This is a genomic window from Arthrobacter sp. DMZ02-1R (genome assembly GCF_057747935.1).
Map to the genome: position 1 here is coordinate 1,584,168 of NZ_CM173230.1, position 53,827 is coordinate 1,637,994.

62 protein-coding genes and 2 pseudogenes (2 of these 64 only partly in view) are annotated in these 53,827 nt (G+C 63.2%); 34 read left to right on the forward strand and 30 right to left on the reverse strand.

The features are described 5' to 3' along the window. The 3 genes from AC3ANQ_RS07645 to AC3ANQ_RS07655 form a co-directional block, all read right to left on the reverse strand. Positions 1-500, reverse strand: partial view of a GNAT family N-acetyltransferase gene (locus tag AC3ANQ_RS07645; protein ID WP_488304534.1) — the 5' portion only. Its footprint begins 169 nt before the window's first position; the window shows 500 of its 669 coding nt (coding positions 1-500); the start codon lies at positions 498-500; the stop codon falls past the left edge of the window. Between the two features lie 408 nt (positions 501-908). Then, positions 909-1,052 (reverse strand): hypothetical protein, encoded by a 144-nt coding sequence (locus AC3ANQ_RS07650; protein WP_488304535.1) that lies wholly within the window; start codon positions 1,050-1,052, stop codon positions 909-911. Positions 1,053-1,210: 158 nt separating this feature from the next. After that, positions 1,211-1,954, reverse strand: coding sequence for a hypothetical protein (locus tag AC3ANQ_RS07655; RefSeq protein WP_488304536.1), 744 nt, complete (start codon positions 1,952-1,954; stop codon positions 1,211-1,213). Positions 1,955-2,228: 274 nt separating this feature from the next. On the opposite strand from AC3ANQ_RS07655, the gene AC3ANQ_RS07660 reads away from it, so the two are divergent. Next, positions 2,229-2,672, forward strand: coding sequence for a hypothetical protein (locus tag AC3ANQ_RS07660; RefSeq protein WP_488304537.1), 444 nt, complete (start codon positions 2,229-2,231; stop codon positions 2,670-2,672). A gap of 149 nt (positions 2,673-2,821) precedes the next feature. Here AC3ANQ_RS07660 and AC3ANQ_RS07665 read toward each other — a convergent pair whose 3' ends face one another. After that, a complete protein-coding gene (locus tag AC3ANQ_RS07665) occupies positions 2,822-2,953 on the reverse strand; it encodes a hypothetical protein (protein ID WP_488304538.1) in 132 nt (43 codons plus the stop codon). A 144-nt stretch (positions 2,954-3,097) separates the two neighbouring features. On the opposite strand from AC3ANQ_RS07665, the gene AC3ANQ_RS07670 reads away from it, so the two are divergent. The 8 genes from AC3ANQ_RS07670 (at position 3,098) to AC3ANQ_RS07705 (ending at position 8,497) form a co-directional block, all read left to right on the forward strand. Then, entirely contained in the window at positions 3,098-4,933 is a 1,836-nt protein-coding gene (locus tag AC3ANQ_RS07670) for a sensor histidine kinase (RefSeq protein WP_488304539.1), read from the forward strand. Beyond that, positions 4,930-5,598 (forward strand): response regulator transcription factor, encoded by a 669-nt coding sequence (locus AC3ANQ_RS07675; RefSeq protein ID WP_488304540.1) that lies wholly within the window; start codon positions 4,930-4,932, stop codon positions 5,596-5,598. Before AC3ANQ_RS07670 ends, AC3ANQ_RS07675 begins: the two co-directional genes overlap by 4 nt. A 79-nt stretch (positions 5,599-5,677) precedes the next feature. Beyond that, entirely contained in the window at positions 5,678-5,854 is a 177-nt protein-coding gene (locus AC3ANQ_RS07680) for a hypothetical protein (protein WP_488304541.1), read from the forward strand. Between the two features lie 24 nt (positions 5,855-5,878). Next, a complete protein-coding gene (locus AC3ANQ_RS07685; RefSeq protein ID WP_488304542.1) occupies positions 5,879-6,040 on the forward strand; it encodes a matrixin family metalloprotease in 162 nt (53 codons plus the stop codon). 36 nt (positions 6,041-6,076) lie between these two features. Next, the gene (locus tag AC3ANQ_RS07690) at positions 6,077-6,370 is read left to right on the forward strand and encodes a hypothetical protein (RefSeq protein WP_488304543.1); all 294 of its coding nucleotides are present in this window, start codon (positions 6,077-6,079) and stop codon (positions 6,368-6,370) included. Then, positions 6,367-6,675 (forward strand): hypothetical protein, encoded by a 309-nt coding sequence (locus tag AC3ANQ_RS07695; protein WP_488304544.1) that lies wholly within the window; start codon positions 6,367-6,369, stop codon positions 6,673-6,675. Before AC3ANQ_RS07690 ends, AC3ANQ_RS07695 begins: the two co-directional genes overlap by 4 nt. Positions 6,676-6,917: 242 nt before the next feature. Then, positions 6,918-7,502 (forward strand): hypothetical protein, encoded by a 585-nt coding sequence (locus AC3ANQ_RS07700; protein WP_488304545.1) that lies wholly within the window; start codon positions 6,918-6,920, stop codon positions 7,500-7,502. Between the two features lie 338 nt (positions 7,503-7,840). After that, entirely contained in the window at positions 7,841-8,497 is a 657-nt protein-coding gene (locus AC3ANQ_RS07705) for a helicase associated domain-containing protein (protein WP_488304546.1), read from the forward strand. Here AC3ANQ_RS07705 and AC3ANQ_RS07710 read toward each other — a convergent pair. Next, positions 8,494-8,934 carry a hypothetical protein gene (locus AC3ANQ_RS07710; protein ID WP_488304547.1) on the reverse strand — a complete coding sequence of 147 codons (441 nt, stop codon included), beginning with the start codon at positions 8,932-8,934 and terminating at the stop codon, positions 8,494-8,496. The two genes, AC3ANQ_RS07705 and AC3ANQ_RS07710, sit on opposite strands and share 4 nt — an antisense overlap. A gap of 251 nt (positions 8,935-9,185) precedes the next feature. On the opposite strand from AC3ANQ_RS07710, the gene AC3ANQ_RS07715 reads away from it, so the two are divergent. Next, a complete protein-coding gene (locus AC3ANQ_RS07715; protein WP_488304548.1) occupies positions 9,186-9,389 on the forward strand; it encodes a tautomerase family protein in 204 nt (67 codons plus the stop codon). On the opposite strand, the gene AC3ANQ_RS07720 is transcribed toward AC3ANQ_RS07715, so the two are convergent. Then, positions 9,386-9,949 (reverse strand): hypothetical protein, encoded by a 564-nt coding sequence (locus AC3ANQ_RS07720; protein ID WP_488304549.1) that lies wholly within the window; start codon positions 9,947-9,949, stop codon positions 9,386-9,388. The two genes, AC3ANQ_RS07715 and AC3ANQ_RS07720, sit on opposite strands and share 4 nt — an antisense overlap. 149 nt (positions 9,950-10,098) lie before the next feature. Between AC3ANQ_RS07720 and AC3ANQ_RS07725 the strand changes: the two genes are divergently transcribed. From AC3ANQ_RS07725 to AC3ANQ_RS07735, 3 genes are read left to right on the forward strand one after another with little or no spacing between them, the layout of a single operon-like run. Further along, the gene (locus AC3ANQ_RS07725) at positions 10,099-10,239 is read left to right on the forward strand and encodes a hypothetical protein (protein WP_488304550.1); all 141 of its coding nucleotides are present in this window, start codon (positions 10,099-10,101) and stop codon (positions 10,237-10,239) included. Between the two features lie 55 nt (positions 10,240-10,294). Continuing rightward, positions 10,295-10,642, forward strand: coding sequence for a hypothetical protein (locus tag AC3ANQ_RS07730; protein ID WP_488304551.1), 348 nt, complete (start codon positions 10,295-10,297; stop codon positions 10,640-10,642). Further along, on the forward strand, positions 10,642-11,394 hold the full coding sequence (locus tag AC3ANQ_RS07735) for a S1 family peptidase (protein WP_488304552.1): 753 nt from the start codon (positions 10,642-10,644) through the stop codon (positions 11,392-11,394). Before AC3ANQ_RS07730 ends, AC3ANQ_RS07735 begins: the two co-directional genes overlap by 1 nt. A gap of 59 nt (positions 11,395-11,453) precedes the next feature. On the opposite strand, the gene AC3ANQ_RS07740 is transcribed toward AC3ANQ_RS07735, so the two are convergent. Beyond that, a complete protein-coding gene (locus tag AC3ANQ_RS07740) occupies positions 11,454-11,942 on the reverse strand; it encodes a hypothetical protein (RefSeq protein ID WP_488304553.1) in 489 nt (162 codons plus the stop codon). An 811-nt stretch (positions 11,943-12,753) separates the two neighbouring features. On the opposite strand from AC3ANQ_RS07740, the gene AC3ANQ_RS07745 reads away from it, so the two are divergent. Beyond that, a complete protein-coding gene (locus AC3ANQ_RS07745; protein ID WP_028275079.1) occupies positions 12,754-13,131 on the forward strand; it encodes a hypothetical protein in 378 nt (125 codons plus the stop codon). Between the two features lie 244 nt (positions 13,132-13,375). Here the strand turns inward: AC3ANQ_RS07745 and AC3ANQ_RS07750 are convergent, their stop codons facing one another. The 3 genes from AC3ANQ_RS07750 to AC3ANQ_RS07760 all read right to left on the reverse strand — a co-directional run bounded on the left by AC3ANQ_RS07750 (position 13,376) and on the right by AC3ANQ_RS07760 (position 16,463). Then, a complete protein-coding gene (locus tag AC3ANQ_RS07750; protein WP_488304554.1) occupies positions 13,376-13,654 on the reverse strand; it encodes a hypothetical protein in 279 nt (92 codons plus the stop codon). Positions 13,655-13,937: 283 nt separating this feature from the next. Next, on the reverse strand, positions 13,938-15,248 hold the full coding sequence (dctA, locus tag AC3ANQ_RS07755) for a C4-dicarboxylate transporter DctA (protein WP_488304555.1): 1,311 nt from the start codon (positions 15,246-15,248) through the stop codon (positions 13,938-13,940). A gap of 57 nt (positions 15,249-15,305) precedes the next feature. Further along, the gene (locus AC3ANQ_RS07760) at positions 15,306-16,463 is read right to left on the reverse strand and encodes a PrpF domain-containing protein (protein ID WP_488304556.1); all 1,158 of its coding nucleotides are present in this window, start codon (positions 16,461-16,463) and stop codon (positions 15,306-15,308) included. Between the two features lie 113 nt (positions 16,464-16,576). Between AC3ANQ_RS07760 and AC3ANQ_RS07765 the strand changes: the two genes are divergently transcribed. Further along, positions 16,577-17,515: a LysR family transcriptional regulator gene (locus AC3ANQ_RS07765; RefSeq protein ID WP_488302483.1), complete on the forward strand. Its 939-nt coding sequence runs from the start codon at positions 16,577-16,579 to the stop codon at positions 17,513-17,515. Positions 17,516-17,539: 24 nt separating this feature from the next. Here AC3ANQ_RS07765 and AC3ANQ_RS07770 read toward each other — a convergent pair whose 3' ends face one another. From AC3ANQ_RS07770 to AC3ANQ_RS07780, 3 genes are all read right to left on the reverse strand, one after another. Further along, a complete protein-coding gene (locus AC3ANQ_RS07770) occupies positions 17,540-17,842 on the reverse strand; it encodes a hypothetical protein (protein WP_488304557.1) in 303 nt (100 codons plus the stop codon). A gap of 159 nt (positions 17,843-18,001) precedes the next feature. Continuing rightward, a complete protein-coding gene (locus tag AC3ANQ_RS07775) occupies positions 18,002-18,625 on the reverse strand; it encodes an NADPH-dependent F420 reductase (RefSeq protein WP_488304558.1) in 624 nt (207 codons plus the stop codon). 123 nt (positions 18,626-18,748) lie between these two features. Continuing rightward, a complete protein-coding gene (locus tag AC3ANQ_RS07780; RefSeq protein ID WP_488304559.1) occupies positions 18,749-19,483 on the reverse strand; it encodes an SDR family NAD(P)-dependent oxidoreductase in 735 nt (244 codons plus the stop codon). 126 nt (positions 19,484-19,609) lie between these two features. Here AC3ANQ_RS07780 and AC3ANQ_RS07785 point away from each other — a divergent pair, with 126 nt between their 5' ends. Next, entirely contained in the window at positions 19,610-20,209 is a 600-nt protein-coding gene (locus tag AC3ANQ_RS07785) for a TetR/AcrR family transcriptional regulator (RefSeq protein WP_488304560.1), read from the forward strand. A 480-nt stretch (positions 20,210-20,689) separates the two neighbouring features. On the opposite strand, the gene AC3ANQ_RS07790 is transcribed toward AC3ANQ_RS07785, so the two are convergent. After that, entirely contained in the window at positions 20,690-21,859 is a 1,170-nt protein-coding gene (locus tag AC3ANQ_RS07790; RefSeq protein WP_488302931.1) for an IS30 family transposase, read from the reverse strand. Positions 21,860-22,065: 206 nt separating this feature from the next. Here AC3ANQ_RS07790 and AC3ANQ_RS07795 point away from each other — a divergent pair, with 206 nt between their 5' ends. The 3 genes from AC3ANQ_RS07795 (at position 22,066) to AC3ANQ_RS07805 (ending at position 24,169) form a co-directional block, all read left to right on the forward strand. Beyond that, a complete protein-coding gene (locus AC3ANQ_RS07795; protein WP_488304561.1) occupies positions 22,066-22,677 on the forward strand; it encodes an RNA polymerase sigma factor in 612 nt (203 codons plus the stop codon). Then, positions 22,674-23,336 carry a hypothetical protein gene (locus AC3ANQ_RS07800; RefSeq protein ID WP_488304562.1) on the forward strand — a complete coding sequence of 221 codons (663 nt, stop codon included), beginning with the start codon at positions 22,674-22,676 and terminating at the stop codon, positions 23,334-23,336. The genes AC3ANQ_RS07795 and AC3ANQ_RS07800 overlap by 4 nt, the downstream gene beginning before the upstream one ends. A gap of 149 nt (positions 23,337-23,485) precedes the next feature. Next, on the forward strand, positions 23,486-24,169 hold the full coding sequence (locus AC3ANQ_RS07805) for an HAD family hydrolase (protein WP_488304563.1): 684 nt from the start codon (positions 23,486-23,488) through the stop codon (positions 24,167-24,169). Positions 24,170-24,221: 52 nt separating this feature from the next. On the opposite strand, the gene AC3ANQ_RS07810 is transcribed toward AC3ANQ_RS07805, so the two are convergent. Continuing rightward, positions 24,222-25,115 carry an alpha/beta hydrolase gene (locus AC3ANQ_RS07810; RefSeq protein WP_488304564.1) on the reverse strand — a complete coding sequence of 298 codons (894 nt, stop codon included), beginning with the start codon at positions 25,113-25,115 and terminating at the stop codon, positions 24,222-24,224. A gap of 196 nt (positions 25,116-25,311) precedes the next feature. On the opposite strand from AC3ANQ_RS07810, the gene AC3ANQ_RS07815 reads away from it, so the two are divergent. Beyond that, positions 25,312-25,848 carry an adenylyl-sulfate kinase gene (locus AC3ANQ_RS07815; RefSeq protein WP_488304565.1) on the forward strand — a complete coding sequence of 179 codons (537 nt, stop codon included), beginning with the start codon at positions 25,312-25,314 and terminating at the stop codon, positions 25,846-25,848. Positions 25,849-25,905: 57 nt separating this feature from the next. Here the strand turns inward: AC3ANQ_RS07815 and AC3ANQ_RS07820 are convergent, their stop codons facing one another. Further along, positions 25,906-26,652, reverse strand: coding sequence for a nucleoside phosphorylase (locus AC3ANQ_RS07820; protein WP_488304566.1), 747 nt, complete (start codon positions 26,650-26,652; stop codon positions 25,906-25,908). Between the two features lie 184 nt (positions 26,653-26,836). Between AC3ANQ_RS07820 and AC3ANQ_RS07825 the strand changes: the two genes are divergently transcribed. After that, positions 26,837-27,409 (forward strand): recombinase family protein, encoded by a 573-nt coding sequence (locus AC3ANQ_RS07825; protein ID WP_488304567.1) that lies wholly within the window; start codon positions 26,837-26,839, stop codon positions 27,407-27,409. A 91-nt stretch (positions 27,410-27,500) separates the two neighbouring features. Beyond that, the gene (locus AC3ANQ_RS07830; protein ID WP_488304568.1) at positions 27,501-28,190 is read left to right on the forward strand and encodes a recombinase family protein; all 690 of its coding nucleotides are present in this window, start codon (positions 27,501-27,503) and stop codon (positions 28,188-28,190) included. 64 nt (positions 28,191-28,254) lie between these two features. Here the strand turns inward: AC3ANQ_RS07830 and AC3ANQ_RS07835 are convergent, their stop codons facing one another. Further along, a complete protein-coding gene (locus tag AC3ANQ_RS07835; protein ID WP_488304569.1) occupies positions 28,255-29,025 on the reverse strand; it encodes a hypothetical protein in 771 nt (256 codons plus the stop codon). Next, positions 29,022-29,507 carry an RNA polymerase sigma factor gene (locus AC3ANQ_RS07840; RefSeq protein ID WP_488304570.1) on the reverse strand — a complete coding sequence of 162 codons (486 nt, stop codon included), beginning with the start codon at positions 29,505-29,507 and terminating at the stop codon, positions 29,022-29,024. Before AC3ANQ_RS07840 ends, AC3ANQ_RS07835 begins: the two co-directional genes overlap by 4 nt. 603 nt (positions 29,508-30,110) lie before the next feature. Here AC3ANQ_RS07840 and AC3ANQ_RS07845 point away from each other — a divergent pair. Both AC3ANQ_RS07845 and AC3ANQ_RS07850 read left to right on the forward strand, forming a co-directional pair. Then, on the forward strand, positions 30,111-31,028 hold the full coding sequence (locus AC3ANQ_RS07845) for a hypothetical protein (RefSeq protein WP_488304571.1): 918 nt from the start codon (positions 30,111-30,113) through the stop codon (positions 31,026-31,028). Then, the gene (locus tag AC3ANQ_RS07850) at positions 31,025-31,585 is read left to right on the forward strand and encodes a hypothetical protein (RefSeq protein ID WP_488304572.1); all 561 of its coding nucleotides are present in this window, start codon (positions 31,025-31,027) and stop codon (positions 31,583-31,585) included. Before AC3ANQ_RS07845 ends, AC3ANQ_RS07850 begins: the two co-directional genes overlap by 4 nt. Before the next feature lie 112 nt (positions 31,586-31,697). Here AC3ANQ_RS07850 and AC3ANQ_RS07855 read toward each other — a convergent pair whose 3' ends face one another. After that, positions 31,698-31,979, reverse strand: a complete 282-nt coding sequence (locus AC3ANQ_RS07855) for a sulfurtransferase (RefSeq protein ID WP_488305279.1) — start codon at positions 31,977-31,979, stop codon at positions 31,698-31,700. Here AC3ANQ_RS07855 and AC3ANQ_RS07860 point away from each other — a divergent pair. Together AC3ANQ_RS07860 and AC3ANQ_RS07865 are read left to right on the forward strand one after the other, a co-directional pair. Continuing rightward, the gene (locus AC3ANQ_RS07860) at positions 31,890-32,642 is read left to right on the forward strand and encodes a type II restriction endonuclease (RefSeq protein WP_488304573.1); all 753 of its coding nucleotides are present in this window, start codon (positions 31,890-31,892) and stop codon (positions 32,640-32,642) included. The two genes, AC3ANQ_RS07855 and AC3ANQ_RS07860, sit on opposite strands and share 90 nt — an antisense overlap. Positions 32,643-33,114: 472 nt before the next feature. Continuing rightward, complete coding sequence (locus AC3ANQ_RS07865; protein WP_488304574.1) at positions 33,115-33,846, forward strand: hypothetical protein; 732 nt, start codon at positions 33,115-33,117, stop codon at positions 33,844-33,846. Between the two features lie 288 nt (positions 33,847-34,134). On the opposite strand, the gene AC3ANQ_RS07870 is transcribed toward AC3ANQ_RS07865, so the two are convergent. From AC3ANQ_RS07870 to AC3ANQ_RS07880, 3 genes are all read right to left on the reverse strand, one after another. Continuing rightward, on the reverse strand, positions 34,135-34,371 hold the full coding sequence (locus AC3ANQ_RS07870) for a hypothetical protein (protein WP_488304575.1): 237 nt from the start codon (positions 34,369-34,371) through the stop codon (positions 34,135-34,137). Between the two features lie 1,439 nt (positions 34,372-35,810). After that, positions 35,811-36,980 carry a MalY/PatB family protein gene (locus AC3ANQ_RS07875; protein WP_488304576.1) on the reverse strand — a complete coding sequence of 390 codons (1,170 nt, stop codon included), beginning with the start codon at positions 36,978-36,980 and terminating at the stop codon, positions 35,811-35,813. Beyond that, complete coding sequence (locus AC3ANQ_RS07880) at positions 36,980-37,753, reverse strand: helix-turn-helix transcriptional regulator (RefSeq protein WP_488304577.1); 774 nt, start codon at positions 37,751-37,753, stop codon at positions 36,980-36,982. The genes AC3ANQ_RS07875 and AC3ANQ_RS07880 overlap by 1 nt, the downstream gene beginning before the upstream one ends. 765 nt (positions 37,754-38,518) lie before the next feature. On the opposite strand from AC3ANQ_RS07880, the gene AC3ANQ_RS07885 reads away from it, so the two are divergent. From AC3ANQ_RS07885 to AC3ANQ_RS07905, 5 genes are all read left to right on the forward strand, one after another. Beyond that, positions 38,519-39,994 carry an APC family permease gene (locus tag AC3ANQ_RS07885; protein WP_488304578.1) on the forward strand — a complete coding sequence of 492 codons (1,476 nt, stop codon included), beginning with the start codon at positions 38,519-38,521 and terminating at the stop codon, positions 39,992-39,994. A 71-nt stretch (positions 39,995-40,065) separates the two neighbouring features. Continuing rightward, complete coding sequence (locus tag AC3ANQ_RS07890; protein ID WP_488304579.1) at positions 40,066-41,235, forward strand: Rid family hydrolase; 1,170 nt, start codon at positions 40,066-40,068, stop codon at positions 41,233-41,235. A gap of 107 nt (positions 41,236-41,342) precedes the next feature. Then, positions 41,343-41,564 (forward strand): hypothetical protein, encoded by a 222-nt coding sequence (locus AC3ANQ_RS07895; RefSeq protein WP_488304580.1) that lies wholly within the window; start codon positions 41,343-41,345, stop codon positions 41,562-41,564. A gap of 601 nt (positions 41,565-42,165) precedes the next feature. Further along, a complete protein-coding gene (locus tag AC3ANQ_RS07900) occupies positions 42,166-43,122 on the forward strand; it encodes a helix-turn-helix domain-containing protein (RefSeq protein ID WP_488304581.1) in 957 nt (318 codons plus the stop codon). A 188-nt stretch (positions 43,123-43,310) separates the two neighbouring features. Next, a complete protein-coding gene (locus AC3ANQ_RS07905) occupies positions 43,311-43,751 on the forward strand; it encodes a tautomerase family protein (protein WP_488304582.1) in 441 nt (146 codons plus the stop codon). A gap of 501 nt (positions 43,752-44,252) precedes the next feature. Here the strand turns inward: AC3ANQ_RS07905 and AC3ANQ_RS07910 are convergent. From AC3ANQ_RS07910 to AC3ANQ_RS07945, 8 genes and pseudogenes are all read right to left on the reverse strand, one after another. Beyond that, a pseudogene (locus AC3ANQ_RS07910) lies at positions 44,253-44,959 on the reverse strand (transposase); the annotation flags it as partial. Further along, entirely contained in the window at positions 44,905-45,237 is a 333-nt protein-coding gene (locus AC3ANQ_RS07915) for an IS3 family transposase (RefSeq protein WP_488304583.1), read from the reverse strand. The pseudogene AC3ANQ_RS07910 and the gene AC3ANQ_RS07915, both read right to left, overlap by 55 nt. A gap of 53 nt (positions 45,238-45,290) precedes the next feature. Next, positions 45,291-45,581, reverse strand: a complete 291-nt coding sequence (locus tag AC3ANQ_RS07920) for a transposase (protein ID WP_488304584.1) — start codon at positions 45,579-45,581, stop codon at positions 45,291-45,293. A 48-nt stretch (positions 45,582-45,629) separates the two neighbouring features. Continuing rightward, positions 45,630-46,096 (reverse strand): annotated as a pseudogene (locus AC3ANQ_RS07925) (thiolase family protein); the annotation flags it as partial. 46 nt (positions 46,097-46,142) lie between these two features. Then, positions 46,143-46,910, reverse strand: coding sequence for an alpha/beta fold hydrolase (locus AC3ANQ_RS07930; protein WP_488304585.1), 768 nt, complete (start codon positions 46,908-46,910; stop codon positions 46,143-46,145). Positions 46,911-46,912: 2 nt separating this feature from the next. Further along, on the reverse strand, positions 46,913-47,821 hold the full coding sequence (locus tag AC3ANQ_RS07935; RefSeq protein WP_488304586.1) for a dihydrodipicolinate synthase family protein: 909 nt from the start codon (positions 47,819-47,821) through the stop codon (positions 46,913-46,915). Continuing rightward, positions 47,818-49,728: a flavin-containing monooxygenase gene (locus AC3ANQ_RS07940; protein ID WP_488304587.1), complete on the reverse strand. Its 1,911-nt coding sequence runs from the start codon at positions 49,726-49,728 to the stop codon at positions 47,818-47,820. Before AC3ANQ_RS07940 ends, AC3ANQ_RS07935 begins: the two co-directional genes overlap by 4 nt. Before the next feature lie 47 nt (positions 49,729-49,775). Then, the gene (locus AC3ANQ_RS07945; RefSeq protein WP_488305280.1) at positions 49,776-50,681 is read right to left on the reverse strand and encodes an alpha/beta hydrolase; all 906 of its coding nucleotides are present in this window, start codon (positions 50,679-50,681) and stop codon (positions 49,776-49,778) included. Positions 50,682-50,973: 292 nt separating this feature from the next. On the opposite strand from AC3ANQ_RS07945, the gene AC3ANQ_RS07950 reads away from it, so the two are divergent. The 3 genes in view from AC3ANQ_RS07950 to AC3ANQ_RS07960 are tightly spaced (at most 60 nt apart) and all read left to right on the forward strand, a layout consistent with a single transcriptional unit that may run on beyond the window. After that, entirely contained in the window at positions 50,974-51,807 is an 834-nt protein-coding gene (locus AC3ANQ_RS07950; RefSeq protein ID WP_488304588.1) for an alpha/beta fold hydrolase, read from the forward strand. A gap of 60 nt (positions 51,808-51,867) precedes the next feature. Continuing rightward, positions 51,868-52,662, forward strand: a complete 795-nt coding sequence (locus AC3ANQ_RS07955) for an enoyl-CoA hydratase/isomerase family protein (RefSeq protein ID WP_488304589.1) — start codon at positions 51,868-51,870, stop codon at positions 52,660-52,662. Between the two features lie 7 nt (positions 52,663-52,669). Further along, positions 52,670-53,827: the 5' portion of an AMP-dependent synthetase/ligase gene (locus AC3ANQ_RS07960; RefSeq protein WP_488304590.1), read on the forward strand. 660 nt of this gene lie beyond the right edge of the window; only the first 1,158 of its 1,818 coding nucleotides appear in the window; its start codon is at positions 52,670-52,672; its stop codon lies beyond the right edge, outside the window.

Consider the following 53,827-nt stretch of genomic DNA (forward strand, 5'->3'; position numbering starts at 1 on the left):
TAACCGAGGTTTCTGCTCACGCCGATAGACGGGGCATTCCATTCGAAGGTGCTCGTCATGGCCACCTCCGCTCCGAGGAAGTCGAAGCACCACAAGAGCACCGCCGCCCGCATCTCTTTGCCCAGCCCGCGGCCCTGTACGCTGCGCCGGAGCCACGAGCCCGTGGTCACGGTCTTGAGTACGGCAAAGTTCCTTGCAGCCACATCCTGTGAACCGAGGAATTCCCCCGCCGGGGACCAGACCCCGAACATGATGACCCACGACTCGGGACGTGACTTGATGCGGTTCTCCCAGATCCAACGCGCCGTATTCGAGCCCATGTCGGGCGATTCCGCCCAGGCTGTCGGGAAGGGGATGTCGCCGCCGGCACTCTCGTAGATGCCCGAGGCAGCTGCATCGACGTAGCGAGGGATGTCCTCGTCGCGCAGCGGCCGCAGGACAAGCCGCGGAGTCCTCAGGCGGAGGCCGAACACAGGCCAGATAGTCTCAAGGAGTGCCATTGCGTCACGTTAACCCACCCGGGGCGCCGATCACCTGCCGCTTGGGTGTGTCGCGCCCATGCAACGAACCCCATTCCACATCGAAAGCCATTATGAAGTCGAGGTTGACCTGAGCCGGACGTTCGCGCCGTCTGAGTCTTTTGCCGTGATGCTCATCTACCCGGGGCGGCGACGTGCACGAGGCGGAGGGCTTCTGGCGGCACCGTCGGACCTGAGGCCTTCATGCCTTCGATGATGCGCTGGAGTCGTTCCGGGCTGGGGTTGGATGTCCGGTTGATACCGCGGTTCCGTTGGCGAGCTTGTCCGAGTGGCTTTGGTGATCAGTTCATCAATAGTGGCGAACAGCCTCCCTCGCGTTGGCTTCTTTGTTCGTCCTCACGATGACCGTAAGGTCCGCGGCGTCGGCTGTTATTCCCCGCTGGAGGCATTGGTGGCGTCGCACGTGTCGATCATTGTCAGGTGGTAGAACTCGCGTAGCGCCGCGTCGGCCTGGTTGAAGGTGTTCCTGTCGATGCGTACCTGGTTGCTTGCCCTCTTTGCGCTGGAAAGCACGCGGAACTTGTCCTCGCCTTGCGGGCGGACGTAGTTGACAAGCCAAGGAGAGGCCGGCACCGTTGGGTGCCGGCCTCTCCTTCCTTTAACCCCGCACATCTACTCATTTATTCGTTACTCAAATGAGTGACTTTTAAGCCGTTTGGCCGTCGAAGGGACTAGTTTGCCCTCGACCGGACAGCCACGGGGTGCCTCACTGGCAGGTCCACGACGCCGCCGGGTGCTTCTGTCGTCATTCGGTTATGCGACTGACGTTCCCCAATTGGCGGGCGCTCCCGAGCCCCGCCAGTTGCGCCGGGGAGCATGCCCTTGTCCAAAGGTCCTTTGGACTCTCGCATGATGTCTCCGGCTTCGCAGTCGGACTTCGTGTGCTCCTGGTCGTAAAGGCACGCGTGCCGGTAGGCAACCTTGCAGGTGGCTCCGGCGAAGATCCCACCGCGCGGCCCAGCGACTTTAGTCCCGCCTATAGCCGCGAGTGGACACACGATGTCGCCGCGGTCATCGCACCTAACCTTGGCCTTGGTGGCCTTCTCCGAACAGCTCTCACGAGCGGGAGTTGCAGGAACTGGTCTTTCGGCAGGTTTCGCGGTCTTTGGCGCTGCGGCGACGGGGTTGGCTGCCGTTGTGCTGGGCTTGTCCGCCGTTCCGGTCCCAGGGTCGGAGCCTCCGTCGGTGTGCGATCCGGTCCCCGGGTCTATCGCACCCGCCGGCGCGCCGCCGTTGTCGAGGCCGAAGCAGTCCATTTCGACCGTGACACCGTCGGGTGTATTGAGTGTGTTGCTGATGCAAACGGTCTGTGCGTCGTTCGCGTAGGCGGAGACGGGCGCTATTAACGCGCCTCCTGCGGTGACGAAGGCCATAATGCCCACGGTGATCCCGGCACGTACCACGCTGAATTTCATTCCGACTCCCTCATTGGATTCCCCGCCGCAGCGGCTGACGCATTAACCGTAGAAAGTGTGCCAGCCGATGACCCCTGCGCTTGCACGGGTTTTGTATCCGTGCCAGTACGGTCCTTGCCCGGCGCGGGGCCGGGCTTGGCAGAGATTCCGTGCCAGCACGCAGAGGCCAGCGGGTCAACACTGAAGACCGCTCAGTTCGGTGCATCTAGCGTAGAAGCGCCGGAAGACCGGGATGGGCTTAGCCCGACCCCCAATCAAGTTGAAAGGAAAGCAGATGAAGACTATCCACCGCAATCGCATGCCAATCTCGGCAGCTGTTTCAGCAATAGGAACCCTTAGCGCCGCGCTATTGCTGACCGCCTGCGGGCCGAGCCACCCGACGATCGCACCCGATCCTGCCCCGAGCAGCGTCATCCACACCCCGACCACAGGAGGCACTGGTATCGGCACAGTTCCAGGGCTGAACCCGTCCAGCCCTGCGAAATACAGCGGCAAGGACGCCCCTCCTGCCACATCGACCACCGGGCCACATCCCGTGATTGTTCCACCGCAGCGGACTGCGCCACCACGCCCTACGAGCGCGCCCGCCACCAGCCCTGCCAGCGTTGATCCGCTCGGTCCGAACCAATGCGCCCTCGGTCAATACGCCTGGTGCCCGAACTATCTGGCGCCGGGCGGTGCGGGCTGGACTCAAGAGCAGCTGAACCGGTCCTGGTGAAGGTCGCCACTAGAGCGCTGCCCCATCTCTGGTCCAGGCTGGGAATTCTTCAGAAACCGTGCCCGCCCTGACCTGGCTGGTGGTTGTGGGTGGATCAACGGTCGGCTCGGCAAGTGTCTCTCTCCGGCGCCGTGTTCGCTGCCTGGCGATTAGGACGATACGTTTGCATGCTCGGCCGATGCCGAGGTGACCGAAGGGGACTCTCCGTCGTTGTCGGTCAGTGCGCCCGGCGGAAGACGGACGCACTTGGCGACAACGACGCCGACGACGTGTGGGCTCATGGACCCAGCGTGAGCTCACACCCTAATCCCGGGCCAGCCCCTCTGACTTGGCCCCATATGGGGGGCGGCCTAAGGCGGTTCCCGCACGGTATCGTTGCCCACATCGGCATGCGATCCTTGCTCCATCGAGAACGGAGGTCGAAGGTGACGCGTCAACAGCTAATTACCGTGGTCGCGCTCACCGTTGCGCTTACTCTGGCGGTCATTGCATTCTCAGATTGGTCCCCTCCGGCCGTCCAGGACCCCGCCCGCACGTTCGGCCTTGGCCCTCAAGGCGTGGTCCTGGTCGGGAGGCACCCCGAGAGACCGATCTTCACACAAACGGAATTGGTCGTGTTTCTCGTTGTTGGCGTCTCGTGCATAGGTACTGGAATGGTCGCCTGGCGTGGCAGATCCGAAAGTTCCGTGGGCTTCCTGCTCGTTGTCACAGGTCTGCTGTGGCTGGCTGGCGGTCTTCGACGGTCCAGCGACCCGATGGCCTTTACGGCCGGTCTGGTTCTGACCAATATGTATCAACTCCCGCTGATTCGGATCGCGCTCGGATTCCCAAGCGGTGCAGTTCGTAGACACTGGCACAGGTGGTTCCTGGGACTTTGCGGCTTCATCTGGACTGTTCCCGGGGTAGGGAGGTGGGTATTCTTCGACCCCCGGTTACATATCGAGGCCGGCGTATCAACTGCAGATAACCTGGCACTTGTCCGGGACGACCCGGCGATAACGTCGGCGATCGGAGACTCAATGCTTGTTGTCTTCGCTGGCATCGGCGCAGTGATCCTCGCGATCCTAATAACGCGCTGGCGCCAGGGTTCAGAGTCATACCGGGCTGGTGTCCTACCATTTTTCACAGCCGCGGCGATCAAAACCACTCTGGATACAGTGCAACCGGGCATAGTATTTATGCCTCCGGACCCGCGACTTGATGCAGCGCTTTACGTTGAATACCTAGCGACCGGGTTGGTGCCGCTCTCAGTAGCGGTGGGTCTTTGGCGATACCGGCTTGCCCGAGGGGCAATCAGCGATCTCATGGTGGAAATCGGCTCCGCCCCTCTTGGAGAGAGACTCGTCTCGGCGCTGCGACGTGCAGTCAAAGACCCGAGCCTCGACCTATGGGGGTGGTCTGCTGAACACTCAAGTTGCCTTGATGCCACGGGCACCCCGCAGGCCCTCCCGACCGCCGAAAGCGGGCGGGCAGCTATGATGCTCGAAAGAAACGGTACACCGGTCGGCGCCCTCGTCTTCGACGATACTTTATTGGATCAGCCCCGGCTGCTTGCAGCCTTACGCAGCGCGTCTGCCCTGACCCTGGATAACCAACGTCTGGAACAGGAACTGCGTGAACAGCTCGAACAAGTAAGCGAATCCAGAGAACGCATTATTGCTATAGGTGATGCACAACGCCGACGACTCGAGCGCGACTTGCACGACGGCGCGCAACAACGTCTCATCGCCGCTGCCATCAAATTGCGCCGCGCCCAACGCACTGAAGACCCCCAACAGATGCGGGCCCTGCTCGCCAACGGAGCCGATGAGCTCGAAGAGGCCTTGACGGAATTACGCGAACTAGCCCGAGGCGTCTACCCACCCGTTCTACGCGAACAAGGCCTCCTGGCATCGTTGACCTCCTTGGCCGAACGTTCTCCATTACCTGTGGAAATCCACGCGGAACTGCCCAATCGACCAGCTGCCCAGATTGAGCTCGCCGCGTACTTCATTGCGTCCGAAGCCGTCACTAACTCGGTGAAACACGCAAAAGCAACCCACATCAGAATGGAAATCGCCATCGATAACCGGGCGTTCTCATTAATCGTCATCGACAACGGCGAGGGAGGTGCAGCGTTCACTCCACACGGAGGCCTGCGCGGGCTGGCTGACAGAACCGCCGCTCTCGGAGGGCAGCTGACCATTTACAGTCCTGAAGGCATGGGAACTACGCTGACCGTTGTCCTTCCTATCAAGAACGGCAGGGATGAAACATCATGAAACTTCGGGTGGCCATAGCTGACGACTCGGCACTGCTCCGCGAAGGGATCTCAAGACTGCTGGCGGATGAAGGAATAGAAGTAGTCGGACAGGCCAAAAACGCGACGGAGCTTCTGGGTCTGGTGCGCACCTACAGACCCAACGTGGCGATCATCGACATACGGATGCCCCCGACGCACACAACGGAAGGAATCCAGGCTGCGACCCGGATAAGGGAGGATCAACCGGAAACAGCCGTGCTGCTTCTGTCGCAATATGTGGAGACGGAGCACGCCATGCATCTCATAGGCAACAACGCTGCGGGAGTCGGATACCTCCTCAAGGACCGCGTAGCCAACATCGACGAATTCATAGATGCTGTCACCCGGGTCGCAAAGGGCGGTTCTGCCATCGACACCGACGTCATAACCCGCATGCTCGCGCGGCCTCATCGCGGACATTTGCCACTCGATGATTTATCCGTAAGGGAAAAGGAGGTGCTCGAGCTCATGGCCGAGGGCCGGTCAAACAACGCGATCGCCGCCAGACTCTTTCTCGGCGAACGCACTATTGAAACCTACGTACACAGCATCTTCCTCAAGCTCGGGCTCCCACCCGAGCCCGAGGACCACCGACGTGTCCTCGCCGTACTTACGCATCTCAAGGCATCCACGGCCCAACTCTGAGGCGATTGCGGTCCGATTTTGTTTCTCGGACTCTGTTGTCCTCGTGCGTCTAAGAGCCTGTCCCTGAGCATGGGCCCCTGTGCTCATCGCCTGGAAAACCCACGCCGAACAGCCGCGCTTCACCAACCCCGCACAAGGGACCACCGTAATGGGCCTGGGCGGCAGCGAAGCGGTCAGTTTCGGGGACACCGGCTTCACCTACGTCAGCGGGCAAGTTGAACTGAACGGCCCCGCACTTCAACGCATGTCCAAGTAACTCGGAACGAAGCAGGTCCGGGCGGTGATCGAGCACGAGCTCGGTCACGTGGTGGGCATGGACCATGTCAATGACCCGAGCCAGATCATGAATCCATCCGAGACTCCAGGAGTGGTGACGTTCGGCGCCGGGGACCTCACCGGACTCTCCCTCTTCGGCCAGGGAAAGTGCCAGCCCAGCTTGTAGGGGAGCGGGACGGGTGCTGCCGCACACATAGTCGACATGAGAAACCTGATGATCACCGTCCGTGAAAGCGGCGCCACCGCCATTGTTGGCCACCCCGATGGATTCCCCGTGGACGGCGACGCCCTGCATCGCGACGCGCTCAGTGACCTTGCCCGGCAACTCATCGGCACCGATGAGGAACTGCTCGCCGCCGCGCGTGGCTGGCTGGGCGCAGCGCTCAACCCGAACGACCCGCCGCTGACCCCGGTGCACGTCACCCGCCTGATCGAGAAGCTTTACACCGGCGGGGCTGCCCGCTTCATCACCGACCGGGCGCTCGTCACAGCATGAGCAAGAACCTGGCGAAGTTTCGCAGGTACCGTGCGGTCACCGCGGTCGAAGGGGTCAGGCCGATCAGTTTCGTCGAATGGTGGCTGGGCCGGCTGTCCGGCAAGCTCCTCATCGTCACCGCGACGATGGCACAAACCCGCGGCGACTACGCCGCACTGAACCACACCCTGCTCGCTTCCTGGGCTGGTAACCAGTCAGACGGTGGCCACTTGGTTGGGCTGCTGCCACCCACGGAGCTCTCCCGGGCTCTCGAGGAGGACCGCCTTCGCATCGTCGTAGAACCGTCCGCTGTCCCCGCCTCCTGAAAGGCCTGTCGTGCAGCTTGCAGTCATGCCGGCCCCAGCCTCCCATTCCGCAATGTCCGAGCCGGGGGACACCTGGCAGCGCTTCGGGAGCCGGATGGGCGCGACGCCTTCGAGTCGGTCCTGAATTCCGCGGAGACCATCAACCTCGCAGCCGACGCGCTGCACCGCCACATCGGCGGCGACACCGACCACGATTGGGCCGGAGAAGTCCGGGCCGCCATCGAGATGCACAGGAGAAAGCCATGACGAACCGCCCCGGCGTGAGCCACCGCCACATCCACCCGGCCCACCAGCCAACCGTCGACCGGCTCGAACGGAAATACGCACACCTGCGCTTGCGCTTCGACACCGGCTTCGCAGGCTCTGTCCCGGTCCAGGCATCGGGCCGCATCGGGCGTCGGTTTTTCTACTTCCGGTTCCGAGGCGACGCCGCAACGCTTACGATCGGTTCCCCGGACCGCCGTCGGAACCGCAGCTTCGAGAAAGACCAGCGGACCAAGGCGCTGCGCGCACTCCGCCGGCTCAAAAGCGACGATGTGATGGATCGCTGTTGGGCTGAACTGGGGCTGAAGCCGACACTCTTCCTGGACCGCCACCCATCCGAACCAGTCCGCTGGGCATCACTCACGAATGTCACCGGCGAACCGTACGCCGGCTCCCTGGAGCAGGACCATGCCGAGTCCCTGTTCATCCAGCTCATGGCTGACCTGGAACCGTCCGCGAAACCCGCGCTAGATCTCAAGCACGCCAAGGCCGTCTGGAAGGGACGTCGCACCATCCCAGGAGCCCCGCACCGTCACGTCATCAGCAAACTTCGGAAGCGATAGAGGTACCTACTGATTGGCGAGGCGCCTATTTTACTCCAAGGATCGCGGTGAACTCCGGGAGCTTTCTGCAAGTTCTCACCGAGTGATGAACACAGCAAAAATCTTCCTCGTTGTTTTCACCAAGCTCCCCTAATATGGCGGGCGTGACAAGCACCGTAAATGGCATTCGACACGCTTTGACATCTGGTCAATCCGACGGCAATTCGCCAGCGTCACATTTCTGCACCGGCCGACATACGATGCGGTTGAACCGCTCCACAAGCGACGATTCGTTGTTGAGGCCAAAGGGCCGCCGCCCGTCTGAGAGCAGACGGTGTTACAAGACCAGAGGTGAGTGAATGAACCAGGAGACCAAGGAGTGCACTTTGGAGGAATGGATCCGGTTGTACCGTGAAGGCGTTACGTGCGCAGGGATCGCACAGCTATGCGAGAACGACGATATTATGGCAATCCTTCGCGCCATAGCGGACGTGAAGAGCCGCGATGAGACCCTGGAAGACGACCACCTAGCCAACCGGTTAGGGGCTGCAAGCGAAGTCCAGGCATACGCTGCGCCGTTACCGGGGCTGAAATCTGGGTGGACGGGACGCCTCGAGCAGCTGAGGCTCTTCGTACAGCAGCATGGCAAGATGCCCCGACAGCGTGGCGGCGACCAGGAAGAAACGTCCCTGGGCCGCTGGCTCCACGCCCAGCGCGGCAAGGTCAGCAAAGGAACCCTGAGCACGCGAGAGCGTGCCGCACTCGATGCAATAGGGGAATGGGACTCGAACCGGAGGGCCAAGCGCGACGAGCTGAGCTTCCCGGAGAGGGTGCACGCCACGGCCACTTTCCGGGCCCGACACAAGCGCTGGCCGACCTACATGACGCGAACCGACCCGGATGAACGGGCCCTCGGACTCTGGTTGCACACCCTCCGCCGGGCAGCACGAGACGGCAGACTGCCGGACCACGCCCGCGAACTGCTGGACCAGCGTCTACCGGGATGGAACCCTTAGGCAGGGGTGGGTGTCCCCGCCGACGGGGTGCGTATGAAATCCACGACCTCGTTGGCGGGGGCCCATCCGGCCCAGACGTCACCGTCCTGCTCAAGGCCCAGCCGGCGGGCCAGATCCGTCTCAAGGGCACCGGCCATGCTCAGCGCCCAGCGCCCGTCTTCGCTTTGGGCGTGGACCGTGAAGACCTTCCCTCCGATTGGAGTCTCGACAAGAACGGAGCGGACGCCCGTGACCTCTTTCCTCGGGACACGTAGCTGCCAGCGGCGACCTTCGGCCCAGTACACGTCACGGCTACGGCGGGACCAATCAGGTGCCGGCTCCGCTTCAGCGCTCATGACAAGCGTCACCTCGTCGTCGGTGGCGTCGATAAGCTCATATATCCGGTCGTTCCACCAACCATAGGTACCGGTCAGTTCGTCTCCGATTAGGCTCCACATTGTTGCTCTCCGATTTCATCCCCAAGTGAAAATCATCCCCATCTGATGTTAATGCCCGCGGGAGGTTATCCATGCAGCGCATGGAGTTCGCTCTGCCCCCGTTCTGAAGGTCCGCCGGGCAGGATACCGACACCGGTTCACGAAGCGCCCGCGTGGATTGCCCCGGTGCGACCGTTCCCGGAATCCCGAGCCGGTAACCGCGCTAGAAGGATGACCGGTCGGTCTCCTGAGCCCCATGGCACAATCGACAAATGCCCGTCATTCAGGTTTTGAACGCTTCACCGGCTTCTACCGAGAAGAAGCGTGAGTTGCTGGCAGCCCTGACTGCGACTTACGCCGAAGTGATGGGGATCCGGCCGGACACAATCCGGGTTGTTCTCCAAGAGGTGCCACGAGAAAACTGGTCAGTGGCTGGAGTGACCCTCGCTGATTCAGGGCAAGACGAAGCAGTCTAACCTTCGGCGGGGACCGCTTCATCGACCAGGGGCGACGTGGCCGGGACTTTCTTGAGTCGTAGGATCCCGACAGTCCAGAGGCTGACTACAGCGTGCAGCGCGGCCCATACGATTTTCACCGGATCAAACAGGGGCCCGTCAATGAAGAACATTGTCAGCACGATTGACGCCGCGGAGACCACAATGGCAGCGATCAATGGTGATCGGGCTGTTCTTCTCAGGGTGGCGAGGTTCCAGATACCTATCACCATGCCCGAGACGGATACCGCGCCGAAGCCCAAGGTAACGGCGAAAAAGTAGGCGATCCACTCTGCCGGGGGTTCAACCCCTGAACCCGCCATATCCCGTAAGTGTCCGATACCCGTCGCGGCGCTCGTGACGGTGACCAGACCGGTGAGCAATCCCGAGAGCAACTCGAAGAGCCCCAACCAGAAGCGCCAATGCCGTGACCTCATCGCACCGTGGCGGGTAAGAACGGGCACGTCTGCTGTCTGCGATGGCCGCACATAGAGCCGCTCTACTTCGGACTCGTCGGTCTGCGGCGTTACTTCTTGGCCCATGTGGCGTCCCCCTCGCGTGCGGCGGAGGGCGTCCCCGCGGCGCCCCCAACCGGGAGTCTACCCTGCATGTCGCCGTGCCTCGCAGGGGAAATAGTGCTCCGCCCGGTGTAGCCTATGCCCAGAGCGAATCAGGATGAAAAGGGTCAACATTGGACGAGCTGCACGAGTGGCCGGTTCACCCGGCACCGGACCTCCGCCGGCCCGTCCGGATCTGGCCCTTCATCGTCTTGACGATCGTCCTGGTACTCATCGCCGGAGGCCTGGCCGCGGGCTTCGTCTTATTCCAATAACTCCGCGCAGGAGTGGCGGACTACCGCCACCCAGTCCGCCCGGGATCTTGCTGCCATGACGAAGGAGCGCGACGATCTCAAAACGCAGGCCGGAGATCTGCAAACAAAGCTCGGCGACATGACCACCCAATACAACACCGCATCGGATCGAATAAGGTCCCTGTCGAACGAGAAGGCCCAGGCCGGAGACCAGGCTGCACTCCTTGCCACATTCCTCGCGATGTCGCAGAAGGTTACCCGGGAAATGGACACCTGCATCAAAGACCAGCAGATCTTCAGCTCTTACCTGGCCAATTACCGGCCGAGTGACTACGCAGCCTTGAACTCGGCCCGCCAGGCGGACACCGACTGCAATAAGGCCCGTGCGGACAGCGACGCGCTCTCCAAGAAGCTGACAAGCTGATGCCAGCGAGGATGTCCCGGGTTGCGGCACTCGGCTGCGCGGTGTTCTTCTGCCTCGGATTGGCCGGATGCGGGCTGACCCCTCCACCGCCCGGCCCGGGCGCAGTGTCAAGCAGCCAGCCGGGAAACGGCGCGAGCACCGCTCTGCCGGCACGCACCGCTGAATCCGTAGCACCGGCAGGGTTCACCGACTATGAGCGGGCGGCATTGCGGGTGCGCAATCTCGGATGCGGGGGAGTGTCCAGCGGGTCCGGCTTTGCCATCTCGGATCATGTCTTCGTGACAAACCGCCATGTGATCGGCGGCGCGTCCCTTCTGCAAGTCAGCACCTATGACGGGCACGACATCGACGTCGCCACCACCGGGGCGGTCGTCATCGCCGACCTGGCCCTGGTATGGACCAAGGAAGCACTCCCGGCCACCATCCGCTTGGCGCCAGCGAACCCGGGCGCTGGCACCAAGGTCACCGTTGTCGGCTTCCCGCTCGGCGGGCCCCTGACAACCACGCACGGAAAAGTCCTCGGCTACGCCCCTGACCCTGTCGGCTGGTCAGCTCTGCCGATGCTGGTCAACGACGCCCCGATCGAACACGGCAGTTCCGGAAGCCCGGTCATCAACGACAGTGGCCAGCTCGTCGGGGTCGCCTACGCACTCGACGGCAGCAAATACGCCGTACCCGTCGAGATCCTGCGACAGGTGCTAAGCAACCCCGGTAGCTACTCGCGTTCCGCCGCGTGCGATGGCGCCCTCTAGGAACTGAGAGAGGCCAACGGTCTTCTGGCACCTCGGCGGCGAGTGCAGCAAAATGCGAGTCAGGGCCAGATCGGGTCAACGTTGGCTCTTTCGAAAGCCAGTCTTGCGAGTCCCGCCTCAGAGTCTTCCCATTCCGGACAGCCGTCCGTTGACTCGGAGCCCAGCGGAGGAGTGGTCAGATAGGCGGTAATGCCCCGCGCCTCGACTTCCTCAACGAGGATTCGAAGCATTGTCTCGGCCATGGCCCGTGGCAGCTCGCCCTTCGTGTCCAGGTACGCCATTGGGCCTCTGGCCGTGAGGTAGACAGGGGAGCAGTAATTTGCGGTGTATTCCCCGGTGCTTGCCATCTCGGTGGCGGTCAGCTCGCTGCCATTGCCGTCAACGCGCATGCACCGCCCTATGGCAACATGGAGCGCCTCGGCCGCCTTGTCCGTTTCGTCCGAGACGACCAGGAAGAACGGCGAAGGTCCCTCCCAACCATCGAAAATTTCCTCACATCGCTCGCCCTGACTGTCAAAGATGTCCGGATCGACTGTCACGTTTGCCATGCTGCCCCCTGATAGCTGCCACTTGGAGCAGCTCGGGGTGAGCGCCAACGCAGCACGATGCGAACATCGTCTGCTACGGAACGTCGCTGGTCAAGGACCCTGGCGTTGGCGACGCCAGCAGAAATGATTTCGCACGCTCACACGAATGTTCGTTCGTCGCGGTGCCCCTCCCTCACACAAGTAAAAGGGGCGGTCCGGCCGGAACTCTGTCGCGGCAGGATGGGAGCACTCACTCTTTGGTCAGCAGCAATCGACGGAGGGGTGGGCATTGGGGAGAACTCTCAAGGAACTGGGGTCGCTCCCATTGCCTCTGCGTGTGGCCTGGGTGACGTGTTTTGGCACCGTTCTGGTCACAGTCTTGGGCTCACTTGCGCTCCCGGTCGACGTGGCGAAAGCGGTCTTTCCGTTTGCCATCGGGTTGATTGGCCTTGCCGCGTTCCTTCTAGGCTTTGCTGCGAGATGTCATAACGGGCGCACGAAAACCAGGACAAAAACGGACACTGCCACGAAGAGGGCACCGATGACCACGGAGAGGGCGCCATACACGCGAAGAAAAACGCGTAGCAGCTACCCGATGCCAATCGTTGAGAGTCCGGCAACAGCAGACAAGGAGCCGCGATAGTTTGTGACGAGAATCATACGGCGGGCTTTTTAAGGAGTGCACCGGATGATGCCGTCGCGACCGGTGGAGGACCGGCTAACGGGCCTCATCTGGGGCGGGGCGGGTCCAGCAAGGATCCAGCGGGCCCGCCTGATTGGTGGTGCGGTTTGGCTAATTCGTTGGTGAGGCGTGCATGCCACAATGAGGCCCATGACTCGAATCCTCATGATCGGCATCCACGCGCGAGCCCTCGACTATAGCAAGCTGCCTCCTGGCCTCGACGAGGCCACGATGACCGAACGGATCGAAGCGGGGTTCGGGGCCACTACGGCCGCCGGCTTCGACGCCGTCAACTGCCTGATCGGCACCTCCCCGGACGAGGCCGAAGCAGAGATTCGCTCGGCGTTCGGTCGTGATCGTTTCGGCCTCGTGATGATCGGGGGCGGCATCAGGATGATCCCGGAGTACACCGAGCTCTTCGAACGGATCATCAACGTGTGCAATGCGGAATCGCCCGGAATCACCTTCTGCTTCAACACATCGCCCGAGACGACTCTGGACGCGTTGGAGCGTCACGCCCAGCCGTGAACGTCTGCGACGCGATCCGGTGCGTCGACTAGCCTCGGCGTTTCGTGTCGGCGGTCATGAGATGCGCCTCTGCTCACGTGCGGCTGCGATGTGTTGGGAATAAGTGCTCGCCTTACGGGCACTGTTGCGACACCGAGCGACCAAAAAACGCCGCCACTGAGCGACCAACTCCACACTGCAATCAGCCTTCAGCCGCAGTCTCATGAACGGTCGTTCATAAGACAGATCATGAACCAGGGTGCAATCAGCTCAGCAGGCGGGACAGGTTTTTGGGTCGTCCGCTTAAGCGGTACACCCGTAGACCATCGCTGCGCAGGAACAAGGACCTGTCGTTGCCAGTGACTTTGTGGAGCCAAAGCACGCTGGCGTCCATTGCGAGCATGTCGATGCGTCCGGCGGCCATGAATTCGCTGTCCTTGTAGATTTCGACTTCGTCCGCCCTTGAAAGTGAAGACCAGTTGGTTATGGCTTCCCGTTGAGGTTTCCTGCCATCGGGATGAGCGCGGTGCCGGTGGGTTGTCACGGCCAGTCCTTTGCTAAGGCTAATTGGTGGATTGGACAGGGGGTGGTGAAGGAGGCAGGTGGACCTTAGGTCCACCTGCCTCCTTCTGCCTGTGTACCCTTCCACCGCGCCCGTACTTCGGGCTTCCTGTTGCGATGGGAATGCGATGGGGGCACACGTCCACCGGAAGGGCCGGCAGCTTGTGGGCATACTCTCCTTGGCTCGACCGGCATGGTTCAGCCGGTGCGCCGGAGCATCTTAAGAGCGGACGACCTCGACGGGAGTCCGTGTCGGGGTCAGCTGCTCAGAGGGCGATAGCCGGTGCAGGCAGCTGGACCTTGTCCACTTCTGAGGGCACGAAGCCTGCCTGGAGCTCGGCACGGAGTTTCTCGGTGTCGAGCGCCCCCTGCCACTTGGCCACTGCAACGCAGGAGACGATGTTGCAGACGGTGCTGGTCAGGGCACGCGCCTCGCTCATGAAGCGGTCGATTCCAACGATCAGGGCCACACCCGCGACAGGCAGGGTCGGCATGACCGTTAGCGTTGCGACCAGGGCCACGAAACCACTACCGGTCACGCCGGCCGCGCCCTTGGAGGTCAGGAGCATCATTCCAAGCATGAGCAGGATTTGGTCCCAGCTGAGGTGGATGTCGCAGGCTTGGGCGATAAACATCGAAGAGAGCGCGAGGTAGATAGCCGTACCTGTCAGGTTGAAGGAGTAGCCGGTTGGGACGACGAGCCCGACGACACTGCGGTCGCACCCGATCCGTTCGAGCTTGGACAGGAGGCGCGGGAGCACGGGTTCGCTGGAGGAGGTAGCCAGGACGATAAGGAATTCGTCCTTGAAGTAGCGCAGGATCTGCCAAAGGCTGAAACCCGTGAGTTTCGCCAGGATGCCCAGGCCGACGACGACGAAGACGATGCAGGCGGCGTAGAAAGCAAGGATGAGCATCCCCAGGTTTCCGATGGAGTGGGCTCCGTACTTACCGACCGTGAATGCCATGGCGCCGAAGGCTCCCAGGGGAGCCACCTTCATGATGTAGCCGAAGATGACGAACAGCAGCTTGTTGAAACTGTTGATCACGCTCAGGGCCTGCTGGCCGGGGGCTCCGAGCTTGCTGAAGCCGAAGCCGCACAGCAGCGCGATGACCAACACGGGCAGCACTCCACCGTCGGCGAAGGCTCCAACGAAGGTGGAGGGGATGATGCTGAGGATGAAGTCCACGGGATTGCTGCTGGGCAGTTGACTGGTGTACTTGGCGGCGACCGACGTGTCGAGATGGGCCGGGTCGATGTGCATACCCGCGCCCGGTTGCAACAGCATGACCGCGGCCAGTCCAAGGGCCAGGGCCAGCGCTGTGAGCACATAGAACAGGCCAAGCGAACGGACTAAGGTGGGACCGACCTTCTTCGTGTCGGTCAGCGAGGTGATGCCTCCGACGATGGTACAGAAAACGATCGGTGCGATCATGAATTTCACGAGTTTGACGAAGCCATCGCCGATCGGCTTAAGAGAGGAACCGAGGTCGGGCCACAGTGCGCCGACGAGGATACCAAGCACGACGCCGATGAGTACCTGGACATAGAGGTGTCCGAGGATGGATTTGATCTTCATTGAACAACTTCCTGGTGTGCTGCCTCATCAATAATGACAGGGGCAAGGGAGTAGGGGCTAGGCCGTCAGATCAGCAGTCTGGGCGACGTCGATGTCGGCGGTGGCAAGGTGCCGGGCCGCCCGGTGGAGGGCGATCTCGCTGACGGTGCCGTTGTCATCAATAATGACTTCGGTGGTGATCACGCCGGCAGGTGTCCCGATCCGCAACGAGCGGGGGACTCCGGGGATGGCGGGGTAGGCCGGGCGTAATAGTTTAGCCACGACGGATCCGGGCAGAGCGGCTGCGAGGGACACGGCTACGGCCGAGGTGAGGCCGATGGCGGGGTGCGGGGTAAGCATCGACAGCATGCGAACCCGCAGATCGTGACTGTCCGCGGCGATGCTCGTTCCGTCCGCGGCGATGTAATCCGCCGGCGCTGCCACCACACCGACCTTCGGAACAGCGTTCTGCGGAGGATCTTCAGGCTTCCGCAGCCCCATCATGAGGCCCGCCGATGCCCGTACCGCGATGAGCGTGGGCAGGTGCTCTGAGAGGTTGCCGGTCATCGAGGACAGATCGATTCCAGCCTCGACGGCCGGGATGAGTACCGCCGGCGCACCGGCATCGACCAGCGTTGCCATCAGCGTGCTCGCGCCTACCGAAATCTCCTCGGCCGCGTTCCCCGTCGGCAAGACGGCGCCGGCGCTCCGGCCCCAGGGGCCGTGGAATGAGAGGCTGACGGGAACGCCTGCTGCGCTGCTGCCCGGAACCCTGGCCAGACCGGACCTCGGGATGGTGCCGCCCGGGGTTGGGACAGTTCCGCTCAGCACGGCTCCTGTATTGAGGTTGCGCATGCTGACCCTCGTGATGCCGTGCCGAGGAGGAACAATGCCCGACTGGACGGCGAACAGAGCGATGGCAGTGGCACAATTACCGCAATTGGAGCCCAGCTCCACAGTCGGGTCTCCGATCCCGACTTGGGCGAAGAGGTAGTCAAGATCTGCCTCCCCACCCGGTGTGGCCCAGACCACGGCGGCCTTCGACGTCGTGGAAGTCCCTCCGCCAACGCCGTCAAGCTGCCGGGAATCTGCCGCGCCGAATGCATCGGCTAGCAGCCTGCGGATCTCCTCGCGGCTGACGGCATGAGGGGTTACGTCCTCGGCGTTAAAGAGCCAGCACTTACTCGTGCCGCCTCGGTACCAATGGCCTCGGAGTCCCACGGTTTTCTCCTTCATGTCTCATAGATGTTGCGCACTTCACAGCGCCTCTACCTCTACGATCCGGGAACACTGGGTTCAGCACAATCACAAGAAACTCGATAGTCCTATAGTTTTGCTAAACTGTGTTCATGGCAACCCTTGACCTTCACCGGCTTCACGTGCTCCGCGAGGTAAGCCGCTCAGGTTCACTGACATCCGCGGCGACGGCCCTCTCCTTTACGACGTCAGCGGTCTCGCAGCAGATAGCGAAGCTCGAACATGAGGTGGGCGTTGCGCTGGTCGATCGGCATCCGAGGGGTGTGGTGCTCACTGAGGCTGGGCAGGCCCTCCTCGGCTACGCCGACGACATCGACAGGACGATCGAAGCCGCCCGCGCCGAAATGGCAGAGTTTGCCGGGCTGCGCCGGGGCCAGTTGCGGATGGGAACCTTTCCCACAGTCGGCGCTTCCCTCATGCCAGATGTCGTTCTCGCATTCCGAGCCCGCCATCCGGAGGTCGCAGTCACGGTCATCAGCGCCCGTCGGGACGGCCTGCTGGAGCGGCTGCATCGGCGGGACATCGAACTGACGCTGCTGTGGGACTACCCCTGGCAACAGATCGAGGATGAGAATCTGACCCTGGTCAGGCTGATGAACGACCCCACAGTGCTGCTCGTGCAACGCGATCACCCCATTGCGGAGCGGCAGTCCGTACGGATCGATACCTTAAGGGACCAGGAATGGATCGTGCGCGACGAACACCCCGTGGCCGATGTCCTCCGCCGCGTCTGCCGCGACGCCGGCTTCGAGCCGCGCATCGCCTTCGCTGCCAATGACTACCAGGAGACACAGGGCATGGTCGCCGCCGGCATCGGTATAGCCTTAGCCCCGCAGCTGGCCCTGAGCGCGCTCCGCGCCGACGTCGTTGCCGTCCCACTTGCCGGCGCCCCCAAGCGCAGGATCCTCCTTGCCCACCTCGCCAACCGCAGGCTCAGCCCAGCCGCCCAACAAGCTGCCGCGGTGTTTCGATCAACAGCAAAGCGTCGGGGGTCCGTTCCTGCGGAACAGGATGCCATTTACCGCGAATAAAACCGCGCCACTTATCGCTGCGATTCACACCGCAGCATTGATCACTCCGGTCGGCAGGCCAGGCGGTGTCTCGTAAAGCTGTAGATTTCCAAGACACGCTCCAGAGTGGACTGAAGCAATCATGAAAGATGAACCTGTCGCCCCGTCCAGGCGGAAGGACTCACCGGACCAGGCTACGTCGGCCACTGCTTCGATCACGAGCGGATCAACCAGGGTCAGATGGATGGGGCCTTTGTCCTCGCTGAATCTGTTCAGTGAGGTCTCGCTGATCTCTTCGGGCCATGGATACCCGGCCTGCGATGGGCGTGAGCTGGCGGCCCAGCTCACGCCCTACCCGGGTGGAGAGAACGGTGGACCGGCCGACAATGCGCAGCCGGCCGTCCACCGGCAATGCCGCGATGACCGCCTGCGGCTGTATCAACGGACCTGTATCAGCCGCGCACGGCGCGCTGTCCGCTGGCTGCTCGGCCCGAGGGCCCCCGGGGCTCAGCCGGTGAATTCGTTGGCACCGAGGGCGAAGTCCCAGTGGCCGACCCCGTTGCCGGCGAGGCCTACCGTGACCACACCCATTCCTTCCAGCCAGTGCGCCATTTTCAGGCCGCCGACGTCCAGCGGGCGCAGGCCGAGGCTCCCGATGAATGCCGCCAGATCCGTCTTGGCGTGCGCATTGTCGCCCGCGATGAAGACGTCGGGCCGGCCCTTCTCCAGGACATTACGGAAGACGGTATTGAATGCCTTCACCACGCTGGCGCTGGCCGGGGCCACCTTGGCGGCTTCCTGCGCGATCGAGGTCTCCTCGCTGTGGGCCAGTCCGTCGAACGTGGCGTTGAAGGGGTTGCTGATGTCGACGATGACCTTGCCCGCGAGGGCGTCTCCGTACTCGGCGACGACCGGAACGACTCCGTCGTACAACAGGGCCGTGATGACAATGTCCCCGGCGGGGATGGCGCCCCACTTGCCTGCCGTCGCACCGCCGCCCAGAGCCTTGGCCAGGCCATCGGCCTTGGACTGATCGCGTCCCATGACCTCGACGGTATTGCCGCCCGCCACCGCGAGCGTGCCGATGGTACGGGCCATGTTCCCCGTACCGATTAGGGTGATGCTGCTCATGAGGTGTGCTCTTTTCTTGTTCTCGAGGTGTCGCCCTCTCTCATTCGTGCGCGTTTCGAGATCAGTTCGTTGTGGCGACAAGGGTTGTTGTGGGGTGTGCCCGTGGCATTCCTGGTGCGTGGTTCAGATCACTGTGGTGCCGCCGTCGGCGACCAGCTCCTGGCCGTTGACGTAGCTCGAGGCGTCCGAGGCGAGGAACAACGCGATCGACGCGATCTCTTCCGGGCGGCCCATCTCGCGCCGCGGGATCACAGACGCGAACATCTCCTTCAACTCCGGGCTCAACACATCGCCCATCATCGGCGTGGCGACCGAGCCGGGGGTCAGCACGTTCACCCGAATCTTCCTGTCCCTCAGCTCGGCAACCCACACCCGTGCGAAGGCGGGAAGCACGGCCTTGCTCGCTGCATACACGCTCCAATCGGGGTAGCCCCGGAGTGACGCGTTGGACCCGGTCATAAAGATCGAACCTCCGTCGCTCAACAACGGCAGCGCCTTCTGGACAGTGAACAGCGTGCCGCGTGCGTTCAGCGTGAAGGCTTCGTCGAACTGCTCCTCGGTGATCTCGCCGAGCTTGCTCTGCGCCCCGCCCCCAGCACTTGCCCATAGCACGTCGATCGCGCCCTTTTCCTGCTTGACCGTCTCGAACAAACGGTCCAGATCATCGAGATTGGCCGAATCGGCCTGCACGCCGGTCACGTTCCGGCCGATCAGCTTGACCGCTTCGTCCACCGCGTCCTTCCGCCGGCCCGAAATGAAGACGTGGGCTCCTTCGTCAACGAACAACTTCGCACCGGCCAGCGCCATCCCGCTAGTCGCGCCGGTGATCACTGCAACCTTGCCATCGAGCTTTCCCATGATTACTCCATTCATGTGCCGCGCCGATGTTAAGTACACCGATCTGCGTACTTAACGTATCGGGCGGGAGAGCGGGGCGTCAAGCTATGCACACAGATCGGTACCCGAGTGGGCTAAGCTGGGTGTATGACAGAGTTGGAAAAGGGGCCGCGAGGCCTGCGAAGCGGCAGAGGCGCACGAGAGCGCATCCTCAGCACCTCACAACAACTGTTCCGTGACCAAGGCATCAACTGCACCGGCGTGGACCAGCTCTGCGCGGTGGCTCAGGTGTCCAAGCGGACGCTCTACCAGCACTTCGCCGGCAAGGACGAGCTGATAGCCGAGTGCCTACGCCGATTCGATCCCGACATCCTGCCCGAAGTCTTCGACCGCACCGACCTGGCACCCCGCGAGCGACTCCTCGCCGTCTTCGATATCCACGCGCCCCTGTGTCCGTTCATCGCGGCGGCCGTCGAGATCCCCGACCCGGGCCACCCGGCACGCGTACTCGCCAGTGACTACAAAACGGCATTTGCGTCGCGGCTCACCGAAACGGCCCGCGAGGCCGGCGCCGACGACCCCGAGCGGCTCGGCGAGCAACTGGCGCTGCTCCTGGACGGCGCCTCGGCCCGCAGCCGGGTCCTCAACACCGACACCTTCGCCGCCGCCGCCGCCATCGCCGCCGTCCTCGTCGACAACGCCATCCCCGCAGCATCGGCACCGGCCGCCGCTTCCCTTAGGAACTGACCAGCCTGCAGCGCCGCCCAGAAGCGCTGCGCCAAACCAGGCCGATACGCCGACGACAACTCCGCCACAACACTCTTCACTCGCTAAGTGGTGCGACCACCGCGAGAACCCAAGGATCGGCTTACGCGCATGGGGGTGACATGTAGCGCTGCGAAAAGGCCGCCATTTATCGCTGCGAATCACAGTGTCAGGCCTTAACGAGTCAACCTGGGGTGGCGTCTCACAAACTATAGGTGATGGGTCATTTGCCTTAACCCCCGGAATCCCGCCGTTCAGAGCCCAATAATGTCTCACCAAGCCGGTACAAGTTGTTGTCTCAAATGTCCTCAAGGAAACTCGGACCGCGACACCAGGAGACAGTATGAAGCTCGGATACGCGCGATAGTTCGGCATGAGACGTGTCCAGCGGATGTGTGTCTCACTGTGAACCGCAGCGCTATGTGGCCCGCCGCCCGTTAGAGGATCGGCGGATTCAGGCGGTCATTGCAACAGGAGTCCTTCGATCAATTCGATCGGCTTTCTGAACTCTAGTCTTTTGCGTGGCCGGTCGTTGAGTTCCTGTGCAACCCAGTCGAGGTCTTCGGCGCTGTGGATGCTCAGGTCCGTGCCTTTCGGGAAGTACTGGCGCAGCAGGCCATTCGTGTTTTCGTTGATGCCGCGCTGCCAGGGTGAGTGCGGGTCGCAGAAGTAGATGTCGATGCCGGCGTCTACTTTCACGCTCTTCCAGTCCTGCATTTCGATGCCCTGGTCCCAGGTGAGGGAATGCCTCAGCGCCTCGGGGAGCGTCTTGATCTTAGTGGCCAAGGCGTCGCGCATTTGTTCTGCCTTGTATCCATCCGGCAGATGAACGAGCATCGTGTAGTTGGTGGTTCTCTCCACGAGGGTCCCGATCGCGGACTGGTTGCCTTTGCCGATGATGAGGTCGCCTTCCCAGTGCCCTGGCACCGCACGGTCCTGAACCTCGGGGGGACGCTCGGAGATATTGATCATCCCGGGGATCCGGTTCTTCCGCTGGCCGGCCTTCCTGCAGGGCTGCCTGAGTGCACGTCCGGTGCGTAAACACGCGGCCAGATCGCGGTTCAGTGCTCCGCGGGACTGAACGTAGAGGGACTGGTAAATGGTCTCAGGTGACACCCGCATCTCCGGCTCATCGGGAAACTCAACCTGGAGGCGTCCTGTGATCTGCTCAGGCGAGTACTTCTTTTTCAGGTCCTCTTCCACCTTCGCACGCAGCACCGTGTTGGTGTGCAGTTTCGCCGGCTTCGGCCGCGAAGCCCGCTCATACGCCAGCGCGTGGGCCGACGTCGCCCGGTAGGGCAACCCGGCCACCGAATTCCGCCGAAGCTCCCTGGACACAGTCGAGGCAGACCGGTCGATCAGGGCCCCGATCCGGCGCAGCGAGTGTCCCTGGGCGCGCATCACCGCGATCTCTTCGCGCTGGTCGAAGGTCAGGCACCTGCCCTTCAGATCCCGGCCGCGGCGTGGCCTGACACCCCCGGCCTCGGCCAGGACCCGGCGCCCGGTCCGCCTGCTCGTATTGATCGGCACAACGGCATCAGTAATGAAATCACCGGCCTGCATCCCGGCCCAAAACAGCTGCAGAAGATCCGGTCTCACATAAATTGAATACCTCGACATGACAACACCCATCCGCTAAGTGTTGCAATCACCGCAAGAACCCAAGGATCCTTCACCGGACGCCGGCCATTTGCGCCAGGGCCGTTGGTAGCTTTGGCCGTGGGGTCCAAAGCTACCGTTGCGCGAGCGGCTGGCCGGGAGCACCCGCGGGGGCGAAGACTATTTTGGCGGATCGGGAACCTTTTCGGGTCCGGCGGACACTACAAGGCATGAGGCTAATGGGGGAAACCGACAAAGACCTGTGGTGTGAGTGCATCGCAGGCGACGCTGACGCATTCGGGGTCCTGTTCGATAGGCACGCCGATGCGGTCTTCCGGTACTGCTTGTCACGATGCGGTTCCTGGCATGACGCCGAGGAACTCGTCTCGATCACCTTCTTGGAGGCGTGGCGGCAACGGAACAGACTCAGACCGGAGAGAGACACGGTCCTTCCGTGGCTTCTCGGGGTCGCGACGAACGCGAACCGCAATCGTGCCAGGGCTTCCCGCCGGCACGCGGATTTCCTTGCCAGGCTGCCGCACTCGGATCCAAGGCACGGCGAACACGAAGCAGACCATGCCGAATCGGTGGCCTCAAGGCTCGACGCAGAACGCGACGTCCGCGAATTGCTTGAGATGACCGCGGGGCTGAATGACGGGGAACGGGACGTCGTGATCCTGTGCCTGATGAACGGAATCGGCCAGGACGAAGCCGCCAAGACCCTCGGCGTACGGACCGGGACCGTGAAATCGAGACTGCACCGGGCACGCGCCAAGCTGGCCAAGATGAACGGAGCCCCCGAGCCCGTCGAACAACTCGACACGACGATCGTTGAAGCGAGGCTGTCATGAACCTATCCGAAATCACCTACCCGAAGGACACGAAAGACCGCGTCCAGAACCTGCTCGTCCAGGAAGCACGCCGCAAACCGAAGCCCGCCCGCAGATGGCTTACCCTCCCGGTCGTGATCGCCGTCGCCGGCACCGCAGTCCTCGGCACCACCGCGGCTGGCATCTACACGGCACTCGCCCCGGTGAACGACACGCGGGACATCCGCTGCTACTACCACGCCGACCTCACCACCAGACCTCCTATTCTGACGCAGCCCGGGGCCACAAAGCCCCCGTACATGACCACAGGTATCTTCGTGACGGGATTCGACGCGAACAACAACCCGGACCCGGGCGACAAGAACGCCGGAATGAAACAGGTCGCCGACCCCATCAGACAGTGCAGCAGCGTGTGGGACACGGGACTGATGAACCCGGACGGGCTCACCAACGACCTCATCCCCGCCGGTTTTGTGCCCAGTCCCCCTGTGGGGAAGGACCGGGGCAGTGGGCTCCCTGACACGAACCAGTACGGCAACCCGATCGCGCCCGGGCCCAACCCCCGCTTCGGCCACTACGTACCGCCGCTGACCGCGTGCGTCGTGGACAACACCGTGGCCGTCATCCCCGGAGGACCCGAAATCTGCGCCAGGCTCGGAATCCCCACCCTGGAAAAATAGCAGGATCTCCTCGCATGGTTGGCGGGCTGGGGCGGCACTCATGCGAGGAGCCCACAGGGCATTTCGCTGCCACAAGATCACGTCCTGTGAAGGATCCTCACCGGGACTTTCCGCGACACGATTCCCTCCGGAGGCACGCGTCTGTTTTGATGGCCCCTGTGGCAGTCTTCTTCTTTGATGGTGACCAGACGCTGTGGGATTTCCGGGCGATGATGCGGCGCGCACTGGCAGCGACGATCGGCGAGCTCCGCAGGCTTCGGCCCGGGACTGGAGGAGACATGAGCGTCGAGGCATTCGTTACCGACCGGGAAGCTGCCACGGAACGGTTGCGGGGCCGCGTGACCAACCTCGAGAGCGTGCGGTTCGAGGCCTTCAGGCAGAGCCTCGCCCGCCTGCGATTGCGGGACGACGATCTAGCGGCCCATCTCAACGAGTTTTACCTGCAGCGTCGCTTCGCGGATGTGATGCTCTACGAGGACGTCCTGCCAGTCCTCGCAGAGCTGCGACGAAACCACCATGTCGGGCTCTTGTCCAACGGCAACTCCTATCCGAAACGCCTCGGCCTGGAGGATTACTTCCAGGCCGCCGTCCTTTCACAGGAGCACGGCGTCGAAAAACCAGATCGCCGGATCTTCGACATCGCTTCGGACCTGTTGCCCGGGGAACCGCGGATCATGGTCGGCGACTCACTGGCCAATGACATCGCAGGAGCCCAAGCCGCAGGTTGGACCGGAGTCTGGCTCAACAGGGAAGACGCCCCGAGGCCGAAAGCTGTCCCGGACCTTACGATTCGAAGCCTGCACGAACTTCTCCCCTTAGCGAAGGCCTTGTGACTCTGCATCCCGATGACGGATTCTTTACCGGACGCTTGGACAAGAGGCGCTGTCATGAGATTGCGTCGACAAAGTGGGAGCAGGCAAGCTCCATCACCTCGGCTGGGATCTCGTGCCCGCCATCAAACAGATGTGTGTCGCAGACTCCAGGGCCGAAGACCGCGACCACGGCACCCACTCCGTCAATAGGGAACCACGGATCAGAAGATCCGGCTGAGACAAGCACCCTCTGTCCTTGGAGAGCTCTTGCGACGGCAGGCACGTCGCCGGCCGCCGCGAGGCCAGGTACGAACCATGCCGGATTGTGCTTAATGCGGTGGGATGCGAACGAGGCAACGGTGCCCACACCGCAACTCACCACGCCAGTGAGGAGGCGCCCATCGAAGGCAAGGCTGAAGAGCGCCACCTGACCGCCAAGGGAATGGCCCATGATGCCCAGAATCCCGGCCATCCCGGGCTCCTCAACCAGCCATGTCGTCAGAGTTGCGATGTCTTTGGTGTGCTTGGCCTGGAGGCTGCTGCCGTGGGCTATGCGCAGGAGCGCATCGAGCTGCTCGTCATCCGCGCCGGCGGGCGACCAACCCCGTTGACGCTCCTCGAAGCCGATCAGGTCGGGGATGAGCACCCGGACTCCGTGTTCGGCGAGCCGGAGCCCGTATGCCATCGAAGGATCACCGCAGAGACCGGCCACTTCACTCTTGCCGAGCGAGAACTCACCGGCATGCTGGTGGACGGCGATGACAGTCCTTCCGGCGGGCGCCTCAGGGCTCAGAAGAAGGCATGGGACGGTGTCGCCGTCGCTCGTGTCCACTTCGATCCGTTCCCGGGCGATCGAACCAACAGGGTCAAGCGGGCGACGGCGCACGGCCGTCGGGCGGTGAAGCTCAGGGGGGTCCAAGCCCAGGAGCCGGCGGACCCATTCGCGGTTCCCTGAAATGTCTTCCATAAGACCATCGTCTCAGCCAGTCACTGCTCCAGTCACAAGCAGCGCACGCTGAGGGATCGGCTAACGGGCACCGTGCCACATAGCCACATGGCGCTGCGAGAACTACTTGTCTGCCCTGGAGTGCTTGCATTGGTGTTCCGTAAGCGACCGTTTCTGCTGCTTCGGGCGGCTTCTAGGCAATACTCGAGGGGTGTACATGCGGAGCGAGGTTCTTTTTATCGGTGGTCGGTCTGGCGCTGGGAAGAGTTCCGTGGCGTTTGAACTCCATGCGCAGCTCGCCGTTCTGAACATCAAACACTGCGTGATTGAAGGGGACAATCTTGATCTGGCCTTCCCTCATCCATGGGAGCATCAGCTGGCCGAGCGGAACCTGGCCGCGATCTGGGCAAACTATCGAGCCCTTGGATATCGGAGGATGATCTACACAAACACGGTCAGCGTCCGATTTTCCCAGGAATTGGCGGCCGCCATGGGAGATGACCCCAGAATTACTGCCGTTCTGCTGACCGCTACTGATGCAACATCCTCAACTCGGCTGCGCGGGCGCATTCAGGGGAGCGACCTCCAGGATCATCTTGTCCGTAGCAGTGCCGCGGCGAGGGAACTTGAGCTCCTCACGCCACAGTGGGTCCATCGATGCCCTACTGACAACCGCAGCGTCCAGGACATTGCTGGTGATCTCCTGTCCATCACAGGATGGACAGCTGGAGCAGTAGGAGACTCCGCCCATTAGCCGGTCCCCTTACCGGACGACTAGAAGCCGGGGGCCGGGGAGCCGGGGCCAGCTCGACTACTGCCGGCGCAGTGCGATCGCTGCTTCCAGGAGCTGGCCGCGTCTGGTGGATGTTGTCCATGCCCGCTCAGACCAGGACTCCCCGTGGAGTGCGTCGCCGCTGTAGAGCACGTGGGCGTACTTGACGCCGCGGAACTGGCACACAGCTGCCAGCGATGCCGCTTCCATCTCCACCGCGGCGCACCCTTCCGCGCGACGACGTTCGACCCGCGCGCGGGTCTCACGGAAGTCTGCGTCCGTGGTCCAGGTGATGCCCGCCCGGGCGGAGATCCCGTGCTGGCCGAGCCCGCTGACAATCCGCTGGACCTCGTTGGGATCGAAGTCGACGCGGCGGCCAGGCGGGAGGTAATGGAATGACGTCCCCTCGTCGCGGACCGCTGATTCCACGACCATTACGTCGTCACGGCTGAACTCCTCGACGAGGGCTCCGGCACCGCCGATGGCGAGAACGGATACCACGCCGCTTGCGATCGCCTGCTCGAGGCAATGGGCACTCAGCGGGCCGCCGACGCCGGGATGGAACGCTGCGACGCTGCGGTCAGGAGTCGCGAAGATGCCGGCTCCGCCGATCTCGTCACTGAACTTCCCGATCTGGACGAGCCGCCCTTGCTCGCGTAGTTCTTCGATTGCCTCGCGGAAGAAGCACAGGACTGCGGTATCCGGAAAGCCTCCGTCGATGGTGATCGGTCTCGGGCGGTGCACGGAGTCGTCTGTGTCGTCGAACTCTTCGAGTGGAATCGTCACATGAGCACACTAACAAGGCCCCGATCGACGGCGCGCCCTGCCCGTTAGCCGGTCGTCCACCGGACGCCTCCCGGCAGTCTTGAGCCCCTGTTCAGATCCGCGTGATTCCGCCCGCGGTGGATTCCCGTATACCCTGCCCGAATTAATGCCCGGTGAAGGTGCCTTATACGCTACAGTCCAAAGTATGCTCATCGGCTACGCTCGTTGCTCGACCAGCTCTCAGGACCTCACCGCCCAGCGCAATGCCCTCTCGGCCGCCGGTGTGGACCCCGATGCGATCTATGTCGACCACGGGTTCACCGGCACCAAGCGCGACCGCCCTGGACTGGGTAAGGCCCTGGCTGCGTGCCGTGACGGCGACACGCTCGTGGTGACCAAGCTCGACCGCCTCGCCCGCTCGCTTCCGGACGCAAGGGACATCGCCGACGAGCTCACCCGCAAGGGAGTAAGTCTGAATGTCGGCGGAAGCATCTACGATCCGCACGATCCTGTGGGCAAACTGCTTTTCAACGTCCTGGGCATGGTCGCCGAGTTCGAATCCGACCTCATCCGAGCCCGGACCCGCGAAGGCATGGCGGTCGCGAAGGCCAAAGGCAAGCTTCGAGGCCGGCAGCCCAAGCTCTCCAAAACGCAGGAAGGCCACCTCGTGAGCCTCCACCGAGGCGGCAAGCACACCACGACGGAGATCGCCGAACTCTTCGGCGTCGCCCGCTCCACCGTTTACCGCGCGATCCAGCGTGCAGGGTCCAAGGTGTAGCTCTCGCCTGATAACGCCGGTCACACCGTGCCCACGATTCAGCACGCCCTTAGTACCTCAATTTCACGCCGGTCCAAGACTCCATATTGGAGTGCGCGAGACACGCGTAAACCGCAAAGCTAATGCCCGTATCTCCACCAGTGACCAGGACGCCAGCATGCAGATCGAGGCGCTCATCTCCTCCGGCGTGGACCCGAAGCGGATCTTCACCGACGAACTCTCCGGGGCAAAGGAGGCGAAAGAGCGTCCCGGGATGAAGGCCCTCATGGATTACGCCCGTGAGGATGACGATGTCTATTTCTGGCGGCTGGACCGGATCGGGCGATCTGTCATCGATGTCCTGAACACGGTCAACGACTTCACCTCCCGCGGCGTCCGGCTGCACTCCATTATGGACCGTTTGGATCCGACCAGAATCCAAGGTCGGATGCAGTTGGCGATCATGGCAACCCTGGCCGAGTACGAGCGTGAACTCATCAACGAAAGGGTCCGAGCCGGGGTCATCAGCGCCCAGAAGAGGGGAGTGCGGTTCGGTCCTGCCCCCATGGAGGAGTCCGTCGCCCGGGAACGGGTCAGTACCGCCCGACGGCTCATGGCCGAAGGCAAGACGGCGGCCCACGCAGCCAAGACTGTGGGCTGGTCAAAGGCCACCCTCTACCGGTACATGAAGACTTACGATGGCGACCCTGCACCGAAGGGCGCGGTCAACCCGAAGCGGTCAGGGGGCAGGTCCCGTTACGTGAACAGGGATACCTTGCCGGCCCGACCTGGCATGGGTTAGCGGCGTCCGAGTGGGTCAGATTCAGGGAAGACTGGCCGCCCAGGACGATCTCGGCGACCAGGCGCTAATGCCCGCGGTTCTGTGCCTTCTGCTTTTCGGAGGACTGCCTGTCAGTCTTCCAGCCTAGGTGTTTGCCGTTGTCGCCTTTAGCGGACTCGTCGCCCCGAGCCGGTTGTGCTTGATCGTTCGACTTGAGCGCGCCATCGCCCTTGCCATTGCCTTTTTTGTCATCCTGGCCAGAAGGCGGATTAGGTACTGTATCCGAGGATTCATGTTTTTCAGCGTCATCGGCTGATTTCGATGTGGGCGGCGGCTTCTGAATTTGTGGGGCGGGCGACGCCGGGGCGACGGGCAGTGCCAACTCAGACGGCGGGGGAGTGGGAAGCGCCCCCAAGGGCGGAAACGAAGTTGCTCCGGTGCCAGATGGGGTGGCAGGCAAAGTCGGCGAGGGCGGGGGAGAAGTCACCTTCGCCGAAGGCGGTGAGTCGTGAATGAACCCGTGCACGATGTCTGACGCCCCGGTACCCAGGACGCCAGCTGCTGCCGCGCCAACACCGCTCAGCCCTAAGCCAATGGCAGCGAGTACTGATGCGCCCATGACTACGGGACGACGGGCAAAACGGCTCTGGCTGAGTTCGCGACGGACCATGAGTTCATCCGTGGGAGCCGTTGACCGGCCAAGCGAGGCAGCGACAGCGGGGTTCGGTGCGGGTGCGGGGAGGGTGGCAAGAGAGCCAACTGCCTCCAGGGAAGCCTGAAGATCCTCATCGCCCTCCAGGCCGGCGTCCGCCATCAATTCGGCGATGACATCTCGCCGTGCGTTGCTAAAGCTCACGAGGATACATGTTCCCATACTGCCGGCCGCCTGCGGAGGGCATGCAAGGCCCGTCGCTGCAATTGCTTCACCGCTCCTTGGCTTTGGCCCATTATTCCTGCGACCTGGTCGACGGTTAGACCGGCAATGATCCGAAGCGACAAGACATCTCGCTGCTCCCCGTCTAGGTGCCTCAGCGGCGTCGGGAAGTTACTGGGGGAGTGGCTCGCCAGATCGTCGGCGCCTTGCTGGCGTGAATCGACTGTCCGGGCGTAGGCCGTGGAAAAGACCATCGTTCGTATGCTTTCTGCATCGCTTCCGGCGCCTATCTTGGGAAGCACTGAAGTGAAAACATCTTGCGTAGCCGCTTCCGGTTCCAAGACCCCGTTGACGGTGAAGTACCCCAAAACCTGGCCCGCCAGGCACCCGTAGATGAGGCTGAATAGATCAGCTTCCTGGCCCTGAAGCGCAAGTAGCGATTCATCGGTCAAGACGTCGGTCACGGGAGCAGGTCCTTCAGTCGGCGGACGGGCCACCGGGAGGGGCGCATTGCGTCGCGGAGGTGTTCAGGGGCAAATAACGACAACTACGCTATCGCTTAGAGATCGTTGAAACCAACTGCCGCGCCTACCGTCATGGCATTTCGAGACCCCCCACGGCACGGCCAGGGCCATGTGCCCGTTCCAGGTCGGAAGACCGTCGTGTCTTGCGACCGTGTCCTCCCCGTACGCAGCCGCCCAATGCCCGTAAATTGGCGGGGTGGGCAGCGACCGGGAATTGGTACTGGAAGGGCAGACCTCGATCAACGAGCTGCTCGACGAGCCTGTCGGCGCCGCGCCCATCCAGATGACGTTGGGTATTCCGCCGGTGCGGGTCGCTGCCGCAAAGGTCGCACCTCCGCGGGCGTCTCTCCGCCCGGAGATTGGGGGTTGGGTAGAATCGGCGTCGTCAGTCACGCTAAGGCCATGTTGCCTCACTGGAATTCCTCGGGGAAAAGTAACGTGAGGCACTACGCGACAAGACTCACGCTAGTGCTCGCGAAAGTGATTGATTTCCTGACGTCGACTGATGTAGCTTGACGCCAGGGAATCCGACATCCTCGCCGGATGACCGTCGGAAAGGCCGACGCAATGGCAGGAACCTCACCAGCTCCCCTCCACGTCTCGTCACGAGATTCAGGTCGAGCCGCCCCGAAGGTCTTCGCCGCCTTGGCGGTGCTGACCCTCCTGCTGTGCTGCCTCAGTACCGCTTCCCCGGTTGTTGCGGCCACGCCCTGCTGGGACATCAGCGGTACCTGGACGACGATCCAGAGCGGCTACCGGGTCCTGACGTTCAACTTCCAACAGAACGGCAACCAGGTGAGCGGCACCGCTGGAGACGGCCTCGGCCTCAGCGGGAACTTCACCGGCAACGTCACCGGCGACCAAGTCGACGTCATCGTGGTGTGGAACGCCCAGCGTGCGGACGGTTCCACCCTCGAAGGCGAGTACTATGCCACCATCTCGGCCGGGACGCTGACCGGAGGGGGCCACGACGTCACCACTCCCGCCAACAAGGTCACGTGGACCGCTACCGGTGGTCCGACCAAGGACTGCAGCGGAGCCACCGCGACGCCCACCAGTTCGCCCACGTCCACCCTGACCGAGGCCCAGGCAGAGAAGGCCATCCTCGACGCCCTGAGCTACGCCCTGAACGGCGGCACGGATCCTACTGTGGGAAATCTGGGCACCATCGGCGGCACAGCGATGCTGGTTGACTTCCAAAAGCTCTTCCCGAAGTTCGTCACCACCGACGTCCAAAACGTGGTCTTCCATGCCGGGGTGCTGGAGTCGCAGGACGGCTCGGATGGGAAACCCACGTTCCCGGGCGTCCGGGCCTGCATGCCCATCATCCTGCGCCTGGCCTACCACGCGGTCACCGACCCGGATCCTGCCGACCGTGCATCAGCGCTGCTGGCGGCCAACCGCCTGATGATCTTCCTCGCGGTACGGGACTTCAAGGTCACCAAAGGAGCGCCGTCGTGACGCCGCGCCGGGTCTTTCTCGCCTTTGCGGCAACGTCAGTGGCACTCGCCGCCTGCGTGGGGCCCGGACCCAGCTCCCCGAACTCTTCCCAGGTGACGCCGCCGCCACAGCCGCCCCACAGCGCCGGGCTCACCCTGACCCCGCCGGCGGGGTGGGCGAACCGGGTACTGCCCGCTCCCGGCGGGATCGTGCTGGCCGGCACGGAAGCTGACCTGACCGCCCAGACCCCGGCCGGGCCGAGGCTGACCGCGGTGCCGAACACGGCGGCGCCCACGGCCGACACGCTGATCGCCAACCTCGACAAGGGGGCGCTGTTCGCCCCGACAGCCACCCAGCAGACCTTCGGCCAGTACGACCAGGTCCCGGTGCTGCGCTTCACGACGGCGGCCACGCCCGCCGAGGGTGAAACCGTCGAGATCGTGTCGATCACGGTCGCTCCTAACGAGGCATATCTGATGACCCTGGAGGCCCCTTCCTCGAGCTGGAGCGCGTCACAGGCAAGCCTCGAAGGCGTTGTGGCGTCGGCCTCGATCAACGCGCAGCTCTTCCCGAAATGACCGCCCCGACCGTTCTATGAGTCAACGCGGGGCCCTCGCTCACGGGCTAGGGAAGGGCGAACTTCATCGGGCGTGTCGATACTCGCGCGGAGGAGGTCAGGCATTGCCCTTCTTACATGTGTGCGGTGATGGGCGGGGTCTCGACCGGGGTGTCCGGGCGAAGGCCCCATTCGGCCCAGGATCCGTCGTAGACCCGGACACGCTCGCGTCCGAGAATTTCGGTGAGGACGTACCACGCGGTGGCCGCGCGGCCCCCGACGGTGCAGTAGGTGATTAGCTCGTCTTCTTCCTCGAGCTCGGGCACGTGCATCGCCTGGCGCAGCTCGTCGATCGGGAGGTATGCGCCTTTCTGGTCGTAGAGATCGCCGAACGGCCGGTGGACGGCCGTCGGGATGTGGCCGGTGCCCGATCAATGGTCAAGGACGCCGACCCCGTTACAGACCCTGACGGCACGCTCATGAGCTGGGTCGGCATGGAACACCGGCTCTTCCGGACACTCGAAAAACACCGGATAAGCGAAAGCATTTCCAACGGCTTCCTTGGCCCGGACGGCAACGTGGACGTCGACGCATTCCTGAAGCTGTCCCTCTCCGTGCATAACCGCAGGAAGTCCCGTGCCGGGCTGTCGCTGGAAGAACACATCGCAGCCGTGTTCACCGCCCACGGAGTCCGGTTCGTGAAGAAGGCCAAAACGGAGGGCAAAAAGGAACCTGACTTCCTCTTCCCCTCCAAACGGGACTACGACGATCCGCGGTTCCCGCCCGCGTTGCTGACCATGCTCGGATCCAAGACGACCCTGAAAGACCGGTGGCGGCAGGTACTCAACGAGGCTGACCGCATCCCAGACAAGCACCTGCTGACGCTTCAACCGGCCATTTCCGAGGACCAGACAGCCGAGATGAGAGCCGAACGACTCCAGCTGGTGATCCCGAAGCAACTGCATGGCCCTGGCTTCACCGAAACCCAACAGCAATGGCTGATGGGCCTCGATGACTTCATGAACGAAATCAAACAACGGGAACAACGGGCGCCGGTCACGGTGGATCACCTCTTCTGACACCGCACTGCCCGAAGCACTCGCCCCGCGACACAGAAGGAAGCAGCACCACGGCCGAGAAATACGAGTTCGTCACAGTCAACGACGCGGCGGGGGTTAAGAGATAACCCTCGTGTTCCGGGGTTCCTTGGCGGGGACGCGAGGGTCCGTTCCGCCCAGTACGAGGGCGTTCCCGTTCCTTCAGGTGATCATCGGCGTTTTGATTCAACTTCAGCTTTTGTGAAGGGGTATCGTGAAAGTCGAGGATCGATGGGTAGGACTGAAGGCGAGGTTCTGGGTTGGCGCTGGCGGTGGTGCGGGATCTGCGTGAGCGTCGGGTCCCGGCGGGCCCGGAGGAGATTGCGGAGTTCGAGACCGACGTGCTGGCCGGTTTTGTGCTCGCTCGCGCGTCGGCAGGGCTGGCGGATGGCACGATCAGCTCGGACATCGGTCACCTGGAGCAGGTGCGCACCTGGCCAGAATCGTGCGCCCGGTGCTGCTGGACTGGTCGCAACGGCACGACCACCTGCGCGAAATCAGCCGAGACGAGGTGCTCGCCGTCCTGGACGTACTTCACGGCGCGGCCCGCCAGAACACGCTGATCGGTTTGCGGTCGCTGTTCGGCTTCTGCAAGAAGCACGGCATCGTGTTCCGCAACCCGACCAGCCGCATCCGGGTCGGCGACCGGGTCTCGAAGCTCATCCAGCCGCTGCAACCCGGTCAGATCCAGCGCACAGCCACCGGTGCTGCTCGCCCGGCCGACCGCCTGATCCTCGCGCTGGCCGCCATCCATGCAGCCCGCACCGGCGCGATCCGCGCCCTGCAGCTCGACGATGTCGATCTCGGCAATCGGCGCCTCACCATTGCCGGACGCACCCGCCCGCTCGACGAGTTCACCCACCGGATCTTCACGGAATGGCTGGATTATCGCCGCTCCCGCTGGCCCAACACCGCCAACCCTCACATGCTGATCAACCAGATGACTGCCCTGGAGACCGGTCCGGTCAGCGGTCACTGGATCGACGCCGGATTCCGCGGCCAGGACGCCACCTTGGAACGGCTGCGCATGGACCGGCAGCTCGAAGAGGCGCTTACCCACGGCCCTGACCCGCTCCACCTCGCCGTCGTGTTCGACCTCGACGCCAAGACCGCGGTCCGTTACGCGAGCTCGGCCCGGCAGCTGCTGCAAACCTCGGTCGAACGCGACACTTGGGGTGGCTTGTGAAAAAGTGAAATATCCAACGTTAGCGCGATAGTTGACCAGAAACGATCAGCCGTCGGCCTGGCAGCCGGGCCGGTTCGTAGCCAGGATGCGTTGCCCTTCACACGTTTGGCGTATCGCGAAGGGAGGTACCCGTTGCGTTGGTGCACAGGCGGTAACCGTTACACTGCGAGACCTTGTATTCCCTAGGTCGGAAGGGACCCTAGACGGTGTCTTACGAACGATCGTTCATTTGACGGTCCCCGCAGGGCTTCAGTGGCCGCCCCCTTCGGCTTCACAGCAGGCCTGGATTCACTTCGCCGGTGGATTACTTTCCTGACGCCGCCGGATCTCCCTTTCGGCCGCGGGAAAAAGGGCGCCCCAAAGAATTCCAAGGACGATGTAGAGGTAGCCCGGCCACCCTGGGAGTCGAAAAATCCCAAACACGACCCAGCCGGCACCGACCACAAGGTACACATACTTAAGCGAGGCGAGATCCTTGATCGTCTGTTCCGGAAACCGTAAGGAGTTCCGTATCCACTTCATCATCGGCGCGATCCTTCAGGGACGTTCTTCACCTCATGTACGACACATTAGTGCGACCGGACATGCCAGGCCATAGCCCGAAAGGCGGCCGGCTACCGAAGCAGCGCCCCGTTACTATTAGGATCCCTGCATACTGCGCTCCATATGTGTGTGGGAAAAGCCCGGCGGGCTGAGCCACCCCCACTTCGGGTTGAGTTGAACCCACGGGTCGATCCCCGGTCCAGAGCGGAACGGACCCTCGGGTTCCCACCGAGGAACCCTCAGTTTCGCTGAACTCACGGGAGCCGTGGGGGTTGAGTAGGATCCGTGCAGCCATTAGCGCTAAGGATCACGAGTCCGCGGAATGTCGCGGATCTTGCCCCTAAAAGGCTAAGCAACAGTCCATCACTGGCATGCCCAACCCGCCCTTATAGTCGCAGAGGGCGAAACCGCCGCCGCCGATGCGGCCACAGCAAGGAATAGACGAATGCTGCCCTGAGACCCACGTCCCGAATCCGTAGGCTGACAGATTGGATGAGAAAACTGACAAATATGTTGAGACCGGATGTCCGGTCTCAACTTACTTGGCCATGCTGACCTGCTGTTTGGCCAGATAAATTGAGACGCGTCGCGTCGCAGTCGTCTCAATAAAGTTGGCAATGCCGACGTGGGGCTTGAGACGGGCCATGACGGGATCGCTGTGGCTTGCCAGTCCATTTGGCGAATTGCCAAACAGCCTGGCGAAACCTGCCTCCGTCTGCTTCGAAAAGAACCTCGCGCCTTCAAACAATTTTCGGCGGAGGATCTGAGGATCCGGAAGCCGTCGGGTCCCGTCACGACATAAGCGCCCGTGACGGGACCCGACCGGCAACGCACACACCGTTCCGTCCGGGCGTCGGCCGGAACGCCGTATCCGGGCTGTAGGACGCGATAGCCAAGGCAGCGCCATTTGTGCGGGGTTTGCGGGTGACGGCGCCAGCCTTGCAGGCCCAATGGAAGCAGGTTTGAACGTTGATGCCCATGGTCTTGGCCGCGAGGCTCACGCTCCCCAACCGGTCCAGCAAGACGAAGAACTTGTCCTTCTCAGCTTGGGCGTATATTTGGCCTGATTTCCTGCCGGAAGATCCCGCCCAGCACGGCAGGTACTGAGGTTGAATCCTAATTCCCGGGCGGCCAGCGGAATGCTTCCCAGACGCTCCAAGGCCAGGAGGAAATCCGCCCGATCGGACGGCGAGCTCCGATAAGGACGCTTCCGGGCCGGCGTGCCGGACGGAACAGGCTTCTTTCGTTGTGGGGATTTTTCCGTTAAGGAACAACTGTCTATCAGTGGTGTTTCCAAGGCTGTTGCAACTCCCGGTTTTCAGGGGGTGTTGCAACTGCTAGAACTCGCCTCAGAAGCACCTTTCGTCGTTTAACACGCCCCTAGACGGCCAACCTCATGAAATCGCCGGGCTAGCAGAGGGCTAGCAGCGGGAGTTCAAGGCCTCCGCCATTTGCAGCACTGCGCGTTCAATGATGGGTCTCGGCGTGGCGAAGACGAAGCGCATAAATCCGGTTCCTGCCGCCCCGGTATCAGATCCCTCCGTCATTGCCACGCCTGCGCGTTCTTGGAAGAACGCGGCTGGGGTGTTTCCGAGATCGAGGTTGCGGGCGTCGAGCCAGCCGATGTATGTCCCTTCGGGGGCGGTGTATCCCATGTCGGGGATGCGCTCGCCCAGGATGTCGCCGAGGAACTTCCGATTTCCATCGAGGTAGTCGATGACGCCTTGTAGCCAGTCCCGGCTGTCGTCATACGCCGCAGTGCTCGCGATGACTCCGAGGTTGCTCGCCCCGTGTGATGCCATTTGACCGATTCGTGCCCACACCTCGGCATCTGCATCGTTGCTGATGATGAATTGTGCGGTCTTCAGCCCGGACAGGTTCCACGCTTTCGATGCTGATGTGGCGGTGACAGTGTGGCTGGCGGCATCCGTTGAGACCGACGCGTACGGAATGTGTGCCGAGCCCGTGTAGATGATGGGTGCATGGATTTCGTCCGAGAACACGCGGCCGCCTTGGCGTTGAACCACCACACTTAGTTGTTCGAGTTCCTGTCTGTCGAACACTCGTCCCACAGGGTTGTGCGGGTTGCAGAGGACTAGGAGGTTGCCCCCGGCTTCGAATGCTTTCTCGATTCCCTCGAGGTCCAGCACGTAGCGCCCTCCATCGATGTTCATCGGGACTTCGATGATCTCGCGGCCCATCGATTTCGGCACCATGAAGAACGGCGTGTACGCCGGTGTCAGCATGATCACGGGTGACCCGGGTGTTGAGAAGTGCGCGATGGCGACTTCGTAGCTCGTGGCCACGTCGGCGATCGGATGGATCCTCTCCGCAGGGACATCCCAACCATAGGCGTCGTGCTGCCAACGCGCAGCGGCCGCCGACATCGCGTCGGAAAGTGATCGAGGTAGGTAGCCGAGCGCTCCCGCATCGACCGCTCCGTGGAGCGCTTGCGTGATCGCCGGCGCGGTCCCGAAGTCCATCTCCGCGACGAACGCCCCGATCGTGTTCGGGAAATACGACCACTTCGCGCTTCCGGCCTGCCGCAACTGATCAAGCCCGATGGAGTCGAAGTCGAAGGTCATGGTCATTAGTTTCCTTTCAGTGCAGTCGGAGGGACCGCATCCTGTTCCTCGGCATCGTCGCCGATCTCGTTGAGGTAGTTGTAAATGGTGAAGCGGGTCACGTTCAGAGAAGACGCGACCATGTCGACGGCGTCCCGCAGCATGAACATGCCCCGGACTTTCAGATCCCGCACGACTTCGACCTTGTGTCGTTTGTGCATCAGATCGATGGGGACATCGACCTTTGCGATTGCGCGGTGGATCAGATGCGATGCAAGCTCATCGACATCGCGGACGAAAACCTCCGGGGAGTCGCTCACGCGAACAGGTGCGACGCTCGACGACGTCGGTGCGTCGTCCGACGTACCGAGCATGACTTCAGCGATGCGCTGCACCGAAATCCACGCGGAGAGGTCCGAGTTGATGCATAACGCTGCAACAGGCACACCAGTCACATCTCGGACGATCATTGTGGAGGAACGGATCTCCCGGCCGTCGGGCAGCGTCGTCTTGTACCCGGCGATGTTGTCCTCAGAGAGTGCGAACACCTTCTGCAAGAGCAGATCAGTCGCCGGGTCACCCACGCGCCGACCGGTCACATCGCCGTATATGGCGACGATCGAGTTCGGAAGCAGGCTCAGATCATGCAACACGACCTCACTCGTAGGGGGCAGTGACCGGCCGATCGGTTCGACCAAGCCGGTCAACAACGCGATCACACGCTCGCCGTCGATGCTTCGCCGCGGAGAGGCCTCAAGCGATTGTTGAATGGTGTCTCGGGTGGGATGGTCGTCGACCATATGGAGGCTCCTTACGGCTCGGGCGAGTGGCGCCCTGTATATATATGATCCTGCAACGTAAGCGCGGAAACGTCAACTCGCCGTTGAGGGGATCAACGATGGGTGGTCGTGCACATTCAAAAATGTGCATAATCTGACTCCAAAATCCCGGGAGATGCGCCGCGTCGAGTGCACGATCTGCACCGCGGTCGCTCCCGAGGCGGTCCTCACGGTCGATACGTACGCCACGGAGGGGCAGCCTGCGCATCGGTTTGCCCTTTACAAATCCGGCGACCCGATCAGGAAACCCGTGTCATCCCCTGAAGGAGCGGGGCCGGTCAAGAGGGGTGGTCGGCGGTGTTTCTGCCCTGAACAGCTGCTTTGTGCGCGCTGAGCTAAGGGGTCGGGGAATGTCCCGAGTTCCGTGGAACTTCGGTGGCGGCCCGGTGAGCATCAGGCTGCGCTCGCGTCTTGAGTGTTGCAGTCGGCTCCGACAGTTTCAGCGCCGACGTGCCGTTCCAGCGCGGCGCGGAGGGCGGGCAGGTGCAGGTGTCCGTTCACGCGGGCCCCTTCATGCAATCACAGCGGCGCGACCCCTAGGGGGCCTGGGATCGCGGGCAAAATCTGGTCAACTCACGATTGAGCTCTTCAACCAGGGGTTGGATTTTATTCAACAATGTGTGATGATCTCCACAGTGCGTTGAACTCGCGACGCGGAGGTTCCGCGCACGAGTAGTGAAAACGCCCCCAACTGCCGCAAGGATGTGGCCCGGAGAAAGGCAAAAGATGACTAGAACCGACACGTCGACCGATCTACCGCAGAACAACCAGGACAATCTCAAGCGCACGATCACGACACCGCAAGCGCTCGGCATCGCCTTTCACCAAATCGTCGGCGGTGGCGTCGTCTCCCTGACCGGTGTAGCGATCGCCATCACCGGCGGGGGTGTCGCGTGGTCGTATGCCCTCGCGGCGGTCGCGGTCCTGCTGTTCTCATTCCCGATAGCGTCGCTGGGTGCTGCCATGCCCGTTGTCGGCGGCAACTATACCTACGCCACACGGCTTCTGCATCCTCTTGCCGGGTTCGCAAACCTCTGGCTCTTCATCCTCGTCATAGGCACGATGAGCCTCTACGGCTTAACCGCCGGCGTCTATCTCCAGAGTTTGAACCCATGGTTCGACCCGACGGTTGTCGCTGTCTCGCTCATCACCATCTTCGCGGTCGCGAATGTCTTGGGCGCCGCGTTCTCGTCGCGAATAGGTGTCCTCTTGGCGCTCGTGATGCTCATAGCGTTCGGCGCTTTCATCGTCATGGGATTGTCGAACGTGCATTGGGGCAGCCTTCCGCCGGCCCTTCCCAACGGACTCCCGGCGCTGCTGCAGGCCGCTGCGCTCCTGACCTTCGCCACGGGCGGTGCAAGCGTCGTGTCAGAGCTCGGCCGAGAAATGAAGACCCCCGGACGCACGATCCCCATCGCCATGATCGGCGGCACCGTCATCGCAGGGCTTCTCTACATACTCATCGCCATCCCGGCTGCAGGAGTACTGCCGATCGCAGACGTCGCCGGCCAGCCGCTGTCCGTCGTCGCCAAGGCATTCATGCCGGGGGGATGGTGGTACTTCTTCCTACTCGGCGGCGCAGTCCTCGCCGTCATCGGCACCATGAATGCCGCATTCCTGTGGGGTTCGAAATCCATCCTCGCTGCCATCGACGACGGCTGGTTCCCGAAGCGCATCGGCGCGGTGAACAAGCGGTTCGGCACCCCGCACTACCTCCTGCTCCTGCTCTACGTCGTCGGCGTCGTCCCCGCAATCGCCCACATCGACATCTCCGTGATTGCATCCGCGGCAGCCCTGGTTGTGGAGCTCACCCTCATCTTCACGATGATCGCCTCCATCCGGTTGCGTTTCGTCCACCCCGAACTCCACGCGGCATCGCCGCTCAAGCTCGGACTCAAAACGCACTGGGTCCTCACCGTTCTCGGCATCGGCGTACTCCTCTCCCAGATCTATCTGCTCCAGCAGAACCTCACGCCGCCGGTCTGGATCGCTGTCGCCGTGTGGATCGTGGTGGGAGTCGTATGGGGCGCAGGCCGATACCCCAAGGCCAAGGCAATTCAAGCCGTACGTCGCCGGCTGGCCGAACCTGCCCCGACCGTGGACCAGGAACTTGCGGCGATGAACCCCCTCACGATCCCCAAGGAAGCCCCAGGGAACGTCTACGGCAGCGACGGCGCGACGCAAGAAAGTCCGCGGGCTTAACTCATAGCGACTCCCACCCTGGCCGGCGCCCGCGCGGCGCCGGCCTTTCATCTCAGAAGCAGGCGAGCACAATGACAGAACCGACCCACGCTCCAACGGTCACGTCCTCCGAATACCGCCCGGCCAGACTGGCAGGAAACCTCCTCTTCGTCTCTGGTCAGATTGCTCTACACGACGGTGAGCCCATCACCGGGATTGTGGGGGATTCCGTCGACGTGGAGACCGCGTGTGCGGCGGCCGCAGCAGCAGCAGCAGCCTGCCTCCGAGTTGCAGCAAATACGCTCGGCTCGCTTGACCGGATCGAGCACGTCGCGAAGGTCACCGGGTACGTCGCGGCGACCCCGGACTTCAGTGAGCATCCGCACGTCATCGACGCCGCGTCGCACGTCTTCATCACGGCTCTCGGTGAGCGCGGCGAGCACGCGCGAGCGGCAATCGGCGTCAGCTCGCTCCCATACGGCGCTGCGGTCGAGATCGAGGCGACCTTTGTAATTGGATCCATCCAAAGCACAGGTGAATCCATAACGAGCGACGAGGCTCGGGACTCGGCCGCGTCCGTGGTGCTGCTGCGTGACGGTGAGCACGGACTCGAAGTGCTCCTCACGGAACTTCCCGGCGATCGCGGCCAGCTGGCCGGTGCGTGGGTGTTTCCCAATGGCGCGGTCGAGGCGGCGGATGCCTCTGGCGGACCGATCGACACCGAGGAGGCCGCCCGGCGCGCCGCGGTGCGCATGACGCGCGCGCAGGTCGGGCTCGAGCCGGACCGCGACGACCTCGTGCCCTTCTCGCAATGGACACCCCCGAAGGGCTCCCCGTTTCAAGCCCGCGCCACCTTTTTCGCCGTGCGTGCCCCTGCCGGTGAAATTCGGCCAGCGCCCGGCGATGTCGCCGCGGTGGAGTGGCTGCGTCCCGCCGACGCCCTCGAGCGCCATGCTGCGGGCAGCATGACCCTGTGGCCGCCGAACTGGGTAACGCTCCACGGCCTCCAGTGCGCGGAATCCGTCGACGTCGCCCTTGCAGAACTCCGCAGCGGCCCGGTGCGGCGCTTCGCAGCGAAGATGAGAGACGACGGCCGCACGATCCTCTGGCAGGGAGACGACGAGTACGAGGCTGAGCAGCACGGTCAGGATCGCGATTCGGCAGTAGCCGATGACGCTCCGGTCGCCAGAGGCAACCAGCACCGGCTGATGATGGCCCGGCTGCCGTGGGTCTACGTCAACACCCTCGGCGACGGTTTCTGAGTCCGTAACCGGCGTCACGGTCGTCGGAGCCCTGTGTGTCAGGCTCTTGTGTGACAGATTCTCTCTCTGTTCGTTGGAGCTAGGGCGCGGGGTGGGGAAGGTCCGTCATGGATTTCGTTATTCCTGTCCGCCAGTCGAATCGTCACTTCACTGTTGGCGAGAAAAACGCGATTCTGGATGAGCACGAGAAGTGTCTTGAACGAGGCTCGAAGATGGCCTTGGCCAGGCCTGTCGGGATCCGGGCCGCCACGGTCCGGGAATGGGCACGCGCCCGGAAATCCGGTGAACTGCCCGCCGTGGCCGATCCACTCAAGAGGACCAGCGATTGAATGCCGGAGACAAACGACAACTCCAACGGGTTTTGAAGGAGAACGAGATCCTCAAGGCCAAGCTGGCCCGTCGCTCCCGAGGCGGTCGTCACGGTCGGTGCGTACGCCACGGAGGGGCAGCCTGCGCATCGGTTTGCCTTTACAAATCCGGCGACCCGATCAGGAAACCCGTGTCATCCCCTGAAGGAGCGGGGCCGGTCAAGAGGGGTGGTCGGCGGTGTTTCTGCCCTGAACAGCTGCTTTGTGCGCGCTGAGGTAAGGGGTCGGGGAATGTCCCGAGTTCCGTGGAACTTCGGTGGCGGCCCGGTGAGCATCAGGCTGCGCTCACGTCTTGAGTGTTGCAGTCGGCTCCGACAGTTTCAGCGCCGACATGCCGTTCCAGCGCGGCGCGGAGGGCGGGCAGGTGCAGGTGTCCGTTCACGCGGGCCCCTTCATCGCAATCACAGCGGCGCGACCCCTACGGGGCCTGGGATCGTGCGAGGCGTAGTGCGGGTCTGGGCCGGCCTGCTTGACATCGTCAACTCCTAAAAATGGCGGCGTCGAGCCCCGGACCGTGGTCCTCACCGCTGAGAGCACCGAACGCAAGGCTAGGAGCAACAACATGACACTCACCCAGCACGCATTTCTGCCCGCACATGTCGTGGATATCGAAGAAACCGCGTATCTGTGGCGCACCGCCGTTCAGGATCGCCTGATCAACGTCGATCTACGACCCACGGGCCGGACCCTGCGATCGCCGTCCGTCGATTGCAGAGACCTCGGGGACCTCCAGATCAGCGATTGGGACCTCGCTGATGTCGAAGGTGCCCGCACGTCAAGGATGGCGCGCAACGACCCGGAGGCACTGGTTCTCTTCACTGCTTTCGCCGGCGAACAGATCGTCGAGACGCCGAATCAGACGGTGGTTCTGCGCCCGAGCGATGTTCTGATCATGAGCAGTCGTGTTACCGGGAGGTTCGCCGTGCCCGAGGCGCTCAGGAAGCGCACTGTGCGGATCCCCTTGACGGCCCTCGCCCCATACGACACGGGGTCCGGTATCCCGGACTGCTTGCACCTGGCCACCGGGCAGAACCCGCTGGCGCGTCTTGCTCACAGCTACCTAGACGGTCTGGGTCACCAGATCGACCAGATGTCGCCGGTGGAGGTGGAAGGTGCTCGCAATGCACTACTGGTCCTCACCGCAGGCATGATCCGAGCGGTCCAGGGTCCCGACGTCGGCGACGCCGACTTCCTGCCGCTCCTCCGGCAACAACTGGAGGCGTGGATCGTTGAGCACCTCGCCTCGGGTGCGATCAGGGTCCGCGATCTGGCCGCAGCGCACAACGTCGCGTCCAGGACCGTCCATCGCGCCTTCGCCAGGACCGGTGACACCGTCGGATCTGTTATCCGTGTGCACCGTATCGCGGCCGCCCGCTCTGACCTGGTGAACGCGGGCTCTTCGATCGCCACGATCGCTCACCGCTGGGGGTTCTGCGACGCGAGTCACCTGGGACGGGAGTTCCGACGCGAGTTCTCGATGTCGCCCAGCGACTATCGCGAGGCATACGCCGTTACCTGATTACCAGACGATCGACGTGGCGCTCGGGTACCGGCGCCGGGCGTGATCGTTCTAGTTTTGGCCCGTCACATGACCAAAACTGAAGATGTGACGCGCGCCTCATCGGTGAGGAGTGCATCAACACCGGCAGGTCTGACGAACTTACGCTCAGGCATTCAGCCGCTACAACTATTCAGGAGGAACCGCAGATGCCTTATTGGGAGATATACACGCCGGAGAACGCCTACACCGCTGAGGACAAGGAGAAGTTCGCGACCGCCGTCACCGACGCGTGCATCAGCTTCGTGCAGATTCCGGCCTTCTACGTCGTGGTCAGGTTCCACGAGTACGCTGCAGACGAGATGTACGTAGGCGGCAAGGCACAGGACAACTTCGTCCGGGTCGTGGTCGACACCATCGCTCGCCAGCTGGAGACCCCAGAAATCCGCCACGCCGTCATGGGGGCGATCGAGGATGCGATGGTCCCCTTCATCAAGGACCGCGGCTACGACTGGGAAATCCACCTCGACGAGACACCGATGGACCTCTGGCGAGTGCAAGGCCTTGTTCCGCCGCCGGCCTGGTCGGACACGGAAAAGCTCTGGGCCAAGGAGAACCGGCCTGTCCCATACGAGCTCGCTGCTTCCTGACCGCGAACCCGGGACACGGCAATGCCGTGTCCCGGTAGCGGCCTGGCCCTCCGTCCGTCCAAACCCGACGAGGCGATCTGGGCAGTCAGCGTGTGGGCGAAGCCCCCCCTTGCCGTGCTTCGCCCCGCTGGTTCGCGTGGCTCCCCTCTCGAGGTCATCCTCGGGGTGAGCCGTCAACGGCTCCGAATAACCTTATCCCGGGAGCGCCGGGCCTGGCCGACCGGGGTTGCGGGGACTTGAGCCGGGCTGGATGAACCGTCTTGACGTGAACGGACCCACCCGGGCAACCTCTCTGCCAACTGGTCTACCGTCGAGCCATACGTCTCGAGGACGTCAGCCCCATCGGGACCGAGGTCGATCACGGCATGGTCGGAGGAGATGCGGTCGACGCAGGTGCGGGCGGTCCGGGAATACGTGCATTCGGCCACCAGCTTTCTATCCCCTGACGTCCCCTGACGCGAAAATTATGGTAACCAGGGTAGGATGCGTCGGATGGTGGAGTTATCCGGTCTGCTGGAGCGGTTCGAGGATGACCTGGAAGCCGAGACTTTCGAGTTGTTGAACGGCTCTGTCCTTGCTGCGCAGCGGCTGGCGTCGGTGTAGTAGGTCAACGTAGCATTCGCCGGTGTTGAGCATGTGCCAGATGGAGATCAGCATTGAGTGCTCCACGGCGACGAGTGCTCTCATTGGGCCTCGCCGGGATTTGATCCGCCTGTATTGGCCCCGAGATACGTGGTTTCTGATCGGGCCGCCGCCATTGCGGCTGTGCCCAGTGCCCGTTTCAGGTATCGGTTTCCGGGCCGGGTCTTGGTGGATTTGAGCCGGCCGGCGGATTCGTTGGCCCCTGGTGTGGTGCCGGCCCACGATGCCAGATGGCTGGCGGTGGGGAAAACCGTCATATCGGCACCGGTTTCGGCGATGATGACATCGGCGGTCCGGCTGCTGATGGCCGGGATTGTCGCCAGCAGTCCCCACCTCGATACGCGAATCGATGAGCTCATGCAGCCTTTTAACGCCGCCCGAGCGATGTCCTTGCTGTGGGATCCGGTTCAGAAACAACCTGGCCAGGAACGCGTGGTGGTCATTGAATCGGCCCGTCGCATGCCCTTCTTCGCCAGGTCGGCCAGCACGGCCGGGTCGTTCTGGCCCTCGATCAGGGCCTGCAGCATCGCCCTGCCGGAGACACCGGTGATGTCGGTGGCGCCCGAGCCGGGTCCGAGGGGATGGTCGTGCGTTTGAAGGCGCGCCTCCGCTTGGCCGACCAGCCGTTCCCGGCCATGATCGCAGCGACCGTGCCCACGGATACCTCCACACCGGCGGCGGCGAGTTTGGTGTGGACCATGGGGTGGCCGAAGATCCCGTCGGAGGAATCGAACATCGTCTTGACCTGTCCGGTCAGCTCCCGGTGCCGGGCGGCCGTCAGTGATTCTTCGTGGTCCAGCCACCGGTAGTACGAGGCTCCGGGCAGGCCCAGCCGGGCGCACATCCAAGTGACAGGAAATTCGGCGTTCTTCTCCTGAACAAGCCGGTAGAGGTTCTCTACCGTTGTTCTTTGGCGAAGAACGCCGAAACGTTTTTCAGGAAATCATTTTCCCTTTCGACTTCCCGCAGCCGTGCCTCCAACGCCATGTATTTTGCGGGGTCCACCGGATCATCAGGCTTGCCGCCGGCCCCGGCCTCTCCTTCCCGGTGCAGTTGCACCCACCGCTTCAGCGCCGTCACGGAGATCCCCAGCTCGGGGGCAACTGAGGTGGGTGAACGGCCAGAGGAAACGACGAGATTCACGGCACCAGCCTTGAACTGATCGGAATAGGTGGGACGGGAAGACATGGGCACAATCCTTTCAAACTGTGTCTCACATCAGTAGTACACCTCAAACGAGACCGTCCACTCAGGAGGCAGTTCGGGTTCACCCGCCTCCAGCCCAGCGTCGTCGAGACGGCCGTCATGTCGGCTACCGGTAATCCCCTACTCGGCTTTGGCGAAACTCAAGGCGCCCGATTCATGGACTCGAGTCCGCCGATGAGCACCAGGTCGTGGTCATCCACCTTGATGCCACGCGAGGCCATCACGGCCGCGTCCAGGCTCAAGCCGCACAGGCGGTTGTGCCGGGAACAGCGACCGGCAGGCCTGCGAGCAACCCGGCCATGCGCCCGACGTTCCGGCTCTCCTCACCGGGCCCGTTGGGCTTTCCGCAGACGGCGTCGTCGATCAAGGCACAGTCGAGGGCGGGACCCCGCTCCACGATCGATCACGCACGCAGCCAAGTCATCGGGACCCACAGCCGCCAGTGGACCACCAAGCGATCCGAACACCGTTCGAACGCTGTCGTACACGGTAAGCAGACCTTGGCGACGTGTTGACGGTGTTCATGAGTGTCTCGACAGGGCCTTAGTGGTTGGCTTCGACATGACGCTGGACCAGCTCGGTGAAGAGTTCCGGCTTCTCTACGTTGCACAGGTGCGCGGAGCCTGGCAACGAACGAAGTACGGCGTCGGGGATGGCAGCGGCAAGTTCGGCGCTGCTCGCTGGAGGTGTGGCGAGGTCGTCCTCCCCCGACAGGACGAGCGTTGGTACAGAGATCGACCCTGCGGCTTCATGGCCATCGAAGCTGGCCAGGGAGAGGCATGCGTCGGCATAGGCGCGTGCAGCCATGTGCCGCAGGTGGTCCATCTTGGCGTCGACGATCTCTGGGTGCTCGGACCGGAACTGCCCTGTGAACCAACGAGTAGCCGACACGTCCGCGATCCAGGCCGTTCCTTCGCGGAGCACCCGCTCAGCGCGCTCCTCGAGTGCCTGTCTGCTCAGAATGGTCAGGCCGGTTGACGCCAGCACCAGCGAGCTGAGCCGGTGCGGGTAGCGGGCGCCCAGACTCTGCCCAATGGCACCGCCGATCGACAGGCCGCAGAACGCGAAGCGGTCAATGCCCACATCGTCGGCGATCGAGATCACGTCATCGGCGAAGTCGTCGATCGACGGCGTCTGGGGACTCAGCGGTGAGGCTCCATGCCCCCGAAGGTCGAAGGTGACGACGTTCCAGGTTCGCGGAAGCAACTCCACCTGGTCACGCCACATGATGCGATCGGTGCCCAGTGAGGCGCCGAGGATGACGGTCGGTGCACCCTGACAGTTGGATGCCTCGAATTTGACGTTGAGCATGTTCACCTCATGAACTTCTTGACGATCGCGGTGAGTTGGGCCATGGCTGACTCGTCGTCACGGATTGATGTGGTCGGAAAACGGGGGAAGCCGGCGTCCACCCCGGCAGCGAACATCAGCGCTTTGGTCTGGGCGTGCCAGGGTTGGCCGGGGCCGAGGAGCTCCAGAATCGCGGCCTTGAACGCGGTGAGGTCATCGACGATTAGGCGGGCCTGGTCGATCTCGTTGCGCCACACCAGCTCGAAGGCGTCCGCGAGTCGGCTCCCCAGTGGCATGCCGCTGCCTATCTGGCCACGCCCGCGCAGCTCCTCAGCAAAGACCGGGAACGCCGTCGCCTCGAGGACATCGGAGAAGATCGAGTGTTCGTCACCGAGGTCCCGTAACGTCTTGGTCCGACGCTGCGGCGACGGGGTGTTGTCCTTCACGCCCACGACCCCATCGATGGTGAGCAGCCGGGCAAGCAGATCGACCGGGAGGTCGTATCCCACCACTACCGGAACGTTGTAGACGAGCAGCGGAAGCGGTACCTGTCGTGCCATCGCTGCATAGAACTCGAAGATCTCGTCGTCACGAAGCCATCGCGCTGGTGGGATGGTCAGGAGTACCCCGTCCGCTCCCGCTTCCGCGGCGTGACGCCCCAGCGTCACGCTGTCGTCAGGTCGAGCACTGCTGATCCCGACCAGGAGCGGCAGTTCCGGCCGCACCGCTTGGCGGGCGATCTCGAGAACCTTCTGTCGCTCATCGACCGATTGGGCCATCCACTCGCCCGTGGTCCCGTTGACCACCAGTCCATGTGCGCGCTGGTCGGTGAACCACGCCAGCACCTCCCGCAGCATCCCCGGGTCGAGCCCACCGTCACGGCTGAACGGCGTAGGAGCGGCCGCGAAGTACCCGCGCCATACCGAGCTCAAACCGACATCTCCTGGGTCGCTGGGTGGCTGACCACCATCTCCGCCTCGTCTACGGCTCGGGTGAGCTCGTAGTAGGCGAGCAGCGGGTAGGGCCAGACCACGGTGTTGGTTCCGCGGGCGTTGCGGTACCAACTCTGCTCCGGTACCGCCGCCCATGCCATGCCGCGATTGCCCTTCTCGACCCAGTCGACGTACCGGCGGTAAGCCTCGCCCGTCGGCTCGACAGCGGAGGCTCCGGTCACGAAAAGATGACGGAGGCACTCGACGACGTAGTTGATGCCGCACTCGGTCATGAACGTCTGACTGCCGATGGCGACCAACCCCGTGTTCGGACCCGCCAGGCAGAACATGTTGGGAAAGCCAGGGACGGTGATCCCGTTGTGGGCGCGGGATTCATCGCCCCAGAACTCGCGCAGGCTGAGCCCCTCGCGACCACGCACGTCGATAGTTCCCAAATGGTTGGTGCCGTGGAACCCCGTGGCGAAGACCGTCAGATCTGCAGGGTGATGCTCGCCGTCAACGGTCCGGATCCCGTCCTCGTCGAACGACTCGATCGCCACAGTGGCCAGCGCTGTCTGCGGCTGCTGGAGCGTCCTGGCCCAAGCCCCGTTGTCGCGGAGCATCCGCTTGACACCAACGGGATATGTGGGAATGACCGCATCGAGAAGGTCTTCGTGCCCGACATACTGGCCCCGAACGCTTGCGACCAGGGCATCCCGGAAACGCTGGTTCGGCTCCGAGACTGACTCGGTGGACGACCACTCCGGGTCTGCCTTGGTCAGCGCGTACTTGCCGATCGTCGAGTGCCAGACTTCCCACAACCGGAGCCACCGATGATAGGTGGGAATGTTGTCCATGAGCCACTGGCGATCTTCGGCAACCTCAGCCTGGTACAAAGGCGCAGGCAGCATCCACGGCGCACTGCGTTGGAAGACGGTGAGAGATTCCACCTGGTCCACGATGGCTGGCGCAATCTGATAAGCGCTTGCACCTGTGCCGATGATGTTGACCCGCTTTCCGCGGTAGTCGACCCCGGGATGCCATTCGGCGGAGTGGACCTTCTCACCGCGATACTTTTCGAGCCCTTCGAATGCCGGGATCTTGGGTTGGTTGAGAAAGCCAACCGCACTGATCAGGGCCTGGACGTACACGGTGGACTCGTCACCGGTGATTGCATCCTCCACGACCAGCTCCCACTGGGAGTCCTGGTCCCACGATGCTCGGACCACCTTCGAGTTGAACCGGATGCTCTCCAACAGCTGCTCGTGCTTGGCGAAGTCCTCGAAGTAGTCCTCGAGCGACTCCCGCACCGCGAAGTGATGGCGCCAGTCCCGTCGTTGGAAGAACGAGTAGCTGTAGGCGAGAGTGCTGGTGTCCAGGCGACAGCCGGGGTAGGCATTCCACCTCCACGTACCGCCGACCTTGTCGGCCGCCTCGAACATCACGAAGTCGACCCCCAAGCGCCGAAGGGCACGGGCCATCGCCAGTCCTGCCTGGCCGGCGCCCACCACACCTACGACGAAGTCGCGATCAGCGGCAACCTCGTCCTTGGTCCGCAGGACCGGTTCAGTGTCGCCCAATTCGTGCTGCATGAGCTCGGCGTAATCGTCATCGCCGTTGGTGAGGAAGTCGACGAGGTCCTCCGCAGACAGGTCGGTCTGCGGCCCGTCGCTTTGTGTCATGAGGTACCGCTTCAGTGCCCCTCGGATCCGGTCGAAGGCCTCGGCCGCAACCTCTGCACTCAGGCCCCCGAACGCCGGGATCGCGATCATCTCGGGATCCAGCGTCGGTCGGAACTCGTCGGCGATCAAGGTGCGATCACCGGTGAGCTCGGCGACCGAGCAAAGGAGTGGGATCAGTTCCCCCGTCTTCACGAACCGGTCGATATCATGTTCGGTGGTTGTCATGCTGCTCCTGCAAGGCGTTGTGGTCGCTGGTCGGGCACGTGTTCAGATCAGGAGTTGAGATGCTTGACGAAGTGGTCCCGTGCGGCTGCGGCGCACACGCCGAACCCAGGTCCCTCGTAGGCGTCGAAGTGGCCGCCCGGGATCACGCGGATCTCCTTCGGCTCGCGGGCCTCCGCGTAAGCGTCCAGAGCGAGCTGGTACGGAGCCACGTGGTCGTCCGCGGCCACGATCATCAGCAGTGGGGTCGGCGCGATCCGACTGATGTAGCTGCCTGGTTCGTATTCCGTCGCCATCTCGAGGCTGCGCGCGGTCAGCTCGTTCTTCCAGTTGGGTGCCCGGACGGCCGCCGTCTTGGTGAACCACTCGTAAGCATCCGTGGACGGCATCATCGCGGGGCTCATCGGGTCCGGCGTCACGGCTGGAAGCATGTTCGTCGGGCCACCCTCGAAGCGACTCATCCGGTCGCCATCCATCATTGCGCGGATGCTCGGGACGAAATCAGGCCGCATGACACGACTCAGCACCCGGGAACCCGAGACGCCGGGCATCTGGGAGACGACGGCCTTCACCCGTCGGTCGATCGCCGCCACGACCAGCACATGGCCACCGGAGTAGCTCGACCCCCAGATACCGATCTTCATCGCGTGGACCTCGGGCCGAGTGATCGCATAGGTGATCGCGTTGCGGATGTCCCGGTGCTGCAGGACCGGGTCGCTCTCTTGGCGCGGCAAGCCGTCGCTGTCGCCGAAGTTCTGGTGGTCGTAGACGAGCACGTTCAGGCCGGCTTCTGCGAAGTACTCGGCGTAGTCGTCGAGGCACATCTCCTTGACAGCCGACATCCCGTGCGTCATCACGATCACCGGAGCCGGTGTGGGGGCGTTCTGCGCCGGGTAAAACCAACCGCGAAGGGTTACGCCACCCTCGCCCTGGAATTCGATGTCTTCGCGGTTCATGGTCACGTCAGCCTCACTGTTGCGGTCTATGGATATGCCCAACTCTGGGCCGTGCGACGCCGACCTCATAGAACGATCGCGCCCGGCACCGGTATCTGAGTGCCATGTCGATTCGATGGTCCTGGCGCGCCGTCCCAGGTACCGCTTGCGACCTGCCAGATCGAGTCGTTCCCGAGGCACGTCCGTACCTGCACCGGGCGCGATCGTTCTATGAGCCCGGCGACGGTGATTCATAACGTGGATAGAAGTCCGCGCGGTCGGTGAGCGGACACTTTCTGGAAGGGATCTCACTGTGCTGAACGAGCATCACATCAAACTGGGGCCGGTGCGGACACGCTACTTCGAAGGCGGCAATCTGTCGGGGCCGACAGTTCTCCTGATCCACGACGGCGGCTATGGCGGCGATGCGCTGAACACCTACAACCGGATGGTCGAGTCACTGGGTGATGAACACCACCTGGTGCTTCCCGAGATGCTCGGCTTCGGCGGCACCGACAAGGCGGTCTTCTTTGGTGAGAACCCCTACGAGCCACGCCTCCGCCACTTCGCCTCGTTCCTGGACGCCCTCGACCTGCGGGACGTGCACTTCGTCGGCAACTCGTTCGGCGGCGGCATGGTCCTGCGGCTATCGATCCGCGACGAGACCTCGTGGCGGATGAAGTCCGCCGTGAGCATCTCCGGGACCGGCGGTCCGTTCCGCACCCCCGAGGCCGTCAAGGAGATGGGCGAATACGACCCGAGCATCGACGGTGCCCGGAAGATCGACAGCTGGATTCTGCACCCTGGCGCCCAGGACGAGGAGCACTCCCTGGCGCGTCTGGAGAGCAGCCTGCGGCCCGGCCAGTGGGAGTCCATGATGGCGCCGACACTCCGCAGCCCGGTCCAGGCCGAACAGACTCGCGTCTGGGACTTCCCCGAGGTCTTGTCGACCAGTACGGTCCCGACGCTTCTCATCGCCGGGACGCTCGACCGCATGCTCGAGTCGGGTTGGGAAGACAAGCTCGCCCAGCATCTGCCGGATGTCCGGATCGAACGTCTCGTGTCCGGCCACTCGCCGAACATCTCGCACCCACGAGAGACCGCAGACCTTCTGCGGGACTTCTTCCAGCACATCGACGGCCGCTGACGCGGGCCCTCGCCGGCCCAGCTCCGCTTCACGCCACTCTTCTGATGGGAATCTTCACGAATGTCTAGCGTCAACTATCACCTCGACGGCGAATTGGCCGTTCTGACCCTTGTTCACGACGGGGCACCCGTGCTCAGCCGCGAGCTGATGGACCAGCTCGGCACCCAGGTCGGCCGGGCACAGGCCGACGGATGCCGGGCCATGCTGCTGCGAGCCGATGGGCGGGTCTTCCTCGCCGGCGCCGACGCGGGCAGCTTCAAGGGGATGAGCGAGGCCGAGGCACGGTCCATGTTCACCGACTTCATCGGCGTCGTGCACCAGATCGAGAGCCTCGACGTACCGACCGTCGCAGCAGTCCAAGGCATGTGCCTCGGGGGTGGCCTCGAGCTGTCGCTCGCATGTGATCTCATCGTCGCACAGAAGGCGACGATGTTCGGGCAGGTCGAGGCGCGGCTGGGCGGTGCCACCTTCCTCGGTGGCACCCCACGGCTGGCCGAACGGTGCGGCACCTCACGCGCTCTCGAGATCACCTACTCCGGATCGCTCTACGGCGCGGACGCGTTCGCATCATGGGGAATCGTCTCTAAGGTCGTCGACGCCGACAACTTCGACCGGAAGGCGATGGAGCTGGCCACCTCGCTGGCCACCGGACCCACGGCAGCGCACCGGGTGACCAAGCAGGTCCTCCGCACGGCCAGGGCCGAGGGCATGCAGGAGGCGGACGCGCTGCTCCTGCAGCTCGCGCCGGTACTCCTGGAGACCAAGGACATGCAGGCCGCCGTGGACGCCATCGTGACTATGGGATCGCGAGACTTCATGGCCTCATCCTCCCCCGTCGACTTCCGTGGCGAGTAGGCGGCCCATGGATATCTCGAAGCCGTCGCACGTCGTTCACCTGCTGGAGCAGCAGGCCACGCAGATTCCAGACCACCCTGCCCTGTCATGGTTGATCGACGACCGCCCACAGACTCTCACCTGGGCTGAGTACCGGCGCCGGGTCTGGGCCGTCGCATCTCGCTTCATGGAGATGGGCGTGCAGCGCGGCGAGACCGTCGCGATCCTCGCGCCGAACATCGTCGAGCACTACGTCGCGGACCTGGCGGCCGTGCTCTGCGGAGCGGCGACCGTGAGCCTCTATCCGACGCTGGTGCCCGAACAACTCGCCCACATCCTCGCGGACGCTCAACCGGTGGTGGTCGTCGCCGCCGACACCGCCATCGCCGAACGTATCGCCGGCGCCCTGCCGGAGGGTTCGAATGCCCGCTTCCTGTGTGTCGACGGGGCCGGCGAAGGATCCGGCAGCCCGCACACCACCTGGGCAGCGGTCCTGGAGGAGGGCACGGCGCGCCTGGAAGCCAATGAGGCCGAGCTCAGCCGTCGACTTGCCAGCTCCGGCGGCGACGACGTGGCGACGTACGTCTACACGTCGGGCACCACCGGCATGCCCAAGGGCGTGATCCTGACCCACGCCAATCTGCTGTTCGAGATCCACGCCTTCGACCAGATGGGGTTCTTCGTCGGCGGTTACCGGGTAATCTCCTACCTTCCCCTGGCTCACATCGCCGAGCGGCTCTGGAGCCTCTACTTCCCGTTGAGGACCGGCGGCAATGTCCTGCTCTGTCCTGATCAGAGTCAATTGGTGAAGTACCTGCGGCTCCAGCGCCCGAGCTTCTTCATGGGAGTGCCGCGAGTCTGGGAGAAGCTGCGTGACGCCGCACTGATGATGCTTTCGGCGGAGCCCTACGCCGGCCGCGCCGCGGAAGTTGCTGCAGACCGTGAAGTGCTCGCCCAGACGTGGACACTGCTGCAGGATGGAAGTTTGGCGCCCGATCGTCGGACCCCGGCCCTGAAGGCTCGAGAAGGAGTCCTCGGCGACCTCAGGCGCGACCTTGGCCTCGACTGGACCATCAACCCAACGTGCGGAGCGGCAGCATTACCCGAGGATCTTCGTGACTTTTGGCGCTCCGTGGGCGTCGACCTCACGCAGGCGTACGGACTCTCGGAAACGACCGGAGTGGCG

Bases quoted from the DNA above. Each gene is read 5' to 3' on its own strand.
- AC3ANQ_RS07805 (WP_488304563.1), top strand. From the start codon at position 23,486: ATGGCCCCTGTGGCAGTCTTCTTCTTTGATGGTGACCAGACGCTGTGG.
- AC3ANQ_RS07870 (WP_488304575.1), bottom strand. From the start codon at position 34,371: ATGATGAAGTGGATACGGAACTCCTTACGGTTTCCGGAACAGACGATC.
- AC3ANQ_RS07845 (WP_488304571.1), top strand. From the start codon at position 30,111: ATGACCGTCGGAAAGGCCGACGCAATGGCAGGAACCTCACCAGCTCCC.
- AC3ANQ_RS07745 (WP_028275079.1), top strand. From the start codon at position 12,754: ATGACTCGAATCCTCATGATCGGCATCCACGCGCGAGCCCTCGACTAT.
- AC3ANQ_RS07765 (WP_488302483.1), top strand. From the start codon at position 16,577: ATGGCAACCCTTGACCTTCACCGGCTTCACGTGCTCCGCGAGGTAAGC.
- AC3ANQ_RS07655 (WP_488304536.1), bottom strand. From the start codon at position 1,954: ATGAAATTCAGCGTGGTACGTGCCGGGATCACCGTGGGCATTATGGCC.
- AC3ANQ_RS07940 (WP_488304587.1), bottom strand. From the start codon at position 49,728: ATGACAACCACCGAACATGATATCGACCGGTTCGTGAAGACGGGGGAA.
- AC3ANQ_RS07945 (WP_488305280.1), bottom strand. From the start codon at position 50,681: ATGAACCGCGAAGACATCGAATTCCAGGGCGAGGGTGGCGTAACCCTT.
- AC3ANQ_RS07730 (WP_488304551.1), top strand. From the start codon at position 10,295: ATGACGAAGGAGCGCGACGATCTCAAAACGCAGGCCGGAGATCTGCAA.
- AC3ANQ_RS07690 (WP_488304543.1), top strand. From the start codon at position 6,077: ATGAGAAACCTGATGATCACCGTCCGTGAAAGCGGCGCCACCGCCATT.
- AC3ANQ_RS07705 (WP_488304546.1), top strand. From the start codon at position 7,841: ATGAACCAGGAGACCAAGGAGTGCACTTTGGAGGAATGGATCCGGTTG.
- AC3ANQ_RS07915 (WP_488304583.1), bottom strand. From the start codon at position 45,237: ATGTGCGCCCGGCTGGGCCTGCCCGGAGCCTCGTACTACCGGTGGCTG.
- AC3ANQ_RS07800 (WP_488304562.1), top strand. From the start codon at position 22,674: ATGAACCTATCCGAAATCACCTACCCGAAGGACACGAAAGACCGCGTC.
- AC3ANQ_RS07810 (WP_488304564.1), bottom strand. From the start codon at position 25,115: ATGGAAGACATTTCAGGGAACCGCGAATGGGTCCGCCGGCTCCTGGGC.
- AC3ANQ_RS07890 (WP_488304579.1), top strand. From the start codon at position 40,066: ATGACAGAACCGACCCACGCTCCAACGGTCACGTCCTCCGAATACCGC.
- AC3ANQ_RS07905 (WP_488304582.1), top strand. From the start codon at position 43,311: ATGCCTTATTGGGAGATATACACGCCGGAGAACGCCTACACCGCTGAG.
- AC3ANQ_RS07790 (WP_488302931.1), bottom strand. From the start codon at position 21,859: ATGGGTGTTGTCATGTCGAGGTATTCAATTTATGTGAGACCGGATCTT.
- AC3ANQ_RS07760 (WP_488304556.1), bottom strand. From the start codon at position 16,463: ATGAAGGAGAAAACCGTGGGACTCCGAGGCCATTGGTACCGAGGCGGC.
- AC3ANQ_RS07880 (WP_488304577.1), bottom strand. From the start codon at position 37,753: ATGGTCGACGACCATCCCACCCGAGACACCATTCAACAATCGCTTGAG.
- dctA (WP_488304555.1), bottom strand. From the start codon at position 15,248: ATGAAGATCAAATCCATCCTCGGACACCTCTATGTCCAGGTACTCATC.
- AC3ANQ_RS07710 (WP_488304547.1), bottom strand. From the start codon at position 8,934: ATGTGGAGCCTAATCGGAGACGAACTGACCGGTACCTATGGTTGGTGG.
- AC3ANQ_RS07700 (WP_488304545.1), top strand. From the start codon at position 6,918: ATGACGAACCGCCCCGGCGTGAGCCACCGCCACATCCACCCGGCCCAC.
- AC3ANQ_RS07825 (WP_488304567.1), top strand. From the start codon at position 26,837: ATGCTCATCGGCTACGCTCGTTGCTCGACCAGCTCTCAGGACCTCACC.
- AC3ANQ_RS07660 (WP_488304537.1), top strand. From the start codon at position 2,229: ATGAAGACTATCCACCGCAATCGCATGCCAATCTCGGCAGCTGTTTCA.
- AC3ANQ_RS07735 (WP_488304552.1), top strand. From the start codon at position 10,642: ATGCCAGCGAGGATGTCCCGGGTTGCGGCACTCGGCTGCGCGGTGTTC.
- AC3ANQ_RS07715 (WP_488304548.1), top strand. From the start codon at position 9,186: ATGCCCGTCATTCAGGTTTTGAACGCTTCACCGGCTTCTACCGAGAAG.
- AC3ANQ_RS07885 (WP_488304578.1), top strand. From the start codon at position 38,519: ATGACTAGAACCGACACGTCGACCGATCTACCGCAGAACAACCAGGAC.
- AC3ANQ_RS07920 (WP_488304584.1), bottom strand. From the start codon at position 45,581: ATGTCTTCCCGTCCCACCTATTCCGATCAGTTCAAGGCTGGTGCCGTG.
- AC3ANQ_RS07900 (WP_488304581.1), top strand. From the start codon at position 42,166: ATGACACTCACCCAGCACGCATTTCTGCCCGCACATGTCGTGGATATC.
- AC3ANQ_RS07675 (WP_488304540.1), top strand. From the start codon at position 4,930: ATGAAACTTCGGGTGGCCATAGCTGACGACTCGGCACTGCTCCGCGAA.
- AC3ANQ_RS07795 (WP_488304561.1), top strand. From the start codon at position 22,066: ATGGGGGAAACCGACAAAGACCTGTGGTGTGAGTGCATCGCAGGCGAC.
- AC3ANQ_RS07665 (WP_488304538.1), bottom strand. From the start codon at position 2,953: ATGAGCCCACACGTCGTCGGCGTCGTTGTCGCCAAGTGCGTCCGTCTT.
- AC3ANQ_RS07740 (WP_488304553.1), bottom strand. From the start codon at position 11,942: ATGGCAAACGTGACAGTCGATCCGGACATCTTTGACAGTCAGGGCGAG.
- AC3ANQ_RS07930 (WP_488304585.1), bottom strand. From the start codon at position 46,910: ATGCTCAACGTCAAATTCGAGGCATCCAACTGTCAGGGTGCACCGACC.
- AC3ANQ_RS07895 (WP_488304580.1), top strand. From the start codon at position 41,343: ATGGATTTCGTTATTCCTGTCCGCCAGTCGAATCGTCACTTCACTGTT.
- AC3ANQ_RS07785 (WP_488304560.1), top strand. From the start codon at position 19,610: ATGACAGAGTTGGAAAAGGGGCCGCGAGGCCTGCGAAGCGGCAGAGGC.
- AC3ANQ_RS07775 (WP_488304558.1), bottom strand. From the start codon at position 18,625: ATGAGCAGCATCACCCTAATCGGTACGGGGAACATGGCCCGTACCATC.
- AC3ANQ_RS07780 (WP_488304559.1), bottom strand. From the start codon at position 19,483: ATGGGAAAGCTCGATGGCAAGGTTGCAGTGATCACCGGCGCGACTAGC.
- AC3ANQ_RS07955 (WP_488304589.1), top strand. From the start codon at position 51,868: ATGTCTAGCGTCAACTATCACCTCGACGGCGAATTGGCCGTTCTGACC.
- AC3ANQ_RS07815 (WP_488304565.1), top strand. From the start codon at position 25,312: ATGCGGAGCGAGGTTCTTTTTATCGGTGGTCGGTCTGGCGCTGGGAAG.
- AC3ANQ_RS07875 (WP_488304576.1), bottom strand. From the start codon at position 36,980: ATGACCATGACCTTCGACTTCGACTCCATCGGGCTTGATCAGTTGCGG.
- AC3ANQ_RS07720 (WP_488304549.1), bottom strand. From the start codon at position 9,949: ATGGGCCAAGAAGTAACGCCGCAGACCGACGAGTCCGAAGTAGAGCGG.
- AC3ANQ_RS07695 (WP_488304544.1), top strand. From the start codon at position 6,367: ATGAGCAAGAACCTGGCGAAGTTTCGCAGGTACCGTGCGGTCACCGCG.